General features: G+C 53.7%; 43 protein-coding genes (2 of these 43 running past the window's edge). 24 read left to right on the top strand and 19 right to left on the bottom strand.

From position 1 onward, the window contains the following. The 5 genes from ACQ4M4_RS09330 to ACQ4M4_RS09350 all read left to right on the top strand — a co-directional run. Positions 1-94 carry the 3' end of a hypothetical protein gene (locus ACQ4M4_RS09330; protein WP_430684218.1) on the top strand. Its footprint begins 164 nt before the window's first position, so only the last 94 of its 258 coding nucleotides appear in the window; its start codon lies off the left edge, out of view; it ends in the stop codon at positions 92-94. 253 nt (positions 95-347) lie between these two features. Beyond that, positions 348-542 carry a hypothetical protein gene (locus ACQ4M4_RS09335; protein WP_430684219.1) on the top strand — a complete coding sequence of 65 codons (195 nt, stop codon included), beginning with the start codon at positions 348-350 and terminating at the stop codon, positions 540-542. A 219-nt stretch (positions 543-761) separates the two neighbouring features. Further along, on the top strand, positions 762-1,274 hold the full coding sequence (locus tag ACQ4M4_RS09340; RefSeq protein ID WP_430684220.1) for an inorganic diphosphatase: 513 nt from the start codon (positions 762-764) through the stop codon (positions 1,272-1,274). A 254-nt stretch (positions 1,275-1,528) separates the two neighbouring features. After that, entirely contained in the window at positions 1,529-1,957 is a 429-nt protein-coding gene (locus ACQ4M4_RS09345; RefSeq protein ID WP_430684221.1) for a BlaI/MecI/CopY family transcriptional regulator, read from the top strand. Further along, the gene (locus tag ACQ4M4_RS09350) at positions 1,948-2,790 is read left to right on the top strand and encodes a M56 family metallopeptidase (RefSeq protein WP_430684222.1); all 843 of its coding nucleotides are present in this window, start codon (positions 1,948-1,950) and stop codon (positions 2,788-2,790) included. The genes ACQ4M4_RS09345 and ACQ4M4_RS09350 overlap by 10 nt, the downstream gene beginning before the upstream one ends. A gap of 29 nt (positions 2,791-2,819) precedes the next feature. Here the strand turns inward: ACQ4M4_RS09350 and ACQ4M4_RS09355 are convergent, their stop codons facing one another. From ACQ4M4_RS09355 to ACQ4M4_RS09370, 4 genes are all read right to left on the bottom strand, one after another. After that, positions 2,820-3,860: an ATP-binding protein gene (locus tag ACQ4M4_RS09355; protein WP_430684223.1), complete on the bottom strand. Its 1,041-nt coding sequence runs from the start codon at positions 3,858-3,860 to the stop codon at positions 2,820-2,822. 399 nt (positions 3,861-4,259) lie between these two features. Continuing rightward, a complete protein-coding gene (locus ACQ4M4_RS09360; protein ID WP_430684224.1) occupies positions 4,260-6,017 on the bottom strand; it encodes a ribonuclease J in 1,758 nt (585 codons plus the stop codon). 247 nt (positions 6,018-6,264) lie between these two features. After that, on the bottom strand, positions 6,265-7,155 hold the full coding sequence (dapA, locus tag ACQ4M4_RS09365; protein ID WP_430684225.1) for a 4-hydroxy-tetrahydrodipicolinate synthase: 891 nt from the start codon (positions 7,153-7,155) through the stop codon (positions 6,265-6,267). Positions 7,156-7,281: 126 nt separating this feature from the next. Then, positions 7,282-8,337, bottom strand: coding sequence for an aspartate-semialdehyde dehydrogenase (locus ACQ4M4_RS09370; protein WP_430684226.1), 1,056 nt, complete (start codon positions 8,335-8,337; stop codon positions 7,282-7,284). A 933-nt stretch (positions 8,338-9,270) separates the two neighbouring features. Here ACQ4M4_RS09370 and tig point away from each other — a divergent pair. The 4 genes from tig to ACQ4M4_RS09390 all read left to right on the top strand — a co-directional run bounded on the left by tig (position 9,271) and on the right by ACQ4M4_RS09390 (position 14,085). Beyond that, positions 9,271-10,875 (top strand): trigger factor, encoded by a 1,605-nt coding sequence (tig, locus tag ACQ4M4_RS09375; protein WP_430684227.1) that lies wholly within the window; start codon positions 9,271-9,273, stop codon positions 10,873-10,875. A 172-nt stretch (positions 10,876-11,047) separates the two neighbouring features. Continuing rightward, a complete protein-coding gene (gene clpP / locus ACQ4M4_RS09380) occupies positions 11,048-11,752 on the top strand; it encodes an ATP-dependent Clp endopeptidase proteolytic subunit ClpP (protein WP_430684228.1) in 705 nt (234 codons plus the stop codon). A gap of 9 nt (positions 11,753-11,761) precedes the next feature. Beyond that, positions 11,762-13,105 carry an ATP-dependent protease ATP-binding subunit ClpX gene (clpX, locus tag ACQ4M4_RS09385; protein WP_430684229.1) on the top strand — a complete coding sequence of 448 codons (1,344 nt, stop codon included), beginning with the start codon at positions 11,762-11,764 and terminating at the stop codon, positions 13,103-13,105. An 83-nt stretch (positions 13,106-13,188) separates the two neighbouring features. Continuing rightward, complete coding sequence (locus ACQ4M4_RS09390; RefSeq protein ID WP_430684230.1) at positions 13,189-14,085, top strand: alpha/beta fold hydrolase; 897 nt, start codon at positions 13,189-13,191, stop codon at positions 14,083-14,085. On the opposite strand, the gene glnT is transcribed toward ACQ4M4_RS09390, so the two are convergent. Together glnT and ACQ4M4_RS09400 are read right to left on the bottom strand one after the other, a co-directional pair. Next, the gene (gene glnT / locus ACQ4M4_RS09395) at positions 14,082-15,455 is read right to left on the bottom strand and encodes a type III glutamate--ammonia ligase (protein ID WP_430684231.1); all 1,374 of its coding nucleotides are present in this window, start codon (positions 15,453-15,455) and stop codon (positions 14,082-14,084) included. The two genes, ACQ4M4_RS09390 and glnT, sit on opposite strands and share 4 nt — an antisense overlap. Before the next feature lie 99 nt (positions 15,456-15,554). Beyond that, on the bottom strand, positions 15,555-18,581 hold the full coding sequence (locus ACQ4M4_RS09400) for a GUN4 domain-containing protein (protein WP_430684232.1): 3,027 nt from the start codon (positions 18,579-18,581) through the stop codon (positions 15,555-15,557). Positions 18,582-19,243: 662 nt separating this feature from the next. Here ACQ4M4_RS09400 and ACQ4M4_RS09405 point away from each other — a divergent pair. Together ACQ4M4_RS09405 and ACQ4M4_RS09410 are read left to right on the top strand one after the other, a co-directional pair. Further along, a complete protein-coding gene (locus tag ACQ4M4_RS09405) occupies positions 19,244-23,008 on the top strand; it encodes a CAAX protease (RefSeq protein ID WP_430684233.1) in 3,765 nt (1,254 codons plus the stop codon). Between the two features lie 1,170 nt (positions 23,009-24,178). Further along, positions 24,179-24,424: a hypothetical protein gene (locus ACQ4M4_RS09410; RefSeq protein ID WP_430684234.1), complete on the top strand. Its 246-nt coding sequence runs from the start codon at positions 24,179-24,181 to the stop codon at positions 24,422-24,424. Between the two features lie 425 nt (positions 24,425-24,849). On the opposite strand, the gene ACQ4M4_RS09415 is transcribed toward ACQ4M4_RS09410, so the two are convergent. The 6 genes from ACQ4M4_RS09415 to ACQ4M4_RS09440 form a co-directional block, all read right to left on the bottom strand. Further along, positions 24,850-24,993: a hypothetical protein gene (locus tag ACQ4M4_RS09415; protein WP_430684235.1), complete on the bottom strand. Its 144-nt coding sequence runs from the start codon at positions 24,991-24,993 to the stop codon at positions 24,850-24,852. 626 nt (positions 24,994-25,619) lie between these two features. Further along, positions 25,620-26,693, bottom strand: a complete 1,074-nt coding sequence (locus tag ACQ4M4_RS09420; RefSeq protein WP_430684236.1) for a pentapeptide repeat-containing protein — start codon at positions 26,691-26,693, stop codon at positions 25,620-25,622. Between the two features lie 845 nt (positions 26,694-27,538). After that, on the bottom strand, positions 27,539-28,255 hold the full coding sequence (locus ACQ4M4_RS09425; RefSeq protein ID WP_430684237.1) for an ABC transporter ATP-binding protein: 717 nt from the start codon (positions 28,253-28,255) through the stop codon (positions 27,539-27,541). Between the two features lie 72 nt (positions 28,256-28,327). After that, the gene (locus ACQ4M4_RS09430) at positions 28,328-29,545 is read right to left on the bottom strand and encodes an ABC transporter permease (protein ID WP_430684238.1); all 1,218 of its coding nucleotides are present in this window, start codon (positions 29,543-29,545) and stop codon (positions 28,328-28,330) included. Between the two features lie 82 nt (positions 29,546-29,627). Continuing rightward, entirely contained in the window at positions 29,628-30,962 is a 1,335-nt protein-coding gene (locus ACQ4M4_RS09435) for an efflux RND transporter periplasmic adaptor subunit (RefSeq protein WP_430684239.1), read from the bottom strand. Positions 30,963-31,201: 239 nt separating this feature from the next. Then, positions 31,202-31,735, bottom strand: coding sequence for a GbsR/MarR family transcriptional regulator (locus tag ACQ4M4_RS09440; RefSeq protein WP_430684240.1), 534 nt, complete (start codon positions 31,733-31,735; stop codon positions 31,202-31,204). Between the two features lie 711 nt (positions 31,736-32,446). Between ACQ4M4_RS09440 and ACQ4M4_RS09445 the strand changes: the two genes are divergently transcribed. The 6 genes from ACQ4M4_RS09445 (at position 32,447) to ACQ4M4_RS09470 (ending at position 44,844) form a co-directional block, all read left to right on the top strand. After that, positions 32,447-33,409: a DUF7507 domain-containing protein gene (locus ACQ4M4_RS09445; protein WP_430684241.1), complete on the top strand. Its 963-nt coding sequence runs from the start codon at positions 32,447-32,449 to the stop codon at positions 33,407-33,409. Beyond that, a complete protein-coding gene (locus tag ACQ4M4_RS09450) occupies positions 33,406-37,059 on the top strand; it encodes a TonB-dependent receptor (RefSeq protein WP_430684242.1) in 3,654 nt (1,217 codons plus the stop codon). The genes ACQ4M4_RS09445 and ACQ4M4_RS09450 overlap by 4 nt, the downstream gene beginning before the upstream one ends. 1 nt (position 37,060) lies before the next feature. Beyond that, positions 37,061-39,139 (top strand): OmpA family protein, encoded by a 2,079-nt coding sequence (locus ACQ4M4_RS09455; RefSeq protein ID WP_430684243.1) that lies wholly within the window; start codon positions 37,061-37,063, stop codon positions 39,137-39,139. Positions 39,140-39,199: 60 nt separating this feature from the next. Continuing rightward, positions 39,200-42,208, top strand: coding sequence for a hypothetical protein (locus ACQ4M4_RS09460; protein ID WP_430684244.1), 3,009 nt, complete (start codon positions 39,200-39,202; stop codon positions 42,206-42,208). 94 nt (positions 42,209-42,302) lie between these two features. Continuing rightward, positions 42,303-43,391 (top strand): Gfo/Idh/MocA family protein, encoded by a 1,089-nt coding sequence (locus ACQ4M4_RS09465; RefSeq protein ID WP_430684245.1) that lies wholly within the window; start codon positions 42,303-42,305, stop codon positions 43,389-43,391. Positions 43,392-43,437: 46 nt separating this feature from the next. Next, entirely contained in the window at positions 43,438-44,844 is a 1,407-nt protein-coding gene (locus ACQ4M4_RS09470) for a cobyrinate a,c-diamide synthase (protein WP_430684246.1), read from the top strand. 9 nt (positions 44,845-44,853) lie between these two features. Here the strand turns inward: ACQ4M4_RS09470 and ACQ4M4_RS09475 are convergent, their stop codons facing one another. Further along, positions 44,854-46,143: a hypothetical protein gene (locus ACQ4M4_RS09475; protein WP_430684247.1), complete on the bottom strand. Its 1,290-nt coding sequence runs from the start codon at positions 46,141-46,143 to the stop codon at positions 44,854-44,856. Between the two features lie 73 nt (positions 46,144-46,216). Further along, complete coding sequence (locus ACQ4M4_RS09480; protein ID WP_430684248.1) at positions 46,217-47,428, bottom strand: DNA double-strand break repair nuclease NurA; 1,212 nt, start codon at positions 47,426-47,428, stop codon at positions 46,217-46,219. 210 nt (positions 47,429-47,638) lie between these two features. Here ACQ4M4_RS09480 and ACQ4M4_RS09485 point away from each other — a divergent pair, with 210 nt between their 5' ends. Further along, the gene (locus ACQ4M4_RS09485) at positions 47,639-48,823 is read left to right on the top strand and encodes an MFS transporter (protein WP_430684249.1); all 1,185 of its coding nucleotides are present in this window, start codon (positions 47,639-47,641) and stop codon (positions 48,821-48,823) included. 163 nt (positions 48,824-48,986) lie between these two features. Here ACQ4M4_RS09485 and ACQ4M4_RS09490 read toward each other — a convergent pair whose 3' ends face one another. The 3 genes from ACQ4M4_RS09490 to ACQ4M4_RS09500 all read right to left on the bottom strand — a co-directional run bounded on the left by ACQ4M4_RS09490 (position 48,987) and on the right by ACQ4M4_RS09500 (position 51,671). Further along, entirely contained in the window at positions 48,987-49,985 is a 999-nt protein-coding gene (locus ACQ4M4_RS09490) for a DnaJ C-terminal domain-containing protein (RefSeq protein WP_430684250.1), read from the bottom strand. Positions 49,986-50,202: 217 nt separating this feature from the next. Further along, a complete protein-coding gene (locus tag ACQ4M4_RS09495; RefSeq protein ID WP_430684251.1) occupies positions 50,203-50,739 on the bottom strand; it encodes an AAA family ATPase in 537 nt (178 codons plus the stop codon). 23 nt (positions 50,740-50,762) lie between these two features. Continuing rightward, on the bottom strand, positions 50,763-51,671 hold the full coding sequence (locus tag ACQ4M4_RS09500; RefSeq protein ID WP_430684252.1) for an ABC transporter ATP-binding protein: 909 nt from the start codon (positions 51,669-51,671) through the stop codon (positions 50,763-50,765). A 210-nt stretch (positions 51,672-51,881) separates the two neighbouring features. On the opposite strand from ACQ4M4_RS09500, the gene ACQ4M4_RS09505 reads away from it, so the two are divergent. Together ACQ4M4_RS09505 and ACQ4M4_RS09510 are read left to right on the top strand one after the other, a co-directional pair. Then, positions 51,882-52,124 carry a hypothetical protein gene (locus tag ACQ4M4_RS09505; RefSeq protein ID WP_430684253.1) on the top strand — a complete coding sequence of 81 codons (243 nt, stop codon included), beginning with the start codon at positions 51,882-51,884 and terminating at the stop codon, positions 52,122-52,124. Beyond that, entirely contained in the window at positions 52,069-52,398 is a 330-nt protein-coding gene (locus ACQ4M4_RS09510; RefSeq protein WP_430684254.1) for a GNAT family N-acetyltransferase, read from the top strand. The genes ACQ4M4_RS09505 and ACQ4M4_RS09510 overlap by 56 nt, the downstream gene beginning before the upstream one ends. A 33-nt stretch (positions 52,399-52,431) precedes the next feature. Here the strand turns inward: ACQ4M4_RS09510 and ACQ4M4_RS09515 are convergent, their stop codons facing one another. Beyond that, positions 52,432-52,866 carry a pentapeptide repeat-containing protein gene (locus ACQ4M4_RS09515; protein ID WP_430684255.1) on the bottom strand — a complete coding sequence of 145 codons (435 nt, stop codon included), beginning with the start codon at positions 52,864-52,866 and terminating at the stop codon, positions 52,432-52,434. 87 nt (positions 52,867-52,953) lie between these two features. Between ACQ4M4_RS09515 and ACQ4M4_RS09520 the strand changes: the two genes are divergently transcribed. The 4 genes from ACQ4M4_RS09520 (at position 52,954) to folE (ending at position 56,770) form a co-directional block, all read left to right on the top strand. Next, positions 52,954-53,433 carry a hypothetical protein gene (locus tag ACQ4M4_RS09520; protein WP_430684256.1) on the top strand — a complete coding sequence of 160 codons (480 nt, stop codon included), beginning with the start codon at positions 52,954-52,956 and terminating at the stop codon, positions 53,431-53,433. Positions 53,434-53,582: 149 nt separating this feature from the next. Beyond that, complete coding sequence (locus ACQ4M4_RS09525; protein ID WP_430684257.1) at positions 53,583-54,563, top strand: acetyl-CoA carboxylase carboxyltransferase subunit alpha; 981 nt, start codon at positions 53,583-53,585, stop codon at positions 54,561-54,563. A gap of 710 nt (positions 54,564-55,273) precedes the next feature. Next, complete coding sequence (locus ACQ4M4_RS09530) at positions 55,274-55,999, top strand: SDR family oxidoreductase (RefSeq protein WP_430684258.1); 726 nt, start codon at positions 55,274-55,276, stop codon at positions 55,997-55,999. 45 nt (positions 56,000-56,044) lie between these two features. Further along, positions 56,045-56,770, top strand: coding sequence for a GTP cyclohydrolase I FolE (folE, locus tag ACQ4M4_RS09535; RefSeq protein WP_430684259.1), 726 nt, complete (start codon positions 56,045-56,047; stop codon positions 56,768-56,770). A 231-nt stretch (positions 56,771-57,001) separates the two neighbouring features. On the opposite strand, the gene ACQ4M4_RS09540 is transcribed toward folE, so the two are convergent. Continuing rightward, positions 57,002-57,671, bottom strand: partial view of an NF041680 family putative transposase gene (locus ACQ4M4_RS09540; protein ID WP_430684260.1) — the 3' end only. 671 nt of this gene lie beyond the right edge of the window; 670 of the gene's 1,341 nt are visible here — the last part of the coding sequence; its start codon lies off the right edge, out of view — the gene reads right to left on this strand; the stop codon is at positions 57,002-57,004.

Here is a 57,671-nt window from a genome sequence, read left to right on the forward strand (position 1 = left end):
CACAACAGAACTTTGCAATCTACTGCAATCTGATAAGTTTTGCGATCGCAAATTTTCGGGAACCTTAGACGGGAATGCTCGTCTAGCGGGATAACCGAACCGTTAGGTAAGGCTAACAAGGTGTCTGTCATAACTTTTTCTTATGAAGATACCGATTACAATGAAGAACACAGTCCAAGTCAATTGTTCAATTGCATAATTGGACAACCAAGACTGTTTTCAACGCCAACTCTGTCCGGAGTGTTCCTGTTCTGTTTTTGAAGTCTCCTGTTGTCATACCGGATAGACACCAGGCAAGCCCTGGTACCAACAGACGTACACCGGTTCAGAATCAAACTAAAATACGTATGGAATCTAGTAGTAGCAGTCAACTCGACAACCCTCCTGAACGTACCGCCAATCGGTTTGCAGAATTTGTTGGGACGCTGATTGCCCTGATTACCCTCACTATCCCAGTGATTGCGCTCGCTTATTTCTCCTCGTCGAATGCTCAGCTGTTGCCGCCGCCGGGGTATACCGCGCCAATGACTCGTGGACACTAAGTTTTTACCAATCTGATATAACCTTGCCGTTGCAATGGGGAACGATGTCCGTCTTCCCCTAAAATGCTATTGGACGATATGCAGGCGCTAAAGCGTTGCATCCGTTCAGTGTGTTTGGTTTTAGGCGAGCGCCGTTGCCGATTGAAGTACACGAAGTACTAGGGGAATGGGGTTGCCTAATTGGAGTGAAATTTTTGAATTGGTATTTGGAGAAGAACGGTGGACTTATCGCGCATTCCTCCTCAGCCCAAAGCTGGGCTGATCAACGTGTTGATCGAGATTCCTGCAGGTAGCAAGAATAAGTATGAGTTCGATAAGGACTTAGGGGCTTTTGCGTTGGATCGGGTGCTGTATGCTTCGGTTCAATATCCCTTTGATTATGGCTTTGTGCCCAACACGTTAGCTGATGATGGCGATCCCCTGGATGGTTTGGTCATGATGGATCAACCAACTTTCCCTGGATGCGTGATTACAGCTCGCCCGATTGGCATGCTGGAAATGGTGGATGGCGGCGATCGCGACGAAAAGATTTTGTGTGTGCCCGACAAAGACCCCCGCTATGTCAATGTAAAGTCGCTTAGCGATGTTGCTTCGCATCGCCTAGATGAAGTGGCCGAGTTTTTCCGCACCTACAAAAATCTAGAGAAGAAGGTCACTGAAATCCTTGGTTGGAAGGATGTAGACCAAGTGATGCCCTTGGTGGAGAAATGCGTGGCAGCTTACAAGGGTTGAAGCCTTAGCTGATTAGCACATAATTTTGTCTCATCTCAAGAGTGAAGAGCGATCGTCGGTTACCCTAGGGAATAGCGATCGCTCTTTGCTCTTTGCTAATTTCTATTGTTTGTATTGTGAGTGCCAAGGTGGTCTGGATCAGGTGGTTTGGATCAGGTGGTTTGGGTCAAGGGTTGGCATCCAATCAACATGTAAGCGCGATCGCTTGAGTAAGCGATGTGTTGACGAGTTTTTTATCGTTTTTTACACAGTGTATGGCTCCATTGCCCAATCCCCGTCCTAAACATTTATCGCTTGGCCCACTCGAAGCCGAAATTCTCGGCATTTTGTGGGAATTTGGTTCTGCGACCGTCAAGGAAATTCACGACCGCATCTTGGCCGATCCCGATCGAGAGCTAGCCTACGCTTCTGTGACAACGGTTCTGCGGCGGCTAACGGAGAAGGGGTGGCTGAGCTGCGATAAAGAGGATCGGGCCTTTCGGTGGCGACCGCTCATTTCGCAAACTCAGGCGCAAACCCTGCAAGCTCATGAGCATTTGCACAAGTTTTTGGCGGTGGGCAATCCCGATGTGGTGGCTGCCTTTGCGGATGACCTCGATCCGGTCAGTGTGGAGCAATTGGATGCGATCGCCCAGCAGTTGCGAGCGGCCCGGCAACGCCGGAAGGAGGGCGAATGCACCTGATGTTGCTTCTGCTGGGAGTGGCGATTGCCTGTGGAATTCGGCTTGGGTGGCGATCCCAATCTGAGCGCTGTTGCGAAACTACAGTTTTAATTCAGTTTCTCCTGCCTCCGGGGTTGGTGGGGGCAACCTGTCTGGCGGTATTAGGGATGGGTACCCACGGCAAAATGCTAGGGCATTCGGTGGGGTGGTTTGGATTTGGGTTGGCGGCTATGGGCATGGCGATCGCGGTTGGCCTATTGCTGTGGCAGTACTGGTTGGGTTGGCGATCTGTTCAGCAACTCCGTCAGTTCCCTTACCAACTGATTGATATTGCCCATGGCTATGTGATTCCCCATGCCTTGCCCTATGCGGCTCAAATAGGATTTTGGCGATCGCACCTAGTTGTTAGCCAGGGGTTGATTGCTCGCTTAAGCCGAGACCAACTCCAGGCGGTGCTGACGCATGAGCGAGCTCACCAGCAGTTTCACGATACGTTTTGGTTCTTTTGGCTGGGCTGGATTCGTCGTCTTACGGTTTGGTTACCCCATACGCATCATCTATGGCAAGAGCTACTGCTGCTGCGAGAGCTACGAGCGGATGCTTGGGCTGCGCAACAGGTCGATCCCCTGCTATTGGCCGAAACCCTACTGCAAGTGGTGCAATCTTCTCAGGCCGTTGAACCAGACTGGAGTGCTGCATTCGGCACCTATGAGTCCGCTCAGTGGCTGCAGCGGCGGATTGATGCCTTAATTTCTCCTGCGCCCGTTCCTATGACCGAGCCTCGTCCAATCTGGCTTTGGGTATTTAACTGCATGACCTTGCTGCCATTGGCGACCCTGTGGTTTCACCACTAAGGCGGGTTCGCGATCGCGACAGGAAGGACTTAGCCAACGGGACGGTTGAGCGCTGGCGCTGGCGTGGGGACTGGTTTTCTGGGGATTTGTTGGTACACCACAAATCCCAGTACAACGGTAGAGAGTAGAGCGATCGTCGCCCACCCGATCTGTGTTTTTTGCTGATTAGATAATTGTGTTGAGTGAGCCGTCATGGCAGCACCAAGCTCTTGGGGGAGCAGGCTCAGCGTTTTTAACCAGGGTTGCCACTCAACTTGGCGTTGCCATTGTAGCGATCGCAAAAAATTTACCTTAGCCCAACTGGGATGGCGCTGGTAAATTTGGGCCTCGTATAGGTAGTGAGCGGCAAGTTGGAGGCGGTAGGGATGACATTGCCCCCACCGTAGAGCCAAGTTCTGATAGTGCTCTTGTAAGATAGGCTGGTGCTCAGCGTTTTGCGGAACTTGCCGAATCAATCGCTCGGTCTCGGTCTGGGAAAACTGCGCCAACGGAATGGTGTGTAAAGCCACATGTTCGCCATCGTTGCTAGGCGCAGCGATCGCCTGACGAGCACTCAACACCAAAATCGCCGTTTTTTGAAGCGTCAAAGCTTCGAGCGATCGCAAAAATACATCTGGATAGTTCAGGTGTTGCAAAGCCTGATCAACATCATCGAGGCAAAGAATTGGCTTTTTGCCAGCTTGGTTGATGTTGGCGAGTAGGGTTTGCAAGTTGTGGAAGCTACAGGTTGATGATGGATCTGGGTGCTCGACCTCGGCATGAGCTTGAAGCTTGATCTGGTGAGCGATCGCCCCGTAGAGTTCCTCTAGGTGTCGCTTGTGACTGGCGGCTAACGGCACGTAGCAGGGAATGTAGCGTTGGCTGGGCTGCTGCTGTTGTTGAACTCGCTGCACAATATGCTGCAAAAACCATGATTTTCCTATTTTCCGATCGCCTACGATCGCAACCATGTGGCCTTTGGCAATCTCTTGGGCAAAGGTTGTTAGCTCTTGCGATCGCCCAATAAATGCCTGGGGACTGGGCAAGACTTCGGCCACAACAAACGGATTAGAAAAACGTGGGACAGCCACGGGCTTAGCACTCGCAAGTGACGATGTATGTCCACGTTATAGCAATTGACTTGGCCGACAAGCCAAATAAACATCATGAAGGTTTGTACGTGTTTAACCATTCCTTGTCCAGCACCCCATGTTTCGCCCCCTGGATGCAGAACCACCTTGGGCCAAAAATAAGTTTGCGCTCTCTTGGCTACCCCCAATAGCCAAAAGAGCGCAAAGAGTTGTGATGAATCTTTCAGGACTTACGCAGCTGAACGGTTTTTCGGATGACGTGCTTCAGTCCTATCTTTTTGGGTCTAATTCAAACGAATGGGCAAATTAGCCAAAACTAAGACAAGGTTAGTTCTGGCTAAGCCAACGTAGACTTCAGGCACAGTGCGAGCGCGAGAAACGCCCGAACCGAAACTGGCGTTAAGACACTTGTGCCGTTTCAAGCGATCGCCGAGTGGACTTGGCGGCAGGCTTTGCTGGGGTTTGCATCAAAAACACCAGCAGCGGATTGCTTTGCAGTTCTCGCCGGAACTGACGACGCAGTTCTGACTCAAGATGGGCTTGCAGTCTGGCCCAGTCAACATCAATATCGTTGCCTTCCAGGTTGTAGGTAAACTCTTTCCAGCGATCGCTCAAGTTCACTTCCAACGTCCTCAACACAGAAGCGTCTAAACGAGACTTTTCAACCGAGGTCACAACGCCCCGTAGATGTACCGCAGGCTGGGTCAGCAGTTCACCATTCCAGCCAATGGTGGCAGCGATGGTGATCACCCCATCGCCAGCCAATTGCTGACGCTCCTTCAACACCCGCTCATGAACCACACCAGAGCGAGATGCATCTACCAACTCGATTCCAGAAGGCACTTTTCCAGCCTTGGCCATGTGATCAGCCGACAGCTCAACAACATCACCATTGTCAATAATGACCATGTTTTCAGCAGGAATACCCATGCTTTGGGCTGTTTGCGAATGCTTGATCAGCATGCGATGCTCACCGTGTACCGGCAAAAAGAACTTGGGCCTGGTAAGGGCCAGCATCAGCTTTTGGTCTTCTTGAGCACCGTGACCCGAAACGTGAATGCCTTTCTCACGGCCGTAAATGACCTTGGCTCCACGAATCATGAGCTGGTCAATCGTATTCACAACGGCAATTGTATTGCCGGGAATGGGGTTGGCGGAAAATACCACGGTATCGCCTTCCCGAATTTGAATTTGCTTGTGTTCGCCTCGCGCAATGCGGGTTAGAGCCGCCATTGGCTCACCTTGAGAGCCGGTGGTCAGCACCAACACTTTGCTATCCGGCAGTTTGTTCACCATGTTGAGCGGAACAAACAGGTCGTCATCACATTTGATGTAGCCCAAATTGCGGGCATGGGCGATCACGTTCAGCATGGATCGGCCAACGACCGATACAACTCGTCCGTGCTTTTTGGCCAATTCCAAAATCATGTTGACGCGATGCACTGAGGAGGCAAAGGTTGTGACCAAGAGTCGGCCTGCCGCTTCCGCAAACGTGCGATCGAGATTGGGGAAAACGGCTCGCTCTGAAGGGGTGTATCCAGGGACTTCTGAGTTGGTGGAATCGCTGATTAGGCACAGCACTCCACGTTCGCCATGCTCAGCCAACCGCTGAACATCAAAGGTTTCCCCATCCACAGGGGTATGGTCAAATTTAAAGTCGCCGGTATGGATAACCAGACCCACTGGAGTGTGGATAGCAACGCTAAAGCTATCGGCCATGGAGTGGGTGTTGCGAATGTACTCCACTAGAAAATATTTACCAATGCGTACAACGTCGCGGGGTCGTACGGTTCTTAGCTCTGTGCGATCGGCAACGCCTGCTTCTTCCAGTTTGTCTTGCAGTAGCGCCATGGCAAGCCGTGGTCCGTAAATTACAGGAACATCGAACTGCTTGAGGTGGAAGGGGATGCCGCCAATATGATCCTCGTGGCCATGAGTCACAATCATGCCTTTGATTTTGTGGCGGTTCTCACGCAGATAGGTTGTATCTGGTAGGACGATGTTGACACCATGCATGCCATCGGTGGGAAAAGCCAACCCTGCATCCAGCAAAATAATTTCGTCTTCATATTCAAAGACGCAGGTGTTTTTGCCGATTTCGTGCAGGCCACCTAGGGGAATGATGCGAAGAGGTTGATTGGTTTTTGATTGAGTCATGTAGCTCCTTGAACTAGGGGTTTAGTGAGTATTTGAAATAGAATGAGAGCTTTGAAATCGATAGGTTTAGGGCTCTAGATTCTGGAAATCAAGCTTTTGATTAAGCGTGCTTTTTGACGGTTTGATCCAGAGGGCGATCGCTCAAAAAGTACAAATGTTCCGTGATATTGGAACAGAAAAGCAAGTGGTTATGAAAGATATTCAGTTGTTGGAAAACTTGATAGTTGGCTTGCCCTCACTCAAGCGGTTAGTGAGACACAAGGTTTAATTCTTGAATGAGGGGCTTAAGCACCTGAGCAATGCTGTCCAGATTATCCTCTAGGGGCAAACGGGTTTTTCCGACAGACCATCCCTGGATATTGAGCGCAACCTTGACCGGGATGGGATTGGTAGTGATGAACAGTGAGCGGAAGAGCGGAAAGAGCTTGAGATGCATATCGAGCGCTACTTGATTCTGCCCTTGCTCGAATGCTTGAATCAAGTGCTGAAGTTCGCGACCAACGAGGTGACTGGCAACGCTGATAACGCCCTGCCCACCAGCTGCCAGGGTGGGCAACGTTAATGAATCATCTCCAGAATAGATAAAAAACTCTCGAGGAACCAGTCGTCTAATTTGGCTGACTTGGTCTAAGTTACCACTGGCTTCTTTAATTGCAACGATGTTGGAAACATCAGCAAGGCGAGCAACGGTTTCTGGGGAAAGGTTTTGGCCAGTGCGCCCAGGTATATTATACAACACCATAGGCAAGTCTGGCACGGCTTCGGCAATTGCCCGAAAGTGTTGATATAAACCCGCTTGCGGCGGCTTGTTATAGTACGGCACCACCTGCAAGGAACCGTCTAAGCCTAACTTATCTGCCTTTTGCGTTGCGGCGATCGCCTCTTGGGTAGAGTTGGAACCCGTTCCGGCTATGACCTTTGCCTTACCCGCTACCGCCTGCTTCACCACCCGAAACAGTTCGTACTCTTCGGTCCAAGTGAGGGTGGGTGATTCGCCTGTAGTCCCACAGACCACTAATGTATCGGAGCCGTTATTGGCCAAATATACGGCTAGTTCTTCGGCAACCTCGTAATTGAGGCTGCCATCGTCCTTAAACGGCGTGATCATCGCAGTTAGGACTCGTCCAAAATTACTCACGCTTAACGTTAGCTCCTCATTTGTGATAGATGTTTTGGTGCTCGAAGGGGGATGTTGCTATCCCAGGGAAATGGTTCAAAAAAATCTCAAGCCTGGGCATGTGCCCGTACTGACTGGGCCGCCCAATTAGGAATGGCTGACTGCTGCCGATGGAACTGTTGTTGGCTTGAGCCAATTATTGTTGATGAGTAATTCGGCAATTTGCACCGCGTTGAGTGCGGCACCTTTGCGAACCTGATCGCCACACAGCCACAGCTCTAGTCCGCTGGGGTGAGACAAGTCTTGCCGGATGCGACCTACGAGCACTTCATCTTTTCCTGTGGCATCTATCGGCATGGGAAAGTAGTTGCGCTCCCAATCTTCAACCAGTTTGACTCCGGGGGCATGGCTGAGCACGTCTCGTGCGGTTTCTAGGCTAAAGGGTTGAGCAAATTCGAGATTGATTGCTTCGGAATGAGCGCGAAGCACTGGAACGCGAACGCAGGTGGCGGAAACCCGCAAATCAGGTACCTCAAAGATTTTCCGCGTCTCGTTGACCATTTTCATCTCTTCTTCGCAGTAGCCTTGCTCGTTGATAGGGGTGTTGTGCGGGAAGAGGTTGAATGCGAGGGGATAGGGGAAAGATTCGGTGGGAGGTTGCTCACCATTGAGAATGGCGATCGCCTGGGCCTTTACTTCTTCCATGGCCCGGGCTCCAGCACCGCTTGCCGACTGGTAGGTGGAGGCAACGATGCGCTGAATGGGCTGAACCTGATGGAGCGGATAAATTGCCACTGTCATCAGAATGGTGGTGCAGTTGGGATTGGCAATGATGCCTTGATGGGCCGCAGCTGCCTTGGGATTTACCTCAGGCACGACGAGCGGAACATTAGGCTGCATGCGAAAGGCGCTGGAGTTGTCGATCATCACTGCGCCTGCTTTCACAATCGCATCGGCCCAAGCTTTGGATGTGGAGCCACCCGCCGATGCCAATACAATGTCTACTCCGTCAAAAGCGCGATCGCTGACCGCTTCAACAAGAATTTCCTTTCCTTTAAAGAGCAAAGGCTGCCCTGCCGAGCGTGGTGATGCTAGCAAAGTCAGCTTTGACAATGGAAATTGACGCTCTTCAAGTAGCTGCAACAGTTCAGTACCAACTGCACCCGTCGCCCCCAAAATCGCAACGTGATAAGACTGCGACAATCCGATTTCCTCCCAAAACACGAACTAAATTAAAGGTTTATTTCTATTGCTTCCCAAAAACTGGCGACGATGTGGCATGAGGCATGCATCAGCCGTAACTACGCTCCCCGTATCCCCATGGTCAATTGCTTCTGATGTTATATCTTGCGTGTGACAAGCAGCTTCAATAAAAGTAAGAGAACTTAAAAAGGAACTTATATCAATTAGAAATCATTAATAGAGAGATAACTGTAGGGGTCTGTAAAAATTAACCTACCTTCGTGCTCGATGGTCGCTCTGTAGACTCTGCACTGAAGCAGCGATGGTGACCGACAAAGCGAAGCACGATTGAATCGATACCAACTTTTCGATATCTCGCATTGACGCCAGTTGTCAGATCCTGAGACTTAGATTTTGCCCCTACCTCTTCATGAGAGTCTTACAGCCGTCCTTGATCCTTTGGCGATCGCACCATGCACCAAGAAGGATGTTCACCATCATAGCGGAGTTTTTCAGGTGTTTCGCAAGATCTGTATAGCGGAGTTTTTCAGGTGTTTCGCAAGATCTGTTTGCATGATCTATAACGTGAATCTGTGAGGGATTGTTGCGCTCGGTCGTCTTTTGAGGTCGCACCCCTGATTGCATAGATAGGGCGATCGCACATGCAATGCCCTTTTAAGTAGGATGACTGACTTTGCGATTCGCTAAATTAGCGGCTCATGAGGAGTCACAAAACGTGTCGGCGAGGTTGTCGCCCTTCACGGCTACGCTGGCAGGAGGGCGATCGCTCGATCTTTATTCGAATCTCTTGGCTTGGACTCAGCCAAAAAATCCTGAAATAATCCGAGAGATTTGCGCTTGCCTTTTACCCCCTGGCGACAGGATCAGCTAACATAGCTAATTGCGATGTTACCGAACAATCGGTAGCAAACATTGATGTGCAATGAGAAAACCATGAAAGTTACCCAGGAAAAGCTGCCCGCCAGTCGTGTCGGTTTAGAGATTGAGATTACACCCGAAATGACAAAACAGGCCTATGAAAAGGCTCTGCAAAAGTTCACTCGGAGCGCAAATATTCCTGGGTTCCGCAAGGGCAAGGTGCCTCGCCAAGTGCTCGTGAGCCAGTTTGGTCAAGGTCTTAAGGCTTCGGCGATTGAAGAGCTAATTGATGACAGTCTCAAAGAAGCTATCAAGCAAGAAAAAATTGATGCGCTAGGCAACTTTGAGCTACGCACATCCTATGAGGAGCTATTTCAAAACTATGAGCCTGGCTCACCGTTGACCTTCTCTGCAGTCGTGGATGTGCCGCCAACGGCCACCCTCTCGCAATATCAGGGGTTGAGCGTTAAGGCAGAAGAGATCGTCTATGAACCATCCAAGGTGGACGAGTTTTTGGATGGATATCGCGATCGCCTTGCAGCTCAAGTGCCCGTTGAAGGCCGCCCTGCTCAGGAAAAAGATTTGGCCGTGGTGGACTTTAAAGGTCGTTTGGCCGAAGCTGCCGAAGGCGAAGATGAGCCGGCTGAAATTCCTGGTGGTAGCGCCGAAAACTTTGAAATTGAGCTAATTGAAGGCAAGTTTATTCCTGGCTTTATTTCCGGCATCATCGGCATGAACGTGGGGGAAACCAAGGAAGTGGAAGCCACGTTCCCTGATCCCTACCCGCAAGAGGACTTGGCAGGCAAGAAGTCCATCTTCACGATCACCCTGAAAGAACTGAAGGAAAAGGAATTGCCTGAGGTTGATGATGATTTCGCTCAAGAGATTAGCGATTTTGAGACCCTGGCCGAACTACGCGAATCGTTGGAGAAGCGCTTTAGTGACGAAGCTTCTGATAAGACCAAAACCAACAAGCAAGAAGCGTTATTGGCAGAACTGGTGAAGTATCTAGAAGTCGATCTGCCTGAAACGCTGGTTCGCCGCGAAACGGACTACATGATCACCCAAACGGCCATGCAGTTCAGCAACCAAGGGATGGATGTGAAACAGCTATTCACGCCTGAGGTGGTGAATTCTCTGCGCGATCGCAGCCGTCCCGAGGCGGTCACTCGCATTCAGCGCACGATGGCTCTGGGCGAAATTGCCAGACTTGAGTCGATTAGTGTGGATGAGGCCGCCATCGAAGCCCGCATGGCCGAGATCCTGGAAGACTTTAAAGATGAGCCTAATTTGGATCGCGATCGCCTGAAGGAAGTCGTTTCTGAAGAGCTACTCAAGGAAAAAATCTTTGAATGGCTGGAAGCCAACAACACGGTAGAACTGGTGCCTGAAGGCTCCCTCACCGTGACTGAGTCGCCCGAAGCAGACGCAGAAGAGGCAGACGCAGAAACAGAAGCAGACGCAGAAATAGAAGCAGCAGACGCAGAAACAGAAGACGCTGAGCCCAAAAAAGCGAAAGCTTCCAAAGCCAAGGCAGCTAAGTCGCCTGAGCCAGCCGCCGAAGAAGCCACTCCAGAAGCAGCCCCTGCTGAAGACGCAGAAGACACGGCTGCAAAAAGTAAAACCTCAACAACTCGTAAAAAAACGGCCAAAAGTAAAACGAGCAAAGCAGACGAATAGCTAAATCAAGATTTAGTCGGTCTTTAAAACTGGCTAAATCTTTGGTTTTTGCGTCATTCGGTAAACTCTCCCACCAGTCTTAGAGGAGTTAAGGCATAATGTCGGATAGATTGCAGCTTCATCGCCGCATCTTTCCTTGTTGATACGCTTCAGTCGTCATTCGCTGACCATTATGGTGTTTTCACAATCTTTCAACGCATCCACGAACAGCAAGTATCAGCCCAGCCTGGACTCTGTATCGGCATATCCCGAAATTCGCAACGCCATTCCGATGGTGGTTGAGCAGTCGGGCCGTGGAGAGCGCGCCTTTGACATCTACTCTCGCCTCCTGCGAGAGCGCATCATCTTCTTGGGTACAGGCATTGATGATGCCGTTGCAGACTCCATAGTGGCCCAGCTCCTCTTTCTGGACGCAGAAGAGCCCGAAAAGGACATTCAAATCTACATCAACTCTCCCGGTGGCTCGGTCACAGCTGGCATGGCGATTTACGATACCATCCAGCAGATTCGTCCAGACGTTGTCACCATCTGCTTTGGCTTGGCAGCCAGTATGGGCGCATTTTTGTTGGCTAGTGGCACAAAAGGAAAGCGGCTATCACTGCCCAGCTCTCGCATCATGATTCATCAGCCTCTTGGTGGTGCGCAAGGGCAAGCCGTAGATATTGAGATCCAAGCCAAAGAAATTTTGTATCATAAACGCACTCTCAACTCTCTCTTGGCTCACCATACGGGTCAGCCAATTGAAAGAATCGAAACGGACACTGAGAGAGACTTCTTTATGTCCGCTGAAGAGGCTGTAAGCTACGGGTTGATTGATCAGGTCGTTGCCCGATCGAATCTGCCTAGCGCGCAAACAAACGTCACTGTAAGCAATTGAGAGACGACTATGTCGAAGTATGACTCTCACTCTCATCTCAAATGTTCGTTTTGCGGTAAGTCGCAAGAGCAGGTTCGCAAATTAATTGCTGGGCCCGGTGTCTACATCTGTGATGAGTGCGTCGATTTATGTAACGAGATTTTGGACGAGGAGTTGTTTGATTCTGGGGCCGCTGTGCCCCAGTCAACAACCCGCCGCGAGCCACAAGCCGAGAAACGGCCTGCCCGCACCAATCGACTCTCACTCAACCAAATTCCAAAGCCCCGCGAGATCAAGAAGCATTTGGATGACCATGTCATTGGTCAGGATGAGGCGAAGAAAATTCTTTCGGTGGCGGTGTACAACCATTACAAGCGGCTTGCCTTTGCTCAGAACAAGAGCAATGGGAAGAACGACGATCCGGTTGAACTGCAAAAGTCCAACATTTTGCTGATTGGCCCAACGGGGTGTGGCAAAACGCTGCTGGCCCAAACCCTCGCTGAAATGCTGGATGTTCCGTTTGCTGTGGCCGATGCTACAACGCTGACGGAAGCAGGATATGTGGGCGAGGATGTAGAAAACATCTTGCTGCGACTGCTTCAGGTCGCTGATTTGGATGTAGAAGAAGCGCAGCGTGGCATTATCTATATCGATGAAATTGATAAGGTTGCCCGCAAGAGCGAAAATCCCTCGATTACTCGCGATGTGTCGGGTGAGGGTGTGCAGCAGGCTTTGCTGAAGATGCTGGAGGGCACGGTTGCAAATGTGCCACCTCAGGGTGGGCGGAAGCATCCGTATCAAGACTGTATTCAAATCGACACCAGCAATATCCTGTTTATTTGCGGTGGTGCGTTTGTTGGCCTCGAAAAAATTGTCGAGCAGCGCACTGGCAAGAAGAGTATGGGCTTTATCCAACCGGGTGAAGGCCAAACCAAGGAGAAGCGATCGGCTGAGGTGCTGAAGCATTTGGAGCCGGATGACTTGGTGAAATTTGGCATGATTCCCGAATTTATTGGTCGAGTGCCTGTGCTGGCGGCCGTTGATCCGTTGGATGAAAATACGTTGGCTGCGATTTTGACCGAGCCGCGCAATGCGCTGGTGAAGCAATATCAAAAGCTCATGAAGATGGACAATGTGCAGCTTGAGTTTAAGCAGGACGCGGTACGGGCGATCGCGCAAGAGGCCTATCGGCGCAAGACGGGTGCCCGGGCGCTACGCAGCATTGTAGAAGAGCTGATGCTGGAAGTCATGTATGAGCTGCCGTCGCGCAAGGATGTAACGCGCTGTTCGATTACCCGTGAAATGGTTGAGAAGCGCTCAACTGCCGAGTTGCTGCTGCATCCATCCTCCATTCCGAAGCCAGAATCGGCATAGGGTTTTAACGTTTGCTTGAGAAGCGCTCTGTTCTGCAGGGCGCTCTTGTATTTTGGTAAGCAAGTGTTTGTTTTGGGTTTGTCATGCCGTTTGTTTCGATTCGAGGGGTTGATCATTACTATGAGTGGATCAGCACTTCCCCTATTACAGAACCGTTTGTTCCCTCGAAGCCAGTGATGGTGTTCGTTCACGGATGGGGCGGCTCCGATCGCTATTGGGAATCGACTGCTCATGCGTTAGTGGATGAGTTTGATTGTTTGCTCTACGATATGCGTGGGTTTGGGCGATCGCGCTTGCCCAATCCGATTTCGCCTGAGGTGAGTGCGATTGGGTATGAGTTAGTTACCTATGCCGATGACTTGGCGCTACTGTTGGATGCCTTAAGCATTCAGCGCATTTATATTAACGGGCACTCAACGGGAGCCTCGATTGTGGCGTTGTTTTTGAATCGATATGGCGATCGCGTTGAGCGGGCTATCCTCACCTGTAACGGCATTTTTGAGTACGACAAAAACGCCTTTGAAGCCTTCTATAAATTTGGTCGATACGTGGTGATGTTTCGCCCCCCGTGGCTGGCCAAAATTCCCTTTATCGACCGCATATTTATGGCGCGGTTTTTGCACCGACCCATTGCGGCCAAGGATCGGCGTGAGTTTTTAGAAGACTTTTTGCTTGCTGATTTTGATGCGGCGTTGGGCACGATTTTTACGGCAGTTAGCAAAGAAGCTGTGGAATTCATGCCGAAGGAATTTGCTCAGCTCACGGTTCCCACGCTGTTGATTTCGGGCGAGTACGATCAAATCATTCCAGCTGATATGGGGCAAAAAGCAGCGGCGCTCAATTCTCAAACTATTGAATACCACGTCATTCCTGGTACGTCCCACTTTCCCATGCTGGAAGATGCCTCAGCTTACTTAAAGCTGGTACGGCAGTTTTTGGGATTGGCACCTGCCACAGTGGCATCTGGCAACTCAGTCTAAAACCAGCGGAGATAGCGCTGCGTTTCCCACTCAGAGATGGTGTTGCAATAGGCCAACCATTCCTGAATTTTGCAATCCACATAGGTTTGGAACATGAGTGGCCCCATGACTTCGTAGCTGAGGGGATCGGTGGCAAATGCTTCGATCGCCTCTCCTAACGTGCGTGGCAGAGTTTGCATGCCGCGCTGCTGAAGCTGGACGGGAGAGAAGGTCGTAATATTTTCGACCTCGGGTTCTCCAGGGTCGAGTCCATCGCGAATCCCCTCAAGGCCGGCGGCCAGCAGCATCGCCGCACCTAAGTAGGGGTTGCAAACGCCATCTGCGGCTCGATATTCGACCCGGCCGCCCCCCATGGGAATACGCAGTAGCGCCGTGCGGTTGTTGCCACCGTAAGAGGTGTGAATCGGCACGCCGCTAAAGTTTTGCATGCTGCTGGGGGTAACAAGGCGCTTGTAGCTGTTGACGGTAGGAGCTAGAACTGCACAAATTGCTGGAGCATGTTTGAGAATGCCCGCAATAAACTGGTAGCCCAGCTTGGATAAGCCACACTTGTGTGGATCTTCGCGGGTTAGAAAAAGGTTGCCACCGCCTTCGGTTGAGGCTAGCGATAGGTTGAAGTGAGCACCATTGCCTGCTGTGTCGGCAAATGGCTTGGGCATAAATGAAGCAAAGTAGCCATGGTTTTTCAGCACTTCGTTGACCATGAGGCGAAAAAACGTGAGGCGATCGCTCATTTTCACGGCGTCGGTATAGTTAAAGTTAATCTCGAACTGACCATTGGCGGCTTCGTGCTCTAGAGAGTACACATCCCAGTCCAAGTCGTTGATGGCTTCGGTGAGTTCGCTGAGCCAGGTGATGTTGTCGAGGGTGCTGCGCAGGTCGTAGCGGGCTTTGGACAATGTATCGCGGTCGCCCACAGGCTTGATCTCCCCGGATTCTGTAGGTTGAAGCACCATGAACTCGGCTTCCACGCCCAGCTTGAGTACGTAGCCCAAGCCTGCGGCTTGCCCCATCACCCGCTTTAGAATGCTGCGACTGCATGCCTCAAAGGCTTCGCCCTTGTAATACAAATCGCTTGAAAACCATACCAGCTCACGGTTCCACGGGGTCAATACATTGCTGGTGGGATCGGGAACCGCCACCAACTCTTCATCCTGAATTCCCTGTGGTACGCCCTCCATGGCTGAGCCAACAAACAGCTCGGCACCCCGCATCATTTGTTCAAAATGATTGATCGGAACCACTTTGCCCTTGGGAATGCCATGTACATCCACAACACTGGCGATCGCATACTTGACGCCTCGCTGCTTAAGCGAGTTCTTAAGCGACACCAATTCGGGAGCCGAAAAATCATCCATTCCGAAGGACATAGCCAACCTTGCAAGTAAGCGGGACAAGGGTTTAGCGTATCACAGCAGAAGGGGACAGCGGAGGCGGATTGAAGAGTGCTTGATGGGATGCCAATGCACTTAGAGCCCGCAGTCCTTGAGGCGCTGCATGAGGTTGGCTAGCATATTCATGTCGGCTCCACCGTAGGAGCGATCGCCCGAAATGCCCGCCCCAGCCATAAACGATCCCATGGATGATAGCCGCCAATACCATAAAGCTGGCAAATGGCCAATTTGGTTTGGCAAATGAAAGTCGAGCTGCTTGTACTCGCGAAACATGGGATAGACGCCGCCCAGCTTAAACATCCATTTGACAAGAAGCGCAAACTCGACAGCTCGTTTGTTACCGCGCAGACTGGCGTTAAGCGTGTTGTAGATGCGGGCCTGGGCACTAAAGCCAAAATAGCCGTTGCTGTGGGATGACCACAGTTTATCGATGGTGTGAAGATCGACGCAGGGCAGAGCTAACAGTGATTCAGGACTAAGCCAATCTTCTTGTTCCCGTCGGGTGGCTTGCAGCATCACGCGCAACGTTTCACTATCTGCCTCGCGCCAGCGACCCTCTTGTAGCAGATCTCGCAAAATACTGTAGTCCACGTTGACGGTGGAAACCAGATCATCAGAACGGGAGGCTTCGGTGCTACTTTCGGGGGCGGGGGCCGATTCTGCCGAGGGGGCGTCTGGGGTGGTTGCTGCTTCGGGTTCTGCTGGTGGGGTGGGTGGATTGACGGGTGCTTCGTAGGCAAGGGCCGTGTTTGCCTCGATTTGCATCACGTCTTCGGATTTGATTTCTAGCGTTTGGGCCAGAGCAATGATGCGATCGCGCTCTTGAATCGGTAGGGGATAGTGAGTGCGGGCGGCTTCGCTGTAGGCTCGCTCAAACTCATGCAGACGTATGGTGTATTGTTCTCGCTCTGCCTTGACCTCGCCCTCCAAAACGTACTCAATTTGGCGAACGTCCTGTTCTTTGAGGCCGGCGGCTTGCCATGCCTGGTCAAGGCGTTGGCGCGTGGCATCACTCAGGGGAAATTCCTTGGCGATCGCAGCTGCGAACTCGTGCTGATAGTGATCCAATCGCTTGTGGGAGTGTTGGCGCTGGGCCTCAGCCTGTGCTGCAAGCTGTCGCTGAATTGGCAACACATCCTCATCACTCAGCTGCAAATTTTCTTGAATGCGCTTCAAATTTTGCTGGCTGGCTTCACTCAATGGGTACTCCTCTTGAATGCTACGGGCATATTCCTGGCGATACCGTTCCAGGTTGGCATGTTTGCGATGAACGGTGTCTCTCTGGGCGATCGCCTGCTGTTCGATTTGGATAATATCGTTATCGTTTAGTTCTAGATTGGCCTGGAGTTGGTGTAGATGATCACGCGTAGGTTTGTCGAGAATTGGCGAATGGGCAATCGCTTCCAAAAAACCGGTGCGGTATTGCTCTAGCTTGCGGCGATACTGAGCATGCTGTGCTTCAATTTCGCGAAACACGGCTTGGCGAATCGCCTCAGCATCCGTCGGCTGAATTCCCAAAGAATGCTGTCGTTTTTCAAACTGTAGTAGCGTCTCTGGGGCTGGTGGATATTGGGTTTGAACTTCTGCTAGCCATTCCTTCTCAAGCTGGCGCAAATTGGCACGATACTGCTCTCGCCGTTGCTGATCGGCGGCGATTAGACGCGCTTCAATGTCTGCCACATCCGGATCGGTCAACTGCAGCGATCGCTGCAAAGCCGCCAGCGTTTGCCGCACCGTGTTGCTAACGGGATAGGATTGAGCGATCGCCTCCCGAAAAGCTGCCGTGTACTGCTGAACATGCTGTTGATGCGTTTCTGCTTGCTCCACATAGGGCCGCATCACTGCCTGCTGAATGGGCTCTAGCTCTGCATCCGTGAGCTCCAGCAGCGCTTGCAAATCCTTTAGTTCATCCACTAACGTTTGACTCAGGGGATAGCTGAGTTCCAAGGCCGCCGTGAGAGCTTTGCGATAGCGCAGCAGGTTATCAGCATGTTCGCGATAAGGCCGCAGGACTTCATTTTCAATGGACAATGCCTGGGCTGTTGGCAGATCTAGCTTCACCCGCTGTCGATCTAAAATGACCCGAGCCACTGGCGAAATGCGCCCATCGCTCATGTAGTGCTCGACCTGCTCGCGGTAGCGCCGCCCCGGATCGATGAGGGGAACTCGCGCCAAGTTAATTTCGCAATCCTCGTCACGAACGGCGATTAACTCTGGGTGCGCTGTGGGAATTTCGGCCTGCACATGTCGTCGGGCATAGTCGTGCAGCTCTCGAACCGAAACTTCGGCATCTCCATTTTGGTCGGCTGCTCCAGAGGTAATGCCCTCAATTAAATAGTGGGTATAGGGAGACAGATCGGAGTTGGTGGCGGTGGAAAGAGAGCCCTCACCCAGCAAAATGACGCGACCTTGCAGCCCCAACTGTTGCTTGAGGGTGGTGACAAATCCATAATCCTGCGCCACTGATTCTGATGATGCAGACCCGCTAGAGATGGGCTGTGCCCCACCGGATGATGCAGCAAGCTGGGGCAACGGCACAACTGGGTTGGGCATGGAGGGCACAATCTGGTGAGTGCCATTGCTGGGGGTGAGACGATCGCCCCGATGAATGCCATTGCCATCCTGAGTAAGGTTGCCGTTGGGTTGGTGGAATTGCGCTGTCGGTACCTGGCTGGAATCTTGGTTATGGGAGAAACCGCAGTCCAAAATGATGACCTGCTGCTGGGACGATCGCCCTCCAATCAAGGCTTGTACCGAGCTGGCAGGAACTGCTGTTGAGCGCACCAGTTGGCCCTCTGCCGTTGTGCGGGTGGAGTGAGTGGTGAAATAGGGTCGGCCGACTTCATCTTGCACCCCCCGACCGGAGTAAAACAGTACGGCCAAATCTTGAGGGTGACACTTGCGGAAAAACTCTTCGATTGCTTCTTCCATCGCCATGCGATCGGGGTCAAAAACAGGCATGACTTCCGCAAACCCGCCCATGTCGGGATGCGTCAAAATCTTCTCCATCGCTTTGACATCGCTGAGTGCGGTTGGAGAAGCTGCGATCGCATCGTGATGTTGATAATTGCTGACCCCGATCAGCAGGGCATATTTAGCCATTGGCAATGGTAGAGCCTGATTCAACCTAGATGATCGCTCGTTGCTCCGTTAGCCCAAACGGGCGATCATTTGGCTTTTTGGAAATACGAAACCTGATTCGAAACCCTAAACCGATGGATACAAACCCCAATGTCTTTAATTTAATACGGCTTTTCTTGGATTGATACCGTATTGCAAAACCAGGTGGGTTTCATCAACCATCCACACCGGTGAAACCTAACAAAACCCAACCCAAAAACGCCTCTTGAGCATGAGGCTTGGCTGGAGATGAATATGTCATGATGCAAAGTACTAAAACGCCACAATGTCTTGCACAAACGTCATTTGGCTGCAATCTTCTTAGGGGATGATGAACGCTGCGAATCCTTGTGAAAGATTAGAAACGAAGTCACCCTGAGTTGGGTGGAACGGATGAACGAGCTGACCTTATCGCTTTAGAGTAAAGGCCTCAAAGCAAAGGCTTTAGGGCAAAGGACTCAGGAGCAAAAGACTTCAGAGACAAATTCTAGTCCTTGGGTGGCCACAACGAGAGCAAGGGATGTCCATCCAACCCGACCGGAGGCAGCTCATGCTAAAGAATTTTGGGCATTTCTCTCAATGTTGGTCATTTCGCTTATTTTCTAATCAATGCAATTCATTTTTTAAGATCTCTCGATATCGCAATGCAACCGACTGCACTTCAACAATTTGGTGATTTACTGGGCAGGGCATTTGCCCTACAGCCAACCGCGTTTCAATACGTTGCGATCGTGCAACATGGTGTGTGGTTTGCCCTGCTGGTGGTGCTGTTGGCGGGTTTATCGCTCAGTATTGCCCAAAGCATCATTTTGTTTATCAACCATGTCAAACCGATCCGCTTCGTATTCAGCCTGTTGATTAATGCGGTGCTGTTTGTTGCAGGTTTCATTTTTTTGGTGCTGAGTACCTGGCTTATTGGGTTGCTGCCGTGGTCGGTGGGGGTGCGGTTACCTGAATTGTTAGCTGTGCTGGGTTTGAGCTATGCTCCGCTGCTGTTTAGCTTTTTGGGAGCATTGCCCTACTTGGGAGTGCCGATTCTCAATGTGCTGTCGGTGTGGCGCTTGCTGGCAATGGTGGTTGGGTTTGGCGCGATCGCAGATGTGAGTGGTGCTTTTGCCGTTGGGTATGTGGCTGTGGGCTGGGTGGTGTTGCAGTTGCTAGAAAATACCGTGGGGCAACCCATTGCCCAATTTGGCAAATGGCTGGCCGATCGGGTGGCTGGAGTGTCGTTAGTCAGTAGCCAAAGCGAACTGGAAGAAACCATTGAGGCGCACCTCGACCACTTATCGATGGCCGTTTCAGATTCCAAAGATGGGGTGCTAGCTGGGGTGTCGGGTGGGAAAGGTGCAGATGAGCAGGCGATCGCCAAGCGTCGGAGAAATACGGCTGTTGCCGAGCAAATTTTTGCCCCCGATCCCTCAATTGGCGTTGAGGCGATCGCCGCCAATGCCGTTGACTCCTCCACGCTGCGAATTTCGCGCAAGGCTGGCCTCAATAGCCCCCTGCTCAAGCTCAACCAGCGCGCCAAAGGAATTCCCCAGCCCGTCAAGCTGGTGTTTACGCTGCTTGCCATGGTGGGCCTGTTTTTGATGGTGGCCCTTTTGCTTGCGCCAATTCGCGATGGCTTGTTTGGCTGGTATGTCAATTTGCCAGGGGTCTTCCGCTTTGTGTTTGACTGTGTGTGGATTGGGATCGTGGCTCTGGTGTTTGCGGGTATCCTCGCGCCGTTAGAAACGTTGGGCTGGTGGGCTGGGTGGTTTGGTGAAGGTGTAGACACCGGACTAGAGCCTGTGTCCGAGGATACGGTCATTCTCGAATCGGACGAAACGGATGCGATCGCCCGCTATGTGGTGTATTTGGATGGCATCGGCCAATCGGGGCACGAATACACCCCCGATGTTGAAGCATTTTTAGATGCGCTGTCGCCAGCCCTACCAGACGACATGGAGCTAATCGATGGCCTCATGATGTATTCCGTCTTCAACAAACCGTTGGATGAAGATCGTCCGCTGGCATTGTTGTGGCGGTTGGCCGATCGCATGCGCTGGGCCAATCCCAAAGCGTTGCTGGGGTTGATGCTCAATCTCCGCAATATGTTGATTGTGGCGGTGTGCGCCGATCAACGCTATGGCCCGGTTTACACCCAGGGCATTGCCCAGACCTTATATAACGGGTTAATTCAGCGAGGCTACAAACCCGGGAGTAAGGTTCCCATTAGCCTGATTGGGTACAGCGGCGGAGCCGAACTGTCTGTGGCGGTGGCACCCTACCTACGACGAGCCATGGGAGTTTCCATTGAGGTAATTTCTTTGGGCGGCGTAATGAGCGCCAATAAGAACTTCCTCAAGGTTGAGCACCTGTATCATATCGTGGGCGATCGCGACATTGTGGAACGCTTTGGTCCCATTTTCTTTCCAGGGCGTTGGCGTATCTTTCCCTTGTCCTACTGGAATCGGGCAAAGCGCAAGGGCAAAATTAGCATCTTGTCTGTGGGGCCAGTGGGGCACCAGGTTCCTGGCGGATACATGGATCCCGACGCCAAGCTGAAAGATGGCCGAACTCACCTTCAAAAAACGATTGAGCTGGTTCTCAAAATTTTGCGAGACGAGCCCATCTTTGAGCCACGGCCCATAACGCCCAAGCCGAGCCACTACTCTCGCTATCAGGCCGCAGAGTTTGTGCATCCTGAGTACTATCCGCTGCACCAAACGGTGGATTTTCAGCTGTACCAACCCATCAACCAGTGGATGGGGCGCTTAATCCTGCCCAAGCAAGATGAACGGCGGCAGGTTCGGGGCGTGTGCTTTGAAGTGTGGCACGCTCCGCCAGAGTACGGCCACCTGGTGGGAAAGGTCGTCACCCTGCGTTGGCTCAACGATCCGCGTGTGAAGCGACGGGTGGCCGCCGTTACCAAAGATGTTCACTTCAGCGCCGATGCAGAGTTTAGCAGCCAGTTTGGCGGGCTAATTCATCCTGAGCGGCTCAACCACTGGCATCGCGTAGGGCCATTGGAGTCGCTAGCGGGATCGCGACCCACCGACGACATGATGGTGCAACTGCTGAATGAGGTGCAGGTGTCAGAGTTTCCGTCGCGGGTGGTGCTCTATATTCGCGATCAACCGTCGCAAATTACTGGGTGTTACTATGCCGCCGTCCAGTTTGTGGAGGCGATCGCCCACACGCACGAGTTTCGGATTCGCCATTTCAACAAAGCCACACGCCAGTTTGACGGTCCCGAGGAGCGGGTGTTGCTGCCTCCGGTCATTGCTGATCTCAACGGGTGTTACCCTTCCACCACGCGAGATTTGGAACGAGTGCCGCTCAATGAAACTGGCTGGTACATTTACGGTGCCAAAAATCGGGATGGTCAGTTTGTGGTGCAGTCGTTGGCTCCGCGCGCCCTCCTCAGTTTGCGCCCCCAAGAAGTCATCTTTGGTGCAAAGCAGGGATACGACTACGTTCGCAATCAAGCCTGGTCTCCTGAAAATACGCGGCGCGGCAAGTGGGGCTCGGTGCTGATTCATCAGCAGGCGGCAGAGGTGCAACAGGCGATCGCCGATTGGCAGGAGGGCGATCGAGCCCTGGTGATTCATACCTATGGTGGCATTGGCGGCAAACGGCGAGAACCCGCCGCGTCCACTCCTTTATTTTTTGGGCATTTTGCCTATGGCTATGCCGATGTCGTGCACGATCCCCTTACCGATGAGCTGCGATTTGACATTCAATACTTGCAGGTCTATTCCCACAACACCGATGGCATTATTGCCGGAACGCTACACTGGTCGTGCTATATGGGCGATCGCCAGTTTGGGTGGATGGGGGTGCGGCCAGTGTGCGATCTGCTCATCAAGCTCGACTCCTTTACCGAACCGTACGAAATGGATGGCAGCAGCATTTCGCCGTTGGATACCATGATGCGTCAACTCCAAGCCATGACAGCCCGCTATCGTATTGGCGACGGAACGGGCGGTACCTATGTTGGCCCTGCCAACAACTGCGCTCAAGATTCCAATCAAGCATTATTCGCTAGTATTCAAGCCGTAGAGCGATATCTGGCCAACAATCCTCAAGCACTCCGAACCTTACTGAGTGAAAGTACCGAACAAGCCCAACGCTTTCGGCAATTAGTAGAGTTAGGCCGCAGCCTGCAGAGAAAGCTTCAGCCCTTGGGTGGGCCACGCTCCGATTGGGAAGATCACGAGTACAACCTGGGCAATACGCTAGAAGACAGCCCGGTTCGTAGCCTGCTAACGGGCCTGGCTAGTTGGCGAACCATGCTGCCGCGCTTGGCTAGCGACACGATCGCCCACAGTTTTCTCAAGCATGGCGCAACCGTGTGGGTACTTCGCTCCAATCAGCTCGGCGGCTACGATCCCAATATTGAACCGATTCGGCCAATGACGTTGTAAGTACCTCGACACCATTAAAAGTCAGACCCCAACACTCCGTGCTGCCTGCACAGTGGCTAGTACGGAGTGTTGGGGTTCATGTTGAATCACGGCTGTCTACTTAGCAAGATAGGAAATTAACTATCAAGTCATATGTAAATTTCTGTTTAAAAAACTCAATCATGATTCACAAATACATGGATGAGGGAGACAAAAATCAAAAGCTTCATCACCATCTGCCGGGAGTCGTTCTAAAAAATAAGTTCTCTGTTATACAAAGCTCTGTTATCCCTCGATACAAAAAATATAAAGTCCTGTGACCTATTGATACAAAAAAATATTTTGTGCCAAAATCATTTTCTCAATTTTCGCTGTTGCTGCCATCGCCAAGTTGAATCATCACTCACGAGTTGCCCAATTTGCTAATAGTTGAAAGCGTAAATCATTGAAAAACTCTTTAGCTCAAAAAGCCTATAAGTCATAAAAAATAGGGCGATTGCCTATCCTTATGTATAGGGAAATGATCCTAATCCCCCCAAGAGATATCGCGAAAGATGCCTTATTTTGAAGATTAAACATGACTATAGGCAGATCCACTTTTTAACGGGTTGAAACGAGAATGTTTTTAGCGGGGAATAAGAAGCCAAACGCTGCTGATGAAGAACGACACTGCCCAAAGGTTACTCTTCCTAGGTTTGAAGGCCTAGCTCAGTAAAAGCGAGCTTTTACTGCTCTTACCCTTCATTCACTTGAGAATGGTCTCCAAAATCGATCTGGAAAAGCAACTCCTAAGGTTAAAAAGCTTTCCTGAAAGTTAAGACATAGCAATAAATCAATCCAATTCGTTATTTGAGTAGCTCAACTTTTTAGAATAGAAGGGTAACTCAAATAGGGCACCCTCTTCGTTCACTGAGTATAAAAGCCTATTTTGATCGCCCTAGAAACTCTCATCTGTCACGTATTTGATCGCCGCACTTCAATCACGCACTAACGACAAGCTTTTTACAAGCTCACGATGTACACATTTCTCGTTCAGCTTGAACCTAGTTGGGTTTTCAGGCTCTATAGAGCTTTGTCTTCGAGGTGGTCCTTGAGGTTTGTAGGTACTGCGATCGCCGTTCAATCCTTCAACGACGTTTTTGAAGAAAGTTCTCAGCAACTGTTTAGCAATTCAGGCATAAGGGGTCAACGATGATAGCCCAAAAAGCAATTAGCGAATGGTTAGGTCATCCTATTGATAAAGCTCAAATTCACCAATCCACTTTAAAACTGTGGGTAAATTCCACAGAATATGCCGCCCTGGTCATGGTTCTGTGCAACCGCATCCACCAATTACGGGATATGGGTCTGCAATGGATTGAAGTGACGGGGAGCGACGGCTTATCCACAGCGCTCAATGTAGAAGTCGTGTGTACTCTCAAAGATCAATTCTTTTAGGTTCGTCAGTTCTGATCGCAATGCTGCTTTCAAGAATCCAAGCTGCTCAGTGTTGCGATGAGCCGTCAACGCCAACTTTCTACCATGACTAACTAATGCATATCATGGACATCTAAAACGCTTTGGAGCCTGCGCTTAGCGCAGGCTCCAAAGTTAGCAGCCATTCATCCCGTAGACGATAAAGCCTAGGCAATTGTTAGGAACCTTGAAAGAATAAAGATGTAAGAGCTACAACATCCTCTTTTGGTAAGAGAAAGCTCTGTGAGTACTGAAGCCACTCAAAACCTATATCTTCCGGCGGTTGAGCTTATGAACATCAGAAAGCTAGAGTTTAGAGCAGGACTATGTGTTCATACGAGTCCAGATGCGGGGTTACTGATTTGGTAAGTGATGTTCACCAAATTCAGTACTAGCCAGCTAGCCCGTTATTGACACTCAATGTAGGCCGGAGCACAGGGGGGGTTCTTCATTTGAATGTCTTCGATCGTGCCAAATTCAGACGGATTCAGGCCCCCAAGCCCTAAGACTGACGTGGATAGGTAAACCACCGCAGCAGCAATAATATTCATAATTCCTCGAGTAGATGCAACCTTGTACGTATATCTTGGCTCATAGCTCATCAATCTAAATCCGGACAAATAACCAATCCATGGGCTGGCGTTTCAGAACGGATCTAGGGAGATTGCTGAGATCTCAATTTAGGTTTTGAGACTGTTTTGCGAACATTGAGCCTTTGGTAGATGGCCTTTCAGCGCTGAAAAGCTAGTCATATTCTTAAGTTTGCAATCATCATGATCACCTTTCCTGTTGAACGGTAGGACTTGTGTTAATAATGTGAAGTTTGAAGAAAATTCACCACAGCACGTTTAATTCGACACATTGTGTACGGAGATCGCTCGGGTAAGGACACTGCCTACGTTAACATTGCCTACCTTTTTGAGAGATTGCCTTATGAAGATGGGCTTTCATTTGGAGATGAATATCATGGGACTTGCTTTGTTTGAAGCAGGCTAGACATGACACTAACTAGACTGGTGACATCGACAAATCAGCTTGGAGACCTCGTTGGTTCATGAGTTTTTATGAGGTTGTAAGGTGGAGGTTGGCACAGGGCGATCGCGCAAAATGGGCTTCCACACGGTCAACCTACAGAATTGTGCCGCATTCTCACCAGCAACTCTGTCGCAGCAAACTCTTATTGAGAAGAAATATTGCCGTGAATTAGTCCTTCTGGCAAGATGGCATCCACCAAGCATGCCCCATCCAAATTTGCTTCCCACAAGTTGGCCTGCCGCAGATTGGCTCCTCTCAAGTTAGCTCCCTGCAGATTTGCTCGACTGAGGTTTGCCATACCCAAGTTGGCATAAGCTAGTTTGGCATTGCTCAAATCGGCCTCATTCAGCGAGGCTTCTCGCAAATCGGCCTCGGCGAAATTGGCTCTTGTGAGTGATGCTTTGTACAAATTAGTACCGATCAGGTTCGTGCCAATCAAAACGGCACCTGCAAGGTTGGCGTGGCTCAGGTTGGCCATGCAGAGGTTGGCCATGCTGAGGTTAGCCCATGACAGATTGGCGTGGTAAAGCGTGGCACCAATCATATTTGCTAGGGACAAAATGGCACGGCTCAAGTCGGCTTGGCGTAGGTCTACTTCTCGCAAGTTCGCTTGGGTTAGCGTTGCCTCACGCAGGTCGGACTGGCTTAAGTTTGCTCCATATAGGTTGGCCCGGGTTAGGTCAGCCGTGTAGAGGCGACTTGCCCGGAGATCGGCTCGGTCAATAACCACCTCGCGCAGTTTGGCCATACTGGCATCCACTTGGGTGAGGGTGGCATGGCTGAGATTGGCACCGTCCAAGCTCGCTTCGCGCAGGGTCGCTTCGCGCAAATCTGCCATTGCCAACGTCGCCATATTGAGATTCGAACAACTCAGATCGGCATGAACGAGATTGGCTTCTCGTAGGTCTGCTCCAACAAGATTGGCCTCTCTCAAATTTGCTTCTTGGAGGTCAGAGGTGTAGAGAATGGCTTCTTTGAGGTTGGCACGGCTGAGATCGGCTTGCCGCAGGTCGGCCATGCAGAAATCGACTTGGTTGAAGGCTCCCTCGCGTAGGTTGGCATGGCTCAACGTCGCTTCGCGCAGGTTTGGACAGTTGAGGCTGGTCTGCCCAACTTGGGGATGCTCATCTATTGGGTGTTCATCAACCGTTTCTCGCCACTGATTCCACGTTCGTGGCCCTTGTTTTAGCAGGGATAAATGCTTTTGGTTTGCCATCGCTCATCCACAGTTCAACAGCGAGAAGTGAATAAAATAGGGTCGATCTTAATGTGTTGGAACTGAGTGCCCACTCATTGGCTTTGAGGTTAAGAGACTGGGGTGTCTAGGTGAGTAAATGAGGGCTAAAAGGAGGGTTGAAAATTTGGATGACGCTACTATGAGCGGGGGCAACTGTTAGCAGGTTTTACAGCTGGACTTATTAAGATGATTGCTTCATGACAACAGTGTGCTACTTTACACTGCTTGTGAAGGGGGCTATGACACTTTTGAGACTTCAGGGATAGTTTGCTTGAGCGGGTATCCTTTGAAATCGGCCTCTAAGGCAATTTCTCGAAGACTTTTGGAGATCGGTTGGACTTTTTTCTTGAATTCTCCGATTGCCTCATGGATTGAGCAATGTAGTTATTAAAACATATGAACGCCGTTGATTAAGTAAAGTTACGTAAAAGCTGGTTGCTGGTAATTTGAAGTGTTGGTTGGAAACGCCTGTGCAGATTTCCATTTGTAAAGATTTGTTGAGTTAAGGGTTGCTATGCTGAGTATTCCCGCCTAGTGCCCAAAAAAATCGCAGAGGATGAGCTTCGTTGTTTTGTGTGAATGGGATGGGCTCTCGATTCGTTGCGGTGCGGTGCGATCGCCCCTCCTTCTGCATAGGGTTGGCCATTTGGGGAGCTGTTTCGCTTCACGCAGCTCATGGGCCAATTGAACGGAATGAAACGATAGAGACCTGATGGCCTGTCGGCCCAACGGGTCATTCAAGCTGATGGAAGCTTGCTGGAAATGCGGAAATTGGAGCTTGAGATCTCTTGGGTTAGAAGGTTGGGGTTTGTGGATGATGAACGCTAGAAAGCAACCGCGACTTGCCCCAGTTCTGCGGGTTCTAAGTGGGCATGAATTACTTGTCCATCGCGGAACCAAACAACCCGGTGCGTGAGGCGAGCGACCTCGGGTTCGTGGGTAACCATAACAACGGTCATGCCCGAATCGTTTAGCTCTTGAAAGATTGCCATCACCTCTTGTGTGGTTTTGGAGTCGAGGGCTCCGGTTGGTTCGTCGGCTAGCAGCAACACAGGACGGTTAACAATGGCACGGGCGATCGCCACCCGTTGCTGTTGCCCTCCAGACAGTTGATTGGGACGATTGTTGAGGCGATTGGCGAGGCCCACGCGGGTTAAGGCTTCCTCGGCGCGCTCCGTGCGTTCTGCATGAGAGATGCCAGCGTACACCATCGGTAGCATCACATTTTCTAGGGCAGTCAACTGCGGCAACAGGTGAAACTGCTGAAAGACGAAGCCAATTTTGCGATTACGAATGACGGCTAAGTCCGCATCGCTCATGTTGGCGACATCCAGCCCATCGAGGTAATAGTGACCTGAAGTCGGGCGATCGAGACAGCCAATGATATTCATGGCGGTCGATTTTCCTGATCCAGAAGGGCCCATAATGGCGCAGTATTCACCGGAGTCTATGGTTAGGTCAACCTCGGCTAGGGCACGTACTTCGGTATTACCAGCACCGTACACTTTGGAAACCTGTTCGAGGCGGATGATGGTTTTCATAGAGACAAGGGGTTAGGAACTGGGGTTGAGAGGAAATTGGGAGAACGCGTGGAGCGCTGAAGGCTAGTGCAATTAGGCGCTGCGGAGGGCAACGATGGGATCGAGTTTGGCGGCTTGACGAGCCGGAACAACCCCAAAGAACAGGCCAATGCCACCAGAAACACCAACTGCCAGTACCACTGCAACAGGAGAAATGCCAGCTTTGAGCGGTGTGATTGCTCCAATAAAGGTGACGCCGCCAACCCCAATTAGGGTGCCAACGACCCCCCCAATGGCTGCCAGAATGACTGCTTCAATCATGAACTGGGTCAAAATATCGTCTTGGGAAGCGCCAATCGCTTTGCGGAGGCCAATTTCTTGGGTGCGTTCGCGTACTGAAACCAGCATGATGTTCATGATGCCAATGCCACCGACAAATAAGGAAATGCCTGCGATCGCCGCCAGCATAATGGTGAGCGCTCCGGTGACATTGCCAACAATAGTGAGTGCATCTTTTTGGGTTTGAATGACGAAATCATCCTCATTGACGATTTTGTGTCGTAGCCGCAGCAAGTTGGTCATTTGAAACTGAGCCGCAATAATCGAGGCTTCGTCGCGGGCGGCGGCGGAAATAAAGGTGACCTCGGTGCCATAGGGCGATACATTACCTGTGATCTGCGCAGACATGGTGGTGAGGGGAATGTAGGCCACATCATCCTGGTTGTTTCCCAAAAAGGCCCCTTTCGATTCCATTACCCCAATGACTTGAAAGCTGACGTTTTTGATACGGATTTGCTGGCCAATCGGGTTGGCATTGCCAAATAGAGTCTCTGCCAACTCAGAGCCCAGGGCGGCAACGCGGGTACCACGCTGGACATCCAGATCGCTTAAAAAACGGCCTTGCTCCACATTAAAGCTGCGCACAACGGTGAAGTCTGAGGTGGTGCCCATAATCGAGGCAGACGTGTTGCGGTTGCCAGAAACGACCGACTGCTGAGATTGCAACTGCGGCGCAACCGCTTCCACCATGGGCACTTGGGTGGCGATCGCTTGGGCATCTTCGTAGGTGAGGGTGCGGGGAATGTCGTTGGTGCGACGACCGGAGTTGTTGCCCGGTACCACAAACAGCACATTCGGACCAAGAGACTCAAACTGTTCGGAGGCGTAGCGCTGTGCCCCTTGGCCCACGCCCACCATCGTAATCACCGAGGCGTTGCCAATAATAATGCCGAGCATGGTGAGCGCACTGCGAAGGCGATTGGCGGTGAGCGTTTTCACCGCCATTTTTACGCTTTCACCAATATCAACCATGGGTTCCTGCTCCTGAAATGTATGCAGACAAGGACGAGTTGAATCGTTGCAAATACAAACAAACTCTGGGATAGCGGCTGAGCTACGACTGAGGGTTCATCCATTTCTGAGCTTCGCGAGGAGGGAGGTCGATAAAGACGCGATCGCCCTCATTGAGGCCATCCAAAACCTGGGTATCGTTGCCGACTGCGCTGCCCAGGGTCACCGGGCGAAACTCGGGTTGGTTGCGATTATCTGGCACAAGAACCCCATCCTGTCCGTCTTTGCGCACAATGGCCACCGTAGGAACCACAACCGCACTATCGAGGCGATCGCCCAAAAACGTCACATCTGCATTCATGCCCGACAGCAAGACGTCTTGCCCCGTCGTCAGCTCAATCCGAACCTGAAACGACGTGACATTTTGTTGAACCACGGCCTCCGGCGCAACTAACCGCACCCGTCCTTGAAACACTTGCTCGGGCAGAGCATCGGCTCTCACTTCTACCGCTTGGCCAACCCGAATCTGGCCAATGTCCACTTCGGGCACCTCCGCCAAAACTTCTAACCCCTCCGCCAACGCCACAATCGCCGTCGAGGTCGCCGATGACGCTTCCGAAGCCGAGGTCGTGGGTGTCACAAAAGACCCCACCGTGGCATAGCGCTGTGTAATCACCCCGCTAAACGGGGCGCGAATGACCGTTTCTTCTTGCCGCACTTCGGTGGCTTGTAAATTGCCAAGGGCTTCTTGCAGTTGAGCTTCGGCATCGGCGATTTGCTCGGCGCGGCTACCACTGCGACCCAGCGCCAGCCGCTGTTGGGCGGCCCGCAGATTGGCCTGGTTCAGCTCTACCGTGGCGCGAGCGCTCTCGGCTTCGCGAATGGCAGCATCCAGGTCATCTCGAGAGATCGCCCCTTGGGTTTGCAGGGTGCGGTTGCGCTCTAGCCGGGTATTAGCCAGGTTGAGTCGGGTTTGGGCCTCGTTGACTTGAGCCTGGGCTTGATCAACTTCGGCCTGCCGCTGAGCAATTTCTTCGGGAAGGTTGCCTGCGCGCCGTTCGGCCAAACGAGCCTGGGCCTGGGCAACTCGGGCTCGCGCTTGCGTGAGCTGGGCGGCAATCTCGGCACTTTCCATTTGGGCGATGATTTGCCCCTGCTGCACGCGATCGCCCTGTTCAACAAACAGCTCTGACACAATGCCCGACGATTTGGGACTTAGGTTCACGGTTCGGGTAGGTTGCACCTTGCCACTTGCGGTAATTCGCAGCGTTAGCGCAGTTGACTCTACAGGAACCGTCATCGTGCTAATGTCGGGGGCATTTGCCTGCTGACGAGCCATAAACACGCCCAGCGAACCAATACCCAGCACACCTGCGGCAACCAACCCTAGCAACCAGGGAGCAGGTTGGCGACCTTTTTTAGACAGAGGAAATTGCATAGCGATGGAAGTGAGTGTTTGACACGAAAGAGGTGAGGAGCAATCGAACCACGAGGCAACCGGCGAGCAAATGATGCAAAGGTATGAAGTCTAGAACCGTGTCTGCCCTACGAAGAAGCGCGTATCCAATCGGTGAACAGGTGAACTGTGATGCGAATATGCGAACCAGGTGAGTGCTATCACATGAGGGGTATTGAATCCGATATGACCTGAGCGAAAGAGGGTAATCGCTGCACGGTTTATTGCCGAGATACCCGTTTTTGGGCTTGTTCTTCCTCCCATCGTTGATTCAGCAAGGGGAGTTCTCGCTCAAGAAACGCATGCATATCTCGCATTTCTTGAAGCCGCTTCTGTTGGACAGGGGGAGCCTCTTTTAAAAGATCCAAGCCGCGTTCGGCTAGCTTACGAAACGCCACAATTTGGGCGAGCCGTTGTTCGGTCATGTGCGTCCAGGCGTTGGTTTTGATTTGAAAATAGTCGCGGCGATCGCCCGGTAACCCTACTTTTTCAAGCAATCCAATTTGAATGAGTAGGCGCGTTATGGTGCTGATAGAGCCTTTGCTGGCTTGCAGCACCTCGGCCAGATCGGCACTGGATTGTTGAGGCGGTTCTGAAATGAGCAACCAGCCAAAAATCCGCCCAGCCATGCGAGGAAAGCCCGCTTGTTCAAACATGAGCCCCACTTCTTCTACAAAATGGGTCTTTGCGATCGCCCGCTCTGGATTCAAGACTGCTTCAACCTGAACAACGTTTACATTTCTTAAACCTACCATATTTCAGTTTGTTCGATTTGTTCAATATTTACTGAACTTTGGAGATAGATAATTCGAAAGCCTCGAAAATTGGGGGCAAACTACGTGGATACTGCCACTCTAACGCAGTGGTATTAGGTGTCGCCTCATCCTGTCGAATTAGCCCATATGATGGCTCCCCCAATTTGGAGGACGCGTGCTGCAGCATCTGCTGCGATACCGGCCTGTTGGTTCGCCAGCTTGAACCAAAGCTGGCACAGCGGCATTGAAGTAGGAATCGTGAGGTGTCATGCCTGTGGAGTCCTCAAGGGGAAAAAATGCTGTTGGGTCACTGCTTTGATCGACTAGCCTTAACCACAAAAGCAGGTTGTCAGACAAGTTTGCTGGGCTCACTCCGGAGAGTTGATGCATTTGTCTACCGTCTTTACCAGAGCTTCACAAGATTAATTTAATACCCAGGTGTCTATGTGAATTTTCGGAGTCGAGCTTGATGGATACAAGAACACTCTGAGGCTCGATGACTCGTATTTCCGGGAATTTGGTGGTTTTTTGCGAAAAACCATGTTTGTAGACGCAGCTGTTGTCAGATAAAAGAATTTGTGGGAAATTGTTCAGGTATTTCGTATCCGCGTAAATACTGAAGTAGGGGCATCGCTGAGTGTGTGACCTAGATGGGCTGGGTCGAGTTTAAGTTCTGCGCAATCCGGTTATTCCTACGAATCGGGGTTCCACATGTACCGCTTTTCTCGCTGGTTGAGATACAGCGGCCTGTTCCTGGCGTCGTTACTACTCGCATTGGGTTTAAGCTACGGAATTACGCCGCAACAACCACTGGTGGCTCAAACGGTGCTGACCATTACGAATCAAGGGTCGGCTAGCTTTGAAAATCCCAGTGGTGAGGTGACCAATGTCCCCTCCGATGAAACAAGTTTTACGGTTCTGGTGCAACCGTCCAGTCTGGAGTTGATAAAGACTGCCGATCGCGCCGCAGCAGAGCCAGGAGATACGGTGGTTTATCGTTTGCTCGTTCGGAATACGGGGGCGATCGCCATTAACAATCTGCAAATTGATGACCAGTTGCCGCTGGGCCTGGAGTACGTTGCTGGCTCGGCTCAGGCATCGTTGTCTGCCGGAAGCGTGGTTACTCCGGTGACGTTGCCTCCTCCCGTCGTCAATGGGCGATCGCTCACCTTTACGTTTCCCCGATTGGAACCTGCACAAACCTTGAACCTGGCTTATGCCGTCCTGCTGACGCCAGATTCGATTCGGGGCAATGGGCGCAACCAGGCGATCGCCTGCGCCGAGGGTGTGGAGTGTAGCGAGTCGAGCTACCAGCTTGTGATTCGACCGGGCATTTTGTCGGATTGCGGCACGATTGTGGGTCGCGTGTTTGTAGACCGCAACTTTGATGGTGAGCAGCAGTCTGGCGAACCGGGTGTGCCCAATGCGGTGATCTTCATGGATGACGGCAACCGCGTGGTGACCGATGCCGATGGCCTGTTCTCGCTGGCCAACGTGGTGGCGGGCAACCGGGTCGGTGCGCTGGATTTGACCAGCCTGCCGGGATATACGCTTGCCCCCAATCTGTATCGCATTGAGGGGAATAGTCCATCGCGCTTGGTGCGGCTGGCTCCGGGTGGCCTTGCCCGCATGAACTTTGCTGTCACACCAACCTTTGGGGAGGGTCAGTCATGAATTACTGGTTTTCCATGTCCTTAAGGTTGGGCATGTTGGGCTTGTCTGGGGTGCTGGGTGCAGTGCTGCCCGTAGCCGCAGAGGTTGATGTTGTCGCTGATGACTCATCCGATTTGGGCCAGTCGCCAAGCCCAATTGCGAATTTGCACTGGATGAAGAGCGGCTCAGAAGCGGCGATCGCCCCTGCTATTTCGACTGAACCCTTGGCAACCGGAGCGGCTGGGCTGGTGGTCGAGGAAATGAGCCGCGATCGCCAGTGGCAGCCTCATCTATTGCCCCATGGTTCGGGTGAACTCACCGATGCGTCTGTTCCCGCAACCGCCGCGATCGCCGAGACCGCAACAGCCCAAGCAGAGCTGTCCGAAGCCGGATCTCAGACGATTGACTCCTCTCGCGAAGTGCCGAGCCAGCCCAACTCAATGCCTCTGGCGCAAACCTTGCTCACTGATCCGGTACAGCCATCGGAACTTGGGGCTGAGGCTGGGGAACTAGAGGGCTACCGGCTAGAGCTGTTTCCGCTGGGTGCCTCTAGCATTCAGGCCGACAATCGCTCCACATTGGAGCTGGCAGGTCGGGTGGTTAATGCCGATGAAGAGGTAATTCCCGATCGCTTTGTGGTGACCTTGACTGCAACCGCAGGCCGATTTTTGGGGGCCGACTACGATACCGATCGTGCGGGTTTCCAGGTGCAAGCCCTCAATGGGGAGTTTTTGGTACGGTTGCAGGCCAACTCGCAGGCGCAACGAGTGCGGATACGGGCGGCAGTGGAACGGCGATCGCTCAGCTTGGCGCGCGCATCGCGGCTCAACCTGCCGTTGCCCAGTAACAGCACCCCCCAGCCGCAAACTCAGGTGGCGCTTCCCTTTCCGGGAGATGAGCTTGAGGCTTACACCGAAGTCGATTTCACCACAGAACTGCGGCCTTCACTGTTTACCGGATTGCTCAATCTGCGGATTGGGCAGTCGGGCACCAACTATTGGGGCAGCTTCCGCGATTTTCTCGACCCCGATGAACTAACCGACGGGACCGAAGTAGATTTTGATGCCACGCTGTTTGGCATTGGACGCTTGGGGGAGTGGTCGTTTTTGGGGGCGTACAACAGCAGCCGTACGCTGAACGAGTCCTGCGATGGTAACAATCGCCTCTTCCGAGATGACCAAAGCTGCGAAAGCGCCTATCCCGTCTATGGCGATAGTTCCACCGTCGATTTCCTCACACCCTCGTCCGACAGTTTGTTTTTGCGGTTTCAGCGTGACTCGCGCACACCAGGAGCCGAGCCTGACTTCTTCATGTGGGGCGATTACAACACGCCGGAGTTTTCCCGCAGTTCGCAGCTATTCACGGCCACTTCGCGCCAGCTCCATGGCTTTCGGGGCAACTACAGCCTGGGCAACTTTCAAGTGACAGGCATGTTTGCCACCGATGTTGAGGGCTTTCAACGAGATACGATCGCGCCCGATGGCACCAGCGGTTTCTACTTTCTGTCGCGTCGATTGGTCATACCCGGTAGCGAAACGGTGTATCTGGAGCTGGAAGAGTTGGGTCGTCCGGGGGTGGTAGTCGAGCGGGAGGCGCTGCGGCGCGGCCCCGACTACGAGATTGACTATGACCGAGGTACGTTGCTGTTTCGCCGACCAATTCAGCGTACGCAATTCGATCCGTTTGGGCGATCGCTCGTGCGGCGAATTGTGACCAGCTACCAATACGAGGGAGGGCAAGACACCAACCTGTACGCGGGGCGATTGCAATACAACTTTGTGCAGGGGCTATCGCGCGGGAGCTGGGCCGCCGTGAGCTACCTGAATGAAGATCAGGGCGATCGCAACTACGAGCTGTACGGTGGCGACTTTCAAATTCCCATTGGAGAGACAGGGCAAATTGTGGGAGAAATTGCCCGTTCTAGCCGCGATCTGCCCGGAGTGGGTACCCAAACCGGAACGGCCTATCGGCTAGAGGCCAATACCCCGCTGGGCAACAGCGTGCGGGCACAACTGCTCTATCGCTCGGTTGACGAAACCTTTGCCAACGATGCCACCACGAGCTTTCGTCCGGGTCAAACTCGGTTGGGGGCTGCGCTGGCCGCCTCGGTCACCCCATCCACCCAACTTCAGCTTCGCTATGACTTTGAGGAAAATTACGGCACCTCGCCGCTGCTGATTACGAACCTGGCGGATTTGCTGAATCCGGGGTTGATTGCTGCACCGGGGGCCACCGTCAACAATACGCTCACCAGCTTGAGTGCAGGGGTGCTGCAGCGAATTGGAGATGCATCGCTGGGGGTGGAATTTGTCGATCGCAACCGCAGCGATCGCGCGGGCAATGCCTTTGATGTCGATTCCAGTCAGTTGGTGACTCGGCTCGATTGGCCCATTGCGCCTGATCTAACGCTGCGTGCCCAAAATGACCTCACCCTCAGTAGCGAAGATGATCCCATCTATCCTGGACGAACAGCCCTGGGCCTGTCCTGGCGGTTTGACGAATTCACAACGTTAGATCTCACCCAGCAGTTTTTCTATGGCGGGGTGTATGGCGACAACTCGGTGACCAGCATTGGCACCACCTACAGTCGCCAACTCACTGAAGACACCACCCTCACCGGGCGTTATGCCGTGGTGGGCGGCATTTCTGGCATGATGGGCCAGCAAATGGTTGGCATTAACCACGGGGTGGCGCTGGCTCCAGGGCTGCGGCTGCGCGTTGGCTATGAGCGCATTGCCGAGGATATTTTGCTGGAAACGGCGGCGGGGCAGCAGTTTGAGCAGCCCTATGCGGTGGGTCAAAGCGCTTCGGCGCTGGGCCTGTCGTCGGGCGAAAGCTACAGCATTGGCCTGGAATATACCGATAATCCCGACTTTCAGGCGAGCGGTCGGTTTGAGCGGCGCACTTCGCCCAACGGCAACAACACCGTGTGGACGGCGGCGGCGGTGGGGCGCATTACCCCCGAGTTAACGGCGTTGCTGCGATTCCAGCAAGGCAACTATGCCAACCCACTGCTGACGGGTCGCCTGGGCGATACTGCTAACCTGCGGCTGGGATTGGCCTACCGCAATCCTCGGAGCGATCGCTTCAATGCTTTGCTCAGCTATCGCTATCGGCAAAACCCCTCGCTCATTCCCGACAATATTTTGCAGAATTCGGGTAATGGCACAGATGACCATACCTTTGCCCTGGAGGCAATTTATGCGCCGAGTTGGCGGTGGGAGTTTTACGGCAAGTTTGCGCTGCGGCATTCCAACTCTTACCTGGCCAACGACCTGACGGTGAATAACACGATCGCCCTAGGACAGGGACGGGTGGCCTACCGCCTGGGCTACCAGTGGGACATTGCCGGAGAAGCCCGATGGATTGGCCAGTCGGAAACTGGCTTTGATGAGGTGGGCTTTGCCACCGAGGTGGGATACTACGCCACGCCCGATTTGCGGGTGGGGTTGGGCTACAGTTTTGGTCGGGCAAACGATACAGACTTTGGCGATCGCTCCGAGGGGGGTCTGTACTTGAACATTAGCTTCAAGGTGAATGAGCTGTTTGGCGGCTTTGGCCGACAGCGCATTGCGCCGCCCCAGCAGCAAGAATCCATCGTTCAGCAGGCAGCGGGGGCACCCAGCGTGGATGCGTTCCTGGAGCCACTGGCACCCGAGGGAGAGGAATAAGATGAGCCAGCCTGTTAAGTTGTTGCAGAAAGGAATGTGGAGCTTATCGCTGGGATTGGCGATCGCCCCCGTGCTATTGCCCATGACGGCTCTTGCTCAAGCGGTTGACTCCGCTGCGCCACCACCCCCCACCTTGCGACTTTTGGTGAATAGTAATCAAGATGCGATCGCCCCGGATGATGCGTTGACCCTGCGCGAAGCCTTGAGCCTGTTAGACGGCTCGCTCTCCCTAGATGCGTTGACTCCAGCAGAACAAGCCCAGGTGAGTACAAGTGAGGGGTCTCGGGTGGAGTTTGATTTGCCGCCTGAGCAAACGACGATTCAGCTAGCGGCAGCATTGCCCACGCTGGTCACACCGGGACTGGTGATTGACGGCACCACGCAACCCGGCTACGACCCAACCGGATCGGCCACCGCCGAGATTGCCATTCCCATTCCCTTGGTGAGCCTTACGCCTGTACCAGATGCAGACGTGTTTCGCGGGTTTGCCATTACGGCAAGCGATGTCACGATTCGGGGTCTCAGCCTGTATGGGTTTACCTCGCGGCATGGGGCCACGGCTTCAACCCCACCCGCTGATATTTTCATTTCCCACAGCAATCTGCCGCCCGTTCGCACCCAAGCCGTCTCGGAACGAGCGCTAGAGGGCGATCGCCAGTTGCCGCCCCAAAATGTGGTGATCGAGCAAAACTGGTTGGGCTTGCCACCCTCGCAGGAACCGTTGGAGGGCGATCGCTCGGCCTTTGGGGTGGTAGTCTTCAATGCGATCGCCCCAATCATTCGCCAAAACCGGATCGAAAACCACGACGGTAGCGCCATCATTACGGGAATTCGGGCGGAAGGCATGCAGGTGCAAAGCAACATCTTGGTTGGGAACGGAGTTGCCGGTATGCCCGACGCGATTCGCCTGGAAGGGCAGGTGAATAATGCCGCGATTACCGGGAACCTGATCTGTGCCAGCGATGGCAGTGGCGTGTATCTGTTCAAGCCGGAAGGGGCGGTGCAAATTCGGGAAAATCAGTTTCGGTACAATAGCCGCCGCTTTCGCCGCGCCGCCATCTATTTAATGGGAAGCGATCATCAAGTTTTAAACAACGATATTGGCTATCAACCGGGGCCGGGGGTCGTTGTGGCGGCCTACCCCAGCAGCCATCGCAATACCATTGAGGGCAACCAGTTTACCGCACTAGAAGGGTTGAGCATTGACCTGAACACGCAGGATAACGTCGCCGTGCAGGATTTTCAGGTTGGGGATGGCCCCAATCCGCCGCGCAACTCGCCCCATCGCCGCAACGATACTGCCAACGGAGCGATCAATGCGCCGGAGCTGACGGTGGGCGATCGCACCGATACGCAGGTCACCCTCATGGGTCAGACTGATCCGGGGTCAGTCGTCAGCCTATACCGCGTCACCGAAACAGACAAAAGCTACGGTGCGCTGGGGGAATTTGTGCAAACGGTGCAGCCCGACGATTCTGGGGAATTTGTAGTGCAGGTCGCCATCACACCAGGAAATGGCCTGAGTGCGATCGCCACCGATCCTCGCTATGGCACCTCGGAACCCTCTCCCACCCTCTCGTTTGGGCCTGCGGCTGTGCCCCCCATTGGGGTGATTCCCCGCTGCACCACGCCCCCGGTTGCCCTAGAACCGGAACCGGAACCTGAGCCGGAACCCCAGCCCATCCCCGAAATTCTTCAAGTGCCGACGAATGTGCACTTTGCCCTCGATCAATCCACACTCAGCCCTGAGAGCCAAGCGGTGCTCGATCGCATCGCCGAAGTGTTGCGTCAGTATCCCTCTATCACGGTGGAGCTTCAGGGCCATACCGACCCCCGCGCCAGCGCTGAGTACAACATTGCCCTGTCCAACCGCCGGGCGCTGTCGGTGCGCAATTACCTGTTGCAGCAGGGCATTGCCCCAGAGCGCATGACTATTCGCGCTTTTGGGGAAGAACTGCGCCGCACCGATGGCAGCTCCCGCCTCGACTATGCGCGCGATCGCCGAGTAGAGCTTGTCTTCAGCGATTCCCGAGGCTTTGAGCTGCAAATTCAGGAGATGGATCTTCAGCTTGAACCGTAAGGGCAAACGGTTGCCCTCCCCTTCCTGTTTATCTTCACGTCACACCCGACCCAAGCGACCATGAGAAACCTGCGAACGAGAGCCACAACCTACTGGGGAAGCCGCATTGCACAACGGTTGCAGTCTTGGGGCCTGTGGGTTGGTGTGGTGATGTTGGTCAGTTGGGCGATCGCCCAGCCCGCCTATGCCGAGGGCAGCATCGACCTCAATCCCCCCGGAGGAATTGGCTCTCGTCCCTATCTTGAGTTTCGCAACGACAACGACCCCACCTCGGGAATTCTGCGCCGTACCACCATCAAGGTGTACGCCGAAGTGGGCGAAACCATCAACCTTGGCTCCAGCGCAACCGGGATTGATGGCGCAACCATTGCCTACCGCGACCCACTGGGAGCAGCCGGAGCCTGTGTTGCTGGCGTGGGGCTGATTGCCAACCGGGCACAGGAACTAGCTGGATCGGGTGCGGTTGGCGGCTATGTGCCCTGTATCGTTCCTGTAACGACCACAGGGATTTGGGAAATCGATTTTCAAAGCCCCGATCCCGACAACCAGCTCGATCCGCCGCCATTGGGGGTGGGTGCTGCATGGACTCAGGCGGCTGGGGTGGGCTGGGTAGCTGCCTGGGATGCCACGGTGAGTACAGGCGGAGCTTTGGGTGCAGGTGGAACTGCCGTGAGCGGTCGAGTATTTACGAACTATCTAGCGCTGAATTTGGGGGCCTTTAATGCGCCCTTCGCGGCCGATGAAATCTTCTTCCTTACCCGCGATGGCTATGAGTACCAGTTTGACTCGATTGACCTTCAGCCCTTTGGGTTTATCTTCTTTGCCAATCGCGAAGGCTTTCTCGATCCTGACGGCAACCCTTTCTACGGTTCGGTGGCGGCTGGAGATTTGCTAGTTCACAATCCTGGCCTGCCCGATAACGAAGCCACCCGCGACATTACCCAAAAGCTGTTCTTCAATCGGCCTGCCTTTACCCTACCGCCTAGCGCCCTGGCCGCTAGCGAACTGGGAGGCAACACGTGGTTGCGCACACTGCCAGAGCAGCCCCCCACCCCCACCAACTTTAGTTTTACAGGCAGTGAAGGTACGGCAGGGGCGTCGGGCAATAGCCCCCTGGGTGGCACGTTTAGTTTCAACTCGTCGGGGCCAGGAACAGCCCGCCTGGTGATTGACTTTGCCACCCCCGGAGTGACGAATGTGGAAATCTTTACCCAAACGGTGGCGGGTCTGAACCTGGTGCCCTGGGATGGCACCGATGGCGATGGCAACCCGGCTCCGGCGGGAACGGCTGCCTTTAATGCCAGTTTGACCTTGGCTACAGGTGAGGTGCATTTTCCGCTGATTGATGCGGAAGACAATCCCAGTGGATTTGTGATTAATCGATTGACCTCGCCTGGGCCAGATAGTTCTATCGTGTATTACGACGATGGTGCCTTTGAAGGAGAAGCGGGCGCGCCTGACCCGATTCGGACTCCTCGTCCCTTGGAAGGTGGTGGGATTGATAGTCTGGCGGGGGCGCACAGCTATACGGCTGGGTTTGGTAACAACAAGGGGATTAACACCTGGGTTGTGGTGCCGGGTCCTTCGATTAGCCTGCCGGGGGGCATTACTGTTCGGACGGCAGACTTTAAGATTGAGAAAGGCGGGGCGATCGCCGGAACAAATATTACCTATACCGTAACGGTGACCAATGAAGCGATCGCCGCAGCGTTAGGAGGCTCTAGCCCCATCATTACCGGGGCGCAGTTTACCGATACGGTGCCAGCAGAAGTCTCGAATGTGAGCTGGACTTGTGTGGCCTCGGCGGGGTCGAGCTGTACAGCGAATGGCCAGGGCAATGCGATCGCCGACACTATTGCTCTCCAGGTGGGCGGTACAGTCACCTACACCATTACAGGAACGGTCGTGCCGGGAACAACCGTGGTGAACACCGCCACCATCACCCGTCCCAACGATGTGACAGACCCCGTGGATGATGATGGAGAGAGTGTTGGCCTTGGCCCCAACCGCACCGAAAGTGACAGTATTACTCTACCCGTTGACCCGATTGGGCCAATTTTGGGAATTTCCAAGGCCAGAGGCACGGTGGTGAGCAATGGCGATGGCACGTTTGATGTGCCGTTTACGATACAGGTGCAAAATTTGGGCGATCAGCCGATCGCCAATCTGCAATTAACAGAAAACCTGTTTGGTAGTCCAGATAGTGCATTTAACCAGGCAGATGCGCTGTCGGTGATTGAGCCACCCACCCTGGTGAGTGGGCCGCTCACCTTAACCAACCCTAACTTTAACGGCAATGGCGATCGCAATCTGTTATCTGGCACGGAAACCTTGGGCGTCGGTCAACAGGCGTTCATTCAGTTCACCCTTTTGGTCACTCCTGGCGATTTTCTGGGGCCGTATAACAATAACGTGGTGGGCAACGGTACGGCTCCCAATGGCGATCCGGTAACCGATATTTCGACCGATCAAACCGATGTGCCCACTCCCAGCCCAGACCCAGATGGCGATGGTGATCCAAGCAACAACAGCATTCCCACGGTGACCAATTTTGGGGCCGATCCAAACCTGCGGCTGGTCAAGCGCATTACTCGAGTCGATCGGAATGGGGTGCCTGTGCCGGGAATTAATGTGGGCCAGTTCGTCAACAACTCGGCCAGTGCCAATGCGCTCGATGCGGCAGGACTGACCCCGGTGGGGGTGGTGACGATCGCCCCGAATGTGCAGTTGCAAAATGGCGACGAGGTGGAGTACACGCTCTACTTCTTGTCGGATGGTTCTACTCCGGCCCTGAATGTGCAAATTTGCGACCAAATTCCCATCAACTCCAACTTTTTGCCCGATGGCTATGCCGCAGGGCAGGGAATTCAGTACCGGGCACCGGGCACGACTGCGCCTAGCAACCAAACTAATGCGGCGGATACGGATGCGAGTCGGTTCTTCTCGCCGTTGGCTCCGTTGCCCGATGTGTGTGGTCCCAATGAAAATAACGGTGCTGTGTTTGTGCAGGTGGGCAATGTGTCGGTGAATGGATTGGGCCTAGTGCGGTTTAGAACGCGCATTCCCTAACGGGGCGATCGCCCCCGGAAGTGACCCTGCACGCGTTCCCGCTTCGGGGTAGCATAGGGGGCGTGTTGGTTGAACCCAAGAAAAAAGGACGGTTATGACAGAGGCGCGGCTGGGTGTTGCGGTGTTGGGCACGGGATTTGGACAAAAGATTCACATCCCTGGGTTGCAGGCACACCATCGAACTCAGGTGGTGGCAGTGCAGCATCGCGATCGCGCCAAGGCCGAAGCGGTCGCCCAGGCCCACAAAATTCCCCATGCTTGCGCCACGATAGAGGAGGTGTTGGCTCTACCGGATGTGCAGGGGGTCAGCATTTCAACGCCGCCGTTTTTGCATTACCAGCAAGCGAAGCAGGTGTTGCAGGCGGGCAAACATGTGCTGCTCGAAAAGCCCACCACGCTGTCGGTGGCCGAGGCGAGAGAGTTGCAGGAGTTGGCGATCGCCCACAATGCCATTACAGCGTTAGATTTTGAGTTTCGGTTTGTGCCTGCGTGGCAGCGGTTCGCCGAACTGCTAGCCGAGGGCTTTGTCGGCCAACAGCGGTTCATCAAGATTGACTGGCTGGTGTCGGGCCGGGGCGATGCCTCGCGTCCCTGGAACTGGTATGCCCGAAAAGATCAGGGAGGGGGAGCGTTGGGGGCGCTGGGTTCCCACACGTTTGACTATGTGGCGTGGCTATTTGGCCCGGTGCGGCGGCTCAGCGGTCGGCTCAGCACGACCATCACCACCCGACCTGACCCGGCCACGGGCGAGCCAAAACCTGTGGATGCCGATGACACGGCAAATGTAATGCTGGAACTGGCGGATGGAACGCCCTGCCAAGTGGCGCTGAGTGCGGTGACGTTCAACGGGCGAGGCCACTGGGTAGAGGTGTATGGCGATCGCGGCACCTTGGTTCTTGGCAGCGATAACCAAAGTGACTATGTGCATGGCTTTAAACTGTGGGCTGCTCCGACGGGGAAACCCTTGGCTGAGGTCGAGATTCCGGAGCGATTGCAGTTTCCCAAAACCTATCCCGATGGACGCCTGGCTCCGTTTATTCGCGTGGTGGATCACTGGCTGATGGATATTGATCGAGGTCAGGCAACTGCTCCGTCTTTGCGAGAGGGCATTTATTCGCAACTGCTCATGGATTTGACGCACCAGTCGCATGAGGCTGGGCATTGGGTTGAGGTGCCCATGTAGTGAGCCATCTGTATGGACAAGGGATGAGGGCTGCGAAGTTGACGGTATGGCGTTAATCATTGCGGGCGATCGCAGCGGGGTTGGCAAAACGACCATCACACTGGCGCTGTTGGCCTATCTACAGCAGCAGCGGGCGGTGGTGCAGTCGTTTAAGGTCGGGCCAGACTACATTGATCCCATGTTTCATCGGGCGGTGACCGGGCGGCCCTGTCGCAACTTAGACCCGGTGCTCACCTCAGAAGCCTATGTGCAGCAGTGCTTTGCTCAGCATACGCAGGCGGTAGACTATGCTCTGGTAGAAGGGGTGATGGGCCTGTTTGATGGGGCTTCGGGTGTGGCGGATGTGGCCAGCACCGCCCACGTGGCGAAGCTGCTGAACCTGCCGGTTCTGCTGATTTTGGACTGTGCGCGCCTATCGCGATCGGTGGCGGCGATCGCCCATGGATATCGCAGTTTCGATCCGCAGGTATACCTTGCCGGAGTGGTGCTAAACCGAGTCGGTAGCGATCGACACCTCACCTTGCTAACCGAGGCGTTGGAGCCGCTCAACCTGCCGATTCTTGGAGTATTGCGCCGCCACGACGACATTACCCTGCCCGATCGCCATTTAGGTCTCGTTCCTACCGAGGAGCTGACCCAGTTTGCAACCGTGCGCGATCGCCTCGCCACCCTGGCCACCCACAGCTTCGACTGGCCCCAACTCCTCCCCCTCCTGTCTCTCCCGACTCCCCACTCCCAGTTCCCGACTCCCGATTCCCGACTCCCGATTCCCCCCTTCCCACTCTCCACTCCCCCACAAATCGCCATTGCCCGCGATCGCGCCTTCAACTTCTACTACCCCGAAAATTTGGAAGCGCTGCAACAAGCTGGCGCCGAGCTGGTGTTTTGGAGTCCGATGGAGGACACGCTGCCCGCCCCTGTGAGTGGACTCTACCTGGGCGGAGGTTTCCCAGAAATGTTTGCCGAATCCTTGGCAGAGAATGGAGGGGCGATCGCGGCAGTGCGGGCTGCGGTCGAGGCGGGTCTGCCTGTGTATGCCGAGTGCGGCGGGTTGATGTATTTGAGTCGGGCCATCGTCGATTTTGATGGTAAGCGATGGCCGATGGTGGGCTGTCTGCCAACCGAAGCCCACATGGGCAAGCGACTGACGTTGGGATATCGACGGGCGATCGCCCAGGGGGATACTCCCTTGCTCAAGGCGGGTGCTACCGTATGGGGCCACGAGTTTCATCGCTCTAGCCTCAATGCTGAGCCAGCCCAACCGCTCTACCAACTTCGGGGTTATGACCCACACTCCGCCGCCTATGACGAAGGTTGGCAATACCGGCAGGTGCATGCGTCCTATGTGCATTTGCATTGGGGGGCAATGCCAGACGTTCCCGCTCGGTGGCTGGCCAAATGCGCACAGTTTCAGTCGCAGCATCTTGAAGGCCACCCAAAACCCGCACGCTGAACTGGCCTCTTAGCGATGGATGGAGCCGCTGGAGTGAATCGTTGGGCTGGATGGATTCGGCGGGATTGGGCGATCGCGCTGAATTTGCGCATAAAACACCCCCATGAACAGCGCAAACGCATAAATCAGGATGCCGAGCTGATATACCGTACCGCCAATAAGCTGGTCGTGGGGCAGCAACCGCAAATCCAACAGAATAAAATGCCAATCGTGCAGGACCCCTTCGCCCCCCAGCAGCGGCAGCATCCGATTCTGTGCATCTTTGATGTAAATGGACACATCCCAAAAGTTCTCACCTAGCCAGCACAGGGCAACGGCGGCAGCATAGGGCTGGCGGGTTTGCCAAAAGTAGGCGGCAATGCCACCAGGCACCAACCCCTGCATGAGGGAACCGCCCAGCAAATGCATCAATCGCCCAAATGGCAAAAACAGCATGTGCCCCGCTTCGTGAAAAATGAGGTTCACCCCATGCAAAAAACCCATCAGCCAATTCACGCCGTTGATGAAGTCGCTGACGGTGTAAGAGGGCGCGTTCATCACCCCGTAGATCAGCAAAAAGCTGATGAACCCCAGCTTGAGCGGGTCAAATTTGAAGGTCCATTCGGCGGGCGGGGATGCGTGGGAGGGTGGCTGAGAACTGGTGAGCAGGGGCGATCGCTCGATGGAGGAAGCGCTGTCAGGTGGGGCAGGTGGGGCAGGTGTGGATGATTGTTTGGGGTTGGGTGAGGTGAGCGGCACGGTTTCGTGCCAGTGGGTGCAACCAGACGCATCCTGCCCGGTAACTTCGATGCGATGCAGAGTGGGATGGTGCCAGGTGTCGATTTCGCGTTGCAGCAACACGGTGGCGGTAAAGGGCTCGGGCGGTGGCTCGCTACGTAGGGTGATGTGGAGATGGGTGGCTTCTTGCTCGATGTGGACGGTGTAGTGCTTGTGGGCTACGGCGCGAGTGAGCAGATGGGCGATCGCCCCCCGGTCGTTCAGTTGGGCCAGGGTTTTGAGTAGGGCTTGGGGTTGGGTCGAGTAGTGCTCATTCCACAGAATGAGCGAATCGCCGCTGCGGTGTCCTTGCAGATGGACTGTGTGAAAGGCTGAGCTTTGCAACTGCACCAAGCCCCGCAAAATGAGGGGCGCAACAAGGGTTAAGTCTGGAACAGGGTCGGCGGCCAGGGTAATCCACAGGTATCCCTGTTCGACTGCAACCTTGGCAGAAATGCAGTACGGCTGTAGCGCTTGGTTCAGCAATTGGGCGATCGCATCGGGGTCTCCGGCCTGGGCGAGCGATCGTAGGGGGCGGGTCATGCGGTCACCTCCGGGTGGGCTGGCCTACCAAACATTCATCCGGCCTTATCGTACCCAAATCCGGAGGCCGCTTCTAGGCAATGCTGCCTCGCTTGCGCGCTTCTTTATACGAGGTGCCAATATTGCGAAGCCCAGCCCGTATCATTTGCTGCTCCAGCAGGGCAAAAAAACGAGCGCGATCGCCACCTCGCACCACCGCTTGGTTGTGGGCTTCTGCTAGGGCCACGGGATAGCCATACCCTTTTTGCACCTGAGCCATGGTTAAGCTGAGGGCCGTGTTCAGCAGGTCGGCATCTTCGGCAACCCAAGCGGGAAACTCTACCCGAGCGACCTCGGCCCCCATATGCACGTAGCAAAAGTAGACGTGATGCGCTTCGTAGCAGTCCAAAATTTTGGCAGAACTGCGCCAGAGGGCGCTGCGCTGGCCGGGTTCTAGCAACAACTCCCACATGGCAGTATCGCGCAGGGGGGCAAAGACCTGGCAGGGGGCACCATCGGTTTGGCCGGGGCAGTGGGTTTGGCAGTCGGGCTGCGGTCTGGGGCAGGTGTGCAGCCGCAAAAAATTGAGCGCTTCTCCGCTGCGGGCGGCGCTGAGGTAGCCAACCAGCGGGATGTGCTGGGCTTGCAATTGACTCCAAGCAGCCAAAATGGGCGACAAAATGCGATCGCGCGCTTCATTGGGTAAGCCTTCCAAAAACCAGTGGATGAGAGAGCCATCCACCATGGCGATCGCCGGATGACCGATACGAGAGGCGGCCGGGGAGGAACCTGTTTGAGCCTTACTCACGAGATCGCCCAGTTCGGCAAGAACTACCGCCTCGGAAACAGTTCTGCGATAGCCCATCCACTCCTCGGTGCGAATGCCCCACTGCCGCGCGCTATAGAGGTCTTCGGCTCGGTAAAAGACTTCGGGCAAGCTGTCCAGCAAGGGATGGCGGTTTTGCCCATAGTGCAGCACCACGCGCCCGACATTGATGAGGTAGCAGTAGGCAATTTCATGATGGCTGGGGGCAATTTGGGAGCCATCGGTGGCGAGGACGGTATGGATGGGCGGCGCGGCTACAATTTGACGGCTCGTATCCAATGGCTCGATGGGTTCCGCAGAGGCAAACCCCAGGCGATCGCGCCACTGGTTCTGCAAATCCACCAGTTCGGGCTGGCGATCGCGTGCTTCTTGCAACAGCCGTTGAGCCAGTTCCAGCCGTTTGCGGGCGGCGGTGGCTTCGTTGGTGAGGTGTTGGCCAATATCTTGGAGTTGGCGAGCAAGCTGAACCAAATCGAGCATGGAGCAATTTCCCAAAACCCTGGTCAAATGGTAGCCCGAAGTTATCTAAGAATACAAATGTTTTAGTTTTGGCCGATGGATGAGCGCACTGTTGAGCAATCGTAAAGCCGGATGAACAGGTTCGATGGATTATGTAACGCACAGGGGCAAAATAGGGACGAACTGAAATGGACGGTATATAGTTTCGGATAGTGGTTTCCTGGTGTGGCAATGGAGTATAAACCCCAAGCTCGTGTGCTGTGGTTGCAGGTGTGGGCGTTGGCAGCCGTGCAAGGGGCGATCGCGCTTATGTGGGTGATCTACAACCTGTACATCCCACAATTGCTCACGGCAGTGGGCGTTTCTGCCGTTCTCGCTGGGGTGCTCATTTTGATTGAGAATGGGCTGTCAGCATTGATGGAACCACTCATGGGCAATTTTTCGGATCGGGCGCAGCGGTGGGTGGGTAGCCGCTTTCCCTTTATTTCGGCGGGGGTGGCGCTCACATCGGTCCTGTTTTTGGGGTTGCCCGCGATCGCCATTTTTGGAGCCAATTCGCCCATTGCCCGCTGGGTGCTTATTTTTATTGCGATCGCCTGGGCCTTGGCGATGACGGTGTTTCGCAGTCCAGCACTGTCACTTTTGGGCCGCTATGCGATCGGAACGAATTTGTCCCAGGCGGCGAGCATTTTGACGCTGGTGGGTGCGGTGGTGGGTGCGGTGGCTCCCTTTGCTAGCGAGCGGTTGGTGCAGCTGGGCGCGCCGCTCACCTTTGGCTTGGGAACGGGGGTTCTGTTGGGCTCGGCGGCGGTGCTGCGGGCCGTGCATCCACCAGAGCCGATGCTTGTCACCTCGTCGGTTCCGGGGAGCGATCGCATTCGCTGGCGATTTTTGCTGGGGCGATTGGTCGGCCTGTTTTGCGTGGGAATGGGAGTTGCGGTAGGGTTTCGCCTGATGATGCAGGTATTTCCAGCGGTGTTGAGCCAGTTGCCCAATGCCGACGACCGCATGATTTTGGCGCTGATTTTTGTGGCGATCGCCATTACGGCCATTCCCGCTGGCACCCTGGCAACCCGCCTGGGCAATGTTCGCGCCCTGTTGTTGGGATTGAGCGCGATCGCCGTCTGTGTTTTGCTCTTGCTGATGGTGCGAAATGTGGCAGTTGCGGCAATATTGGCGATCGCGCTTGGAGCTTGCTTTAGCCTGGTTTCCAACGGCAGCTTACCCTTCGCCTTGTCCCTAGTGCCGCCCAACAAAGCCGGGCTTGGCACTGGCACCTACTTTGGTGGAGCCGCAATCGGCACGTCGATTTTCTTCAGCCGCTTTGGCAACCTGCCCACCACCTCCGGCATCATCGTCGGGGCGATCGCCTACGCCTTTGCCGCCGCATGCGTACTGTTGGTCAGTCGGGAATAGAGGTTAGGGGCTAGGGATTAGGATTTAGGGACTAGGGAAAAACGGGAGTGGGGAGTGGGGAAAGACAGGCAAGAGTAACCTCGCATAGCGTTAGCGCCGCTAATGCCGCCATTCAGCAAACCCCTACTCCCTACTTCCTCCCCTAGTCCCTAACCCCTACTCCCTACATTCGAACGTTCCGCAAGTTCTTGCGCGGGTCTTCGGTGCGGGCGGCACGGATTTTTTCGTACAGTTCTTTTTCGGTGGGGTTGAGGTCTTTGGGTGGGGTGATGACGACTTTCACCATTTGGTCGCCGCGATCGCCTTTGGGGCTGACCCAACCTTTGCCTCGTAGCCGCAGTGTTTGCCCAGAGCGAATTCCAGCGGGGATATTCATGGTCACCATGCCGTCGGGGGTGGGTACTTCAATAGCGGCACCCAGTACGGCTTCATCGGGGGCGATCGCCACATCGCAGGTCAAGTTGTCGCCCTCAAACTTAAAGAAAGGGTGGGCTTGAATATCGATTTTGAGATAGAGGTCGCCGCGTTGACCATTGGCATAGGGGCTGCGCTGGCCTTTGCCCCGAATGCGAATTTTGCTGCCGGGTTTGGCCCCAGCCGGAATGCGCACCTCAATGACCTCGTTGCCCAGGCTGAGCCGTTTTTGCACTCCGTGAAAGGCTTCCGACAGGGTCAGCGTAAAGTTGGATTCCAGGTCAGCTCCAGCGGTGCCCGAACCGCCTGTTGTGTCAAATCCAAAGCCGCTGTAGCCCGGCCGCTGCTGCCCGTAGGACTGGCTATAGGATTGGCCGTAGGGTGAGCCTCCGGCTCCTGGCCCACCAAACCGTCCCAATAGCTCGTTAATAAATTCCTCAAACGAGGTGTATTGGCCAAAATCAAATCCGCCAAGGTCGGGTGCGCCAGTCCCACCGGGCGAGAAGCCGCCTGCCTGCTTCCAGTACTGACCAAACTGGTCGTACTTGCGCCGCTTGTCTACATCAGATAGGACTTCGTAGGCTTCGTTGATTTCTTTGAACCGGGCTTCTGCTGCCTGGTTGCCAGGGTTGAGGTCGGGATGGTGCTGACGCGCCAATTTGCGAAACGCTCGCTTGATTTCGTCGGGCGAAGCAGTTTTGGCCACTCCCAAAATGGCGTAATAATCTTTGAAATCAGTCGAGGCCATTCACGACATCTCCTGGAATTTGGACGTAGTGTTCACAGAGATAAGGATGGGCGATCGCCCGCTAGCAATCTAGAAATCTCTAGGGTGACTAGAGACGGTATTGAGCCCACACAATGCATCCAGATGGTTGGTGCTTGTTAGTTTATGCTAATCCAACCCTACCAAAGCTTTAGCAAACTGGAAGTTCGGTTGGGGAGTTTGTAAGGGCGAGATTTCCCTACCTGAGAGAGGGTGTGGCTGGGTTTTGCGGTTGAAAGAAGGCCAGGGGCCACGGTTCTCTTGAATCAACGCAGCGAATGAGGCGATCGCACCCATCCAGCACATTGGGGGGTGCCCCCACAAGCCGTCGATGCATGCGGGCAATCACAGCTTCGGGTACCTGGCGTGGGCGATCGCCATTGCGCTGCAAGCACACCTGCAACGGTACATCCAGCCATAGGCCAGTCACTGTCACAAATCCCAACTCGCGGCCTCGGCGCAAAATTCGTCGCCGCTCTCTGCGAACCACGTTGGTGGCATCGTAAATCACGGACTGATGAGTTTGCACGGCTTCAGCCAACTGGCGCTGCACCTCTCGCCATATGACTGGCCACGCCCCCTGTATCGCCTCATCCCCAAACTTTTGTGCCCGAATCGCATCGGTAGAGACGATGGGCCAACCCGTTGCGCCGGCCAGCTGCTGCGCCAGGGTTGACTTGCCACTCCCCGGCAGGCCAATCATCACCACCAGTTCTGGTATGGCTGCTTGAGTCATGGATGCCTAAGCCTGAGCATCAATTAGCGCTGCACCAATTTCAAAAACACGTCGGTCAAGGTGGCCTGATCTTTTTCGACACTGACCAGCGGTAATGGATTGAGAATCGCCATGACGGAATATAGCAGACTGCTATCGCGCACAATCACGGTGCGATCGCTGACTACAATACCCAAGGCATCGAGTTTGCTCTGCCGCTGCTCATCTATCTCGGCATCCAGTTCAATGCGGTAGGCCGTGCCTGCAAACTGGCGAATTAGCTCGCTGGTGGGCTCCTCAGCAATGATTTCACCTCGCTGAATGATGGCGACGCGATCGCTTAATTCCTCGGCAATATCCAACTGGTGCGTCGTCAGCAAAATGGCACGACCTTCGGCAGCAATCTCCCGCACTAGACTTTTCACATGCTGAGTGGCTTCAACATCCAGCCCTAAGGTAGGTTCATCCAGCAGTAGTAGTTGCGGGTCGTGAATCAGAGAAACGGCGATCGCTAGCTTTTGCTGCATCCCGCGCGAGAGCGCCTGCACCACGGTTTTGCGCTTTTCCATCAGCCCAAACCGTTCCAACAACTGCATGCCCCGCTGCTGAGCCACCCGCCGCGACAGCCCCCGCAACACCCCAAAGTATTCCAAATTTTCGGCAGCGGTCAGCCGCCAGTAAAGGTTGCGGTTCCCCTCCAGCACGGCTCCCAAGCCCCGCAGCGCCCGATTGTCGCGATGGGGATTGCGTCCCGCGATGGTGACATGGCCCTTATCCGGCAAAATTAGCCCTGCAATCATTTTGATGGTGGTGGTTTTGCCTGCGCCGTTTGGCCCCAAAAAGGCCAACACCTCGCCCCCATCCAGCCGCAGCGATACATCGCGCACCGCCGTAATTTCTTTCCCTTTTTCGCGATAGCTTTTCCGAAGGTTCTGCGCTTCAAGAACCTGCATAGTCACACTCATGAACCACGCCTTCTATTGTGACGCAAGTGCCCTGCCAAACTCCGCCCATCTGAAGATGGCCAGACTGACGCAGGTGAAGGATGTTTGGAGCGTTAAGTGCTCCAAACATCCTTCAACCCCCTGGTTTTTCGAATGCAGTGCGTCAGTCCTAATGGCATCAAAATAGACAATAGGACTGTCGAATTTTGGTGGGGTTAGATGAACTATCGAATTCGGTTGGCGCGGTTGGAGGAACTGCCTGCCTTTAACGCGATTGAAAGGGCGGCTGCTCAGCGGTTTTGCGGCACCGCTTTTGCATTTATTGCTAGCAGTGAACCCATGCCTGAAGCGGCGATCGCACCCTATATTCACCAAGGTCGTGCCTGGGTTGCTGTAGATAAAGCGGATGAGCCCGTGGGTTGGGCGATCGCTCAAGTATTGGGCCAGCAAGCGCATCTTTAAGGAATTGGATGTGTTGCCAGCGCACGGTCGTCAGGGACTGGGACGAGCATTGGTGGAAACGGTGTGCCAGTGGGCACAGCAGCAGGGCTGTCAGGAAATGACTCTATCCACCTTTCGTGATATTCCCTGGAATGCACCGTTCTATGCCAAGCTGGGCTTTCGTTTGATGGATGATTCGGCCCTCACGCCTGCTCTGAGAGAAATTCAACAGCAAGAAGCAGACTACGGATTACCCATTGACGATCGCGTGTTTATGAGCCGAATTTTGGGCTAACAGTGTTGAGCTAGGGTTGCACCCTAAGGCGAACTAGTCGCCACCAACGTTGATGCCGCTTCCCGAAACTTCGGCCCCTGCCAGGTTAATGTTGGTCAAAATGGCTCCGTCAGTTTCGGCATTGTAAACAACGGCCCCAGCCATATTCACCGCTGTCAGGTCGGCATCGTTGAACACCGCATTCGTTGCAAAAGCTCCGGCGAGGTTGGCTCCGGTGAGGTCTGCTCCAGTTAGATCTGCACCTTCCAGGTTGGCGTTCGATAGGTTGGTGCCCCGCAGGTTTGCGTTGCGCAGGTCGGCCCCGATCAGATGTTGGCCGGTTAGGTCAATGCCACTGAGGTCGCAGTTGGCACAGGCTCCCGTCATGAGCAGTTGCTCGGTATGCAATGGGTTATCGGCTTGGGCTGGCAACGGCAACACAACTGAAGTGAAAAGTGCCATTGCAGCGACAGCAGTTTTAATGTTCATAATCGCCTCCAAATGGAGCGTCAGTCGGGTTTTTGAACCCTACTTTTAGGATGACATAGGGCGATCGCCCTGTCGTCATGCCATCGAATGAGTTGGATTGCCCCAACCGAACCATTACAATTAGTAAAGTTCCGCCTTGTGGGCGATCTCTTCGCAATTGGTGCGGCTCGGTACGCTATGTTTCAAGACCTATTTCCATTTCGGTTCCATGTGGATGCAGCAACGGTTGCGGCCATTGGGCTGTGGTCGCTAGCACTCTATTTGGGGTTTTCGCCTGTAAGCGATTGGGTGATTCACCAACTTGAGCGCTGGTTCAACTATGCCGAGCGATCGCTTTACACCAGCCAAGATGAATTTGAGAAAACTAAAGCCGCCCGCGAATCCCAAAATGCTTTCTATGCGTCGCTATTTAGCATCGTGCCGTTTTTAATTACTGGTGGATTGCTGAACTATGGCGTAGAGCTGAGCTTGGGACGAAGCTGGGCTTTAAGTGTCGGAATGATTGTATGCTTGGGTGCTGGAGTATACGAACTGGGACGACGCGCCGGACAGCACGACGAAAGTTAGCGAATTAGGTAGAACCACCCCAAGTTGAGAAGGGATTTGGCCCCTGGCACACGCTACGTCCTTTCGATTGATAAAATTTTGTACGGTCAAGCGATTTTGGGTTTCGCGCAATTCCCTTTAGTAAAAGCAGTAAAAGCAAACGTTTCACCATGAGCAATTCCGAGCGCCGTCCTCTGTTAGATTTTGAAAAGCCATTGACCGAGTTGGAGTCACGCATCATTCAAATTCGGGACTTGGCAGAAGAGAACGAAGTCGATGTTTCAGACGAAATTCGTAAGCTAGAGGCTCGGGCGGCGCAATTGCGTCAAGACATCTTTCAGAATTTGACTCCGGCTCAGCGGCTCCAGGTGGCGCGGCATCCTCGTCGTCCCAGCACTCTGGACTACATCCAGGCCATGACGGATGAGTGGTTTGAGCTACATGGCGATCGCTCCACCGGCATTGATGACAAAGCGTTGGTCGGTGGCGTTGGGCGGATGGCGGGTCGTCCGGTGGTGCTGTTGGGGCATCAAAAAGGCCGCGATACCAAAGATAATGTGGCGCGCAACTTTGGCATGGCTTCCCCAGGTGGCTACCGCAAAGCCATGCGCTTGATGAACCACGCCAACCGATTTCAAATGCCCGTCCTCACGTTTATTGATACGCCGGGTGCCTATGCTGGGGTAGAAGCTGAACGGTTGGGGCAGGGCGAAGCGATCGCCTATAACCTGCGAGAAATGTTTCGACTGGATGTGCCCATCATCTCCACGGTGATTGGTGAAGGCGGTTCGGGTGGTGCGCTGGGAATTGGCGTGGGCGATCGCCTTATGATGTTTGAGCATTCTGTATACACCGTGGCTAGTCCCGAAGCCTGTGCCGCCATCTTGTGGAAAGATGCTGGCAAAGCGCCCCAGGCTGCCGAAGCGCTTCGCATTACCGCACAGGATTTGCAATACCTGGGCATTATTGATGACATTTTGCCAGAGCCAATTGGTGGAGCGCACTCCGATCCATTGGCCGCTGCCGCAACGCTAAAAAATGCCATTTTGAAAAACTTGGCCGACCTCGATGCTCTTTCACCAACTCAGCGCAAAGAGCAGCGGTACCAAAAATTCCGGCAGATTGGTATGTTTGCCGAGGCGTCTGCCTAGACCGTGAGATTGAGGAATTGCGACCGTTTTGAGCGCATGGTTGCGTCCGCCTCGCATCGCCGAAGTTTGGTGCGATGGTTCGATCGGATGATTTGCGGTTGCTGTGTGAGTATCAACATTCTGGCTTGCATGGATGACTTTGCATAGATGGCCTTTGCGCCCTGTTTCTTTTGGGCCGTGCTTTCTGCGAACCGTGCTTCTGTGCAATTTGTCTTGCTTAACTATTGATATCCGTAATCATGGGAGGGAGGAAATCGCTCAATTGAAAATGCAGTCGCCTAAATACAGATGTTATAATCGCTTTTGTTAACAAGTTTTAACGATTTATCATTTTTCCTTTGAGGGTGGCTCCGGTACCAACAGGCTGAGCACTTCGCTGTTTCCTTTTGGACGTTGGTATCCCTGCTGGTGAGCCAATATGTTATTCCTCGCTCGTCGCCTGCAAATGGTTTGCAATGGTGGACAAGCGTTCAGAGAGTTTTTCCGAGACTAATGGTTTTGCCGTTTCGTTTGGGTTCAGGATGCCTGATTAACGTGTGATGCTGCGGTTGTTTGATAGATTCGTCCGTCCTACGCTGAGTCTGGCTGAGTCTGTACAAATATCTCCCGTGGCTCCAGGCTTTGCAAGGGTTGATTGCATTCACGCAAGCATCATCACCGATTCAAAAAAACTGTCATTGTTGATTGTTCACTGAGGATTTGTTGCGTTCATGACCTCCTCAAAATCTCTTCGTGCCTTAGTTACTGGAGCCAGTAGTGGTATTGGTAAGGCAACGGCTCTCGCGTTTGCGCAAGCAGGTATTCATCTAGCACTCGTTGGGCGATCGCGCGAGCGGTTAGACTCCGTTGTCCAAGAGGCCAGTGCATTTGGCGTGACCGTAAAACCCTACGAGGTTGATTTGGCGGATCTCGCTCATGTGAAAGAAAAGATTGAGGCGATCGTAGTTGACTTTGGGCCTGTTGACCTGTTGGTGAATAATGCAGGCATGGGCTACACGGGTGAGCTGCTCACCACCTCCTTGGCCGATTGGCAGCAAGCGCTCAACCTCAATCTAACCAGTGTATTTTTGTGCATTCAGGCGGTGCTGCCCAGCATGCGGCAGCGTGGCCAAGGCACGATTCTCAATATTGCGTCTGTGGCTGGATATCAAGCGTTTCCGGGTTGGGGAGCCTACAACGTCAGCAAGGCTGGGCTCGTTTCCCTCTCCAAAACGCTTGCCGCCGAAGAACGCGCTCATGGTATTCGGGTGTCCATTATTAGTCCCGGTGCTGTGAATACTGCTATTTGGGATACCGACACGGTTCAGGCCGACTTCGATCGCTCGAAGATGATGACCCCTGAAACCGTGGCCCAAACGATTCTCTACGCTGCTCTGCTTCCACCCGGAGCAGTGATTGAGGAGCTCATGCTGCTTCCCAGCGCCGGAACGCTCTAGGGTCGTCACGTTTGTTACAACTGCAGATACTTCGAGATTTACTTTATGACTACTGCGTCTTCTAATGGTTCGAACCAAGCTCTGGCTAACAATGGCGCGATCGCCACTGGCTCTGATGTGAAACCAGACACCAAGGCGATCGATGTTCGTCCCGATCGCTCTACCACCCCACTCGCTGCACCCCATGGTCGAGTTGAGGTCGGCATGGATGAAATGATGGAATCGGTGCGCACCATGCTGTTAGCGGTGGGTGAAGATCCAGAGCGTGAAGGATTGCTCAAAACTCCCAAGCGCGTTGCAGAAGCCATGCAGTTTTTGACCAGTGGCTACAACCAATCCTTGGAATCTTTGGTGAATGGGGCCATCTTCGACGAAGGCCACAACGAAATGGTGTTGGTACGCGACATCAATTTCTTCAGCCTATGTGAGCACCACATGCTGCCCTTTATGGGCCGTGCCCATGTGGCGTACATTCCCAACCAAAAGGTGGTAGGCCTTAGTAAACTTGCCCGCATTGTGGAGATGTATTCTCGTCGCTTGCAGGTGCAGGAGCGCCTGACTCGCCAAGTGGCCGAAGCCATTCAAGAAATTCTGGAGCCTCAAGGGGTTGCGGTGGTGATGGAAGCCACACACATGTGTATGGTCATGCGTGGTGTGCAAAAGCCTGGCTCTTGGACGGTCACTAGCGCCATGATCGGCTCTTTCCAAGAAGATCAGCGTACTCGCGAAGAATTTCTGAGCTTGATTCGTCATCAGCCTGCTTTCTTCTAACAGGCGTGGCTTCATCGTAGTCTAATGTCAGTTTTGGATAAGGGCATTTCTGAGGTTTGCGCGTCGCGCAAACCTCAGAAATGCCCATTTTTGCTTATCCAAAACTCAGGTTCTGTTAAATAATGGTTGCCTACCAACTGAAGTTTGGACTAAGGCAGTAGGAGCAGGTGGAAATCGCTCAACCACTTTCGTGAGTTGAGCAGGATGACAGAGAAGGCCGAAATCAGGACTTTACGCAGCAGGTACAGTCGTTGATTTCGGTACCTTCTTAGCCTGTTTGCGGTTGCGGGCTCGTTTTTTGACCGTTGGGTAGTGAGAACGAGGGGAAGGGCAGTGCCCAGTAGCACGGCCGGGTGATTTTCCACGGGGTTTGGGCGCTTTTGCGGGAGTACCAATCGCAACTAAAATGCTGGCGAATCCCTGAACAATGCGGCCTGGAGCTAGTTTATCTTGGGGAGACTGCCAGGGGAAAGGAGTATCTATACACTCATTGCGAGCCAGCCACAACTGCCAGGTCATCAACACCACCAACAAGCTCCACCGCTCTAAGGCCGGGTTGGAACTCAGTTGGGGTTGGGTCCAATGTAATCGTTGCTTGGCCAAGCGATACCAATGCTCCAGGGCAAAGCGCCGCAGGTAGATGCGCCAAAGTCCCTGTAACCCCGGCCAGGTCTGACCCAACCAGGCCAACCACAGCACCTGAAACTTGCGCTTGCGACCGACGGGTTCAATGACTTCGACTCGGATGATGTCCATATCGCGGTTGGGGGATTGTTTGAAGTGGAAGTGGCTCCACCGCATCAACTGCACTCGACCATAGTGAGGGTCATCCACTGCGATCGTCTCGGTCGCCTCTGGCCAACTCGTCGGGTCTTTGAACTTAAATTTCACGCCATGCTTA

The organism is Leptolyngbya sp. AN02str (assembly GCF_050565595.1).
In the GTDB taxonomy this organism is placed as follows: Bacteria; Cyanobacteriota; Cyanobacteriia; order Elainellales; family Elainellaceae; genus Kaiparowitsia.

Excerpts from the sequence above, each read along its gene's own strand:
- ACQ4M4_RS09505 (WP_430684253.1), top strand. The coding sequence starts at position 51,882 with ATGAACTATCGAATTCGGTTGGCGCGGTTGGAGGAACTGCCTGCCTTT.
- ACQ4M4_RS09495 (WP_430684251.1), bottom strand. The coding sequence starts at position 50,739 with ATGACTCAAGCAGCCATACCAGAACTGGTGGTGATGATTGGCCTGCCG.
- ACQ4M4_RS09485 (WP_430684249.1), top strand. The coding sequence starts at position 47,639 with ATGGAGTATAAACCCCAAGCTCGTGTGCTGTGGTTGCAGGTGTGGGCG.
- ACQ4M4_RS09390 (WP_430684230.1), top strand. The coding sequence starts at position 13,189 with ATGCCGTTTGTTTCGATTCGAGGGGTTGATCATTACTATGAGTGGATC.
- ACQ4M4_RS09335 (WP_430684219.1), top strand. The coding sequence starts at position 348 with ATGGAATCTAGTAGTAGCAGTCAACTCGACAACCCTCCTGAACGTACC.
- ACQ4M4_RS09475 (WP_430684247.1), bottom strand. The coding sequence starts at position 46,143 with ATGACCCGCCCCCTACGATCGCTCGCCCAGGCCGGAGACCCCGATGCG.
- ACQ4M4_RS09450 (WP_430684242.1), top strand. The coding sequence starts at position 33,406 with ATGAATTACTGGTTTTCCATGTCCTTAAGGTTGGGCATGTTGGGCTTG.
- ACQ4M4_RS09490 (WP_430684250.1), bottom strand. The coding sequence starts at position 49,985 with ATGGCCTCGACTGATTTCAAAGATTATTACGCCATTTTGGGAGTGGCC.
- ACQ4M4_RS09400 (WP_430684232.1), bottom strand. The coding sequence starts at position 18,581 with ATGGCTAAATATGCCCTGCTGATCGGGGTCAGCAATTATCAACATCAC.
- ACQ4M4_RS09480 (WP_430684248.1), bottom strand. The coding sequence starts at position 47,428 with ATGCTCGATTTGGTTCAGCTTGCTCGCCAACTCCAAGATATTGGCCAA.
- ACQ4M4_RS09520 (WP_430684256.1), top strand. The coding sequence starts at position 52,954 with ATGAGTTGGATTGCCCCAACCGAACCATTACAATTAGTAAAGTTCCGC.
- ACQ4M4_RS09460 (WP_430684244.1), top strand. The coding sequence starts at position 39,200 with ATGAGAAACCTGCGAACGAGAGCCACAACCTACTGGGGAAGCCGCATT.
- ACQ4M4_RS09500 (WP_430684252.1), bottom strand. The coding sequence starts at position 51,671 with ATGCAGGTTCTTGAAGCGCAGAACCTTCGGAAAAGCTATCGCGAAAAA.
- ACQ4M4_RS09410 (WP_430684234.1), top strand. The coding sequence starts at position 24,179 with ATGATAGCCCAAAAAGCAATTAGCGAATGGTTAGGTCATCCTATTGAT.
- ACQ4M4_RS09510 (WP_430684254.1), top strand. The coding sequence starts at position 52,069 with ATGAGCCCGTGGGTTGGGCGATCGCTCAAGTATTGGGCCAGCAAGCGC.
- ACQ4M4_RS09440 (WP_430684240.1), bottom strand. The coding sequence starts at position 31,735 with ATGGTAGGTTTAAGAAATGTAAACGTTGTTCAGGTTGAAGCAGTCTTG.
- ACQ4M4_RS09445 (WP_430684241.1), top strand. The coding sequence starts at position 32,447 with ATGTACCGCTTTTCTCGCTGGTTGAGATACAGCGGCCTGTTCCTGGCG.
- ACQ4M4_RS09420 (WP_430684236.1), bottom strand. The coding sequence starts at position 26,693 with ATGGCAAACCAAAAGCATTTATCCCTGCTAAAACAAGGGCCACGAACG.
- ACQ4M4_RS09525 (WP_430684257.1), top strand. The coding sequence starts at position 53,583 with ATGAGCAATTCCGAGCGCCGTCCTCTGTTAGATTTTGAAAAGCCATTG.
- clpX (WP_430684229.1), top strand. The coding sequence starts at position 11,762 with ATGTCGAAGTATGACTCTCACTCTCATCTCAAATGTTCGTTTTGCGGT.
- ACQ4M4_RS09455 (WP_430684243.1), top strand. The coding sequence starts at position 37,061 with ATGAGCCAGCCTGTTAAGTTGTTGCAGAAAGGAATGTGGAGCTTATCG.
- ACQ4M4_RS09360 (WP_430684224.1), bottom strand. The coding sequence starts at position 6,017 with ATGACTCAATCAAAAACCAATCAACCTCTTCGCATCATTCCCCTAGGT.
- ACQ4M4_RS09425 (WP_430684237.1), bottom strand. The coding sequence starts at position 28,255 with ATGAAAACCATCATCCGCCTCGAACAGGTTTCCAAAGTGTACGGTGCT.
- ACQ4M4_RS09515 (WP_430684255.1), bottom strand. The coding sequence starts at position 52,866 with ATGAACATTAAAACTGCTGTCGCTGCAATGGCACTTTTCACTTCAGTT.
- ACQ4M4_RS09350 (WP_430684222.1), top strand. The coding sequence starts at position 1,948 with ATGCACCTGATGTTGCTTCTGCTGGGAGTGGCGATTGCCTGTGGAATT.
- ACQ4M4_RS09530 (WP_430684258.1), top strand. The coding sequence starts at position 55,274 with ATGACCTCCTCAAAATCTCTTCGTGCCTTAGTTACTGGAGCCAGTAGT.
- ACQ4M4_RS09430 (WP_430684238.1), bottom strand. The coding sequence starts at position 29,545 with ATGGTTGATATTGGTGAAAGCGTAAAAATGGCGGTGAAAACGCTCACC.
- glnT (WP_430684231.1), bottom strand. The coding sequence starts at position 15,455 with ATGTCCTTCGGAATGGATGATTTTTCGGCTCCCGAATTGGTGTCGCTT.
- folE (WP_430684259.1), top strand. The coding sequence starts at position 56,045 with ATGACTACTGCGTCTTCTAATGGTTCGAACCAAGCTCTGGCTAACAAT.
- clpP (WP_430684228.1), top strand. The coding sequence starts at position 11,048 with ATGGTGTTTTCACAATCTTTCAACGCATCCACGAACAGCAAGTATCAG.
- ACQ4M4_RS09345 (WP_430684221.1), top strand. The coding sequence starts at position 1,529 with ATGGCTCCATTGCCCAATCCCCGTCCTAAACATTTATCGCTTGGCCCA.
- ACQ4M4_RS09435 (WP_430684239.1), bottom strand. The coding sequence starts at position 30,962 with ATGCAATTTCCTCTGTCTAAAAAAGGTCGCCAACCTGCTCCCTGGTTG.
- ACQ4M4_RS09465 (WP_430684245.1), top strand. The coding sequence starts at position 42,303 with ATGACAGAGGCGCGGCTGGGTGTTGCGGTGTTGGGCACGGGATTTGGA.
- ACQ4M4_RS09405 (WP_430684233.1), top strand. The coding sequence starts at position 19,244 with ATGCAACCGACTGCACTTCAACAATTTGGTGATTTACTGGGCAGGGCA.
- ACQ4M4_RS09470 (WP_430684246.1), top strand. The coding sequence starts at position 43,438 with ATGGCGTTAATCATTGCGGGCGATCGCAGCGGGGTTGGCAAAACGACC.
- ACQ4M4_RS09415 (WP_430684235.1), bottom strand. The coding sequence starts at position 24,993 with ATGAATATTATTGCTGCTGCGGTGGTTTACCTATCCACGTCAGTCTTA.
- tig (WP_430684227.1), top strand. The coding sequence starts at position 9,271 with ATGAAAGTTACCCAGGAAAAGCTGCCCGCCAGTCGTGTCGGTTTAGAG.